Below are 55171 nucleotides of genomic sequence, written 5' to 3'. Positions count from 1 at the left end.
CAAAAAGGGCAAAAAATCGAGACACGATGACCACTCACAGGGGCAGGAACAGGTAACATAATAACGTCTCTAATCAGAACCGTCGCCGCCCATGCCTAAAACCCCGCTGGCCACTCGTCCCCACGACCACTCCCACTGCGTCCACAGCGCCTTGGCCGAGGCCGATGCACTGTGCGCGCGCAAAGGCCTGCGTCTTACCGCCCTGCGCCGACGCGTGCTGGAATTGGTATGGCAAAGCCATAAGCCGCTGGGTGCCTACGACATTCTCGCCGTATTGAGCGAGCAGGATGGTCGTCGGGCGGCGCCACCCACCGTGTACCGTGCCCTGGATTTCCTCTTGGAGAACGGTCTGGTTCACCGTATCGCCTCGCTCAACGCATTCATGGGCTGCAGTCACCCCGAGCATGCGCACCAAGGCCAGTTCCTGATTTGCCGCGAGTGTCATGTAGCCATCGAGCTGGAACAGACCAGCATCAGCGACGCAATTGTGGCCAGTGCCAACGACGTCGGCTTCAGCGTCGAAGCGCAAACCGTCGAAGTCGTCGGTTTGTGCGGCAACTGCCGGAGCGCCTGATGAGCAATGCGCTGATTCGACTCGAACAGGTCGGCGTGGCTTTCTCCGGGCAAGCGGTGCTCGACAGTATCGACCTGGCCGTGGAACCCGGACAAATCGTCACCTTGATCGGCCCCAACGGGGCGGGCAAAACCACCTTGGTGCGCGCCGTGCTGGGTCTGCTCAAACCCCACACCGGCAAAGTCTGGCGCAAGCCGCGCCTGCGCGTTGGCTATATGCCGCAAAAGCTGCAGGTGGATGCCACGTTGCCGCTGTCGGTCCTGCGCTTTCTACGCCTGGTACCAGGTGTGGATCGCAACGCCGCACTGAGTGCGTTGAAAGAGGTCGGCGCCGAGCAAGTTATCGACAACCCGATACAAGGTATCTCCGGCGGTGAAATGCAACGGGTGTTGCTGGCCCGGGCGCTGCTACGCGAGCCTGAACTGCTGGTGCTTGATGAGCCGGTGCAAGGCGTCGATGTTGCCGGCCAGGCAGAGCTTTATAGCTTGATCACACGTTTGCGCGATCGCCATGGCTGCGGCGTACTGATGGTTTCTCACGACCTGCACCTGGTAATGAGCACCACTGACCAGGTGGTGTGCCTTAATCGTCACGTCTGCTGTTCCGGCCATCCAGAACAAGTCAGTGGCGATCCGGCGTTCGTCGAACTGTTCGGCAACAACGCGCCAAGCCTGGCGATTTACCACCACCATCACGACCATTCCCACGACCTGCATGGGTCGGTTGTCGCCCCGGCCCAAGGCGGGCATGTACACGGAGAAAACTGCAAGCATGGCTGATTTTCTGCTTTACGCCCTGCTCGCAGGCCTGGCCCTGGCGGTTGTAGCCGGCCCTTTGGGCTCGTTCGTGGTCTGGCGGCGCATGGCCTATTTCGGCGATACGCTCTCTCATGCAGCATTGCTGGGCGTAGCCCTGGGCTTCGCATTGGATGTCAGCCCCGCATTGGCAGTGACGATTGGCTGCCTGTTGCTGGCGCTGCTGCTGGTCACCCTGCAACAACGCCAGCCGCTGGCGTCCGACACCTTGCTGGGAATTCTGGCCCCGAGCACCCTGTCTCTGGGGCTTGTGGTACTGAGCTTCATGCATGATGTACGCATCGACCTGATGGCTTATCTGTTTGGCGACCTGCTGGCGATCAGCCCGGGTGATCTGGCCTGGATACTCGGTGGCAGTGCTGCGGTACTGCTCTTGCTGGTCGTACTCTGGCGCCCTCTGCTGGCGGTGACCGTGCATGAAGAACTGGCGATGGTCGAAGGCCTACCAGTGGCGGCGCTGCGCTTGGCACTCATGCTGCTGATTGCGGTGGTGATCGCCGTGGCGATGAAAATCGTCGGTGTTTTATTGATCACCTCGTTGTTGATCATTCCGGCCGCTGCGGCGCAACGCCACGCCCGGTCGCCGGAACAGATGGCCCTGGGCGCCAGCCTGCTGGGGGTTACAGCGGTCTGTGGCGGTTTGGCCATGTCATGGTTCAAAGACACGCCGGCCGGCCCTTCGATCGTGGTCTGCGCGGCAGTGCTATTCTTGCTGAGCCTGGCGATACCCCGACGTTGATATTGCAGGGGGCCGTCTTGGCGGTTGCACCCTGCGACAGTTAAATCGCGCAGGACCCTGAAGATTTATTTTCGAGTCTGCGGACTGGGTGTAGACTTGCTCGCTTTTTGCGCAATTAGAGAGTCGCAGGAATGAAGCCGTTCGCCTTCCGTTATCTGCTCCTTGCCGCGTTTTCGGTAATCCTGGCCGCGTGTTCCAGCACCCCAGCCGATAACGCTGCCACGACCGCCCAGGCCGATGCCTGGCAGCAGTTGGAGCAAAGCATCGCCAGCAGTGAGCTGGCTACCGCCGAAGATCAACTGGCCGCACTGCAGGCCCAGGCACCTGATGACAGCCGGGTAGAGCAGTACCAGCGCCAGTTGGCCGAGGCCTATCTGCAACGCAGCCAGATCGTTCTGCAAAAGGGTGATGTCAATGCCGCCGCCACTGCCTTGAGCCGCGCCCGGGCGTTAATGCCCAAGGCCCCGGCGTTGACCGGCGGCGTCAATGGCGCCATTGCCCAGGCCCGCAAGGCTGAGCTGGAAAAAGCCGAAGCAGCCCTCAAGGCAGCGGAAGCACGCCCGGCCGCAAGGCTTGTCGACCCCACGGCCCAGAGCACGGTTGTTGCACTCAAAACCACGAATATTCGTGAAATGCGCCGCCAACTGGATGATATCGCCGCTGATGTTGTGAACTATAAGTGCGATGTTGTGTTCCAGGTTCCGCGCAAGGACGACGCGCCATGGCTCAAGACCCTGCTGGGCAAGCGGGTGCTCAAGCTCGACAGCGAGTTCGACCTTCAGCAATCGCATGAAATTCAGCGCAATCAGCCAGCACAAGTTGTGCTGGTGCCTCGGCGCCCCTGAAGGTACGGGTGCCTGCCCAGGCACCCGTTACCCTATAGCTACGCCGGAACGCCCTGAGCGGCAGCCTCGCGCTCCCACACCCGATGCTTGCTGATGGCGGTGATGAACGCTTTGTGGGTTTGCGCGTCATTCCCCAGCAGCAATCCGCTATCTGCCTTCAAACCAAGCTTGTCGAGCAATGGCTGTGCTTCACTGGCAAGCCCCATCGGCTTCAAGTGCTTATAAGCTTCGAGCAGAAAATGCAGGGCCAGGCCGCTGTTCATCAAGGCTTGAAGCGACACTTTGCCGGCCGGCACCCAAACCGCATCGAAGACCACCGAGGGCATGCCCTCCATCGAGGCATCCACTGCTAAAGCCTTGCCTTGAGCGGTTTTCACCGGCGCAGAGGTTGGCCCCAGCAGCTTGATCTGCGCACTCTGCGCTTCCAGCGTTTTCACCAGTGTGTCGACACTCTCGGCATCGACGCCATCGGCTACCAGCACCGCCACCTTGCGCCCCTTGATACCGTCCCCAAGAAGGTTCATCTGGCTCAAGGCAGGTGATTGCTTGAGGCTCGGCTCGCGAACATCAACGGTGCCTTTTTTCGGTGCAGGCAGCCCGAGGTTCGCCGCCACACGAGCCGCCAGCTTCAGGTCGATGTTGGCCAGAATCTCATTCACTTCACGCGCGCGAATAAACTCTCGCTCCACCTTCCCCAGCTCAAAACTGTAAGCACTGATGATGTGCTCCTGTTCGGTTGGGCTCATGCTTTGGAAAAACAGCCGCGCTTGGGAAAAGTGATCGGCGAACGAGGGGCTGCGCTGACGCACTTTATGTGCCTCGATTCGTTCAGGGTAGGACTCAAAACCACCGTCACGGGCAGCAGGAGGCGTTTCCTTCGGCCAGCCGCCGTCGATTGAGTTGGGTTCATAAGAGGCCCGTCCTTTGTCGAGGGTGACCCGGTGCTGTGCATCGCGTTGACCGTTATGGTTGGGCGCGAGCGGTCGGTTGATTGGAATTTCATGAAAATTCGGACCCCCGAGTCTACTGATCTGGGTATCGGTGTATGAGAACAATCGGCCCTGTAGCAGCGGATCGTTGGAGAAATCAATGCCGGGGACAATGTGCCCAGGGCAGAACGCTACCTGCTCGGTTTCGGCAAAGAAGTTGTCGGGGTTGCGGTTGAGCACCATTTTGCCCAGCGGTGTTACCGGCACCAGCTCTTCAGGAATGATCTTGGTGGGATCAAGCAAGTCGAAATCGAACTTGTGCTCATCCTCTTCAGCAACGATCTGCACACCGAATTCCCATTCCGGGTAATTACCGGTCTCGATAGCTTCCCAAAGGTCTCGCCGGTGGTAGTCGGTGTCCTTGCCGGCCAACTTCTGCGCCTCATCCCAAAGCAGTGAGCAAACGCCAGCTTTAGGCTTCCAGTGGAATTTAACGAAACTCGATTTGCCCTCGGCATTTATCAATCGGAAGGTATGCACACCGAAGCCCTGCATGGTGCGCAGGCTTTTCGGAATGGCTCTATCGGACATAGCCCAGATAACCATGTGAGCCGATTCCGGAACCAGCGAGACAAAGTCCCAGAAAGTGTCATGGGCTGAGCCACCAGTGGGTATCTCGTTGTGCGGCTCGGGTTTTACTGCATGTACAAAATCGGGAAACTTGACCGCATCCTGGATGAAAAATACCGGCATATTGTTACCAACGAGATCGAAATTGCCCTCATCGGTGAAGAACTTGACGGCGAACCCTCGCACGTCGCGCACGGTGTCGCCAGACCCACGTGGCCCCTGAACCGTCGAAAAGCGCACAAACACCGGCGTGATCTTCTCAGGGTCCTGAAGAAATCCTGCCTTGGTCAACGCAGCATGGGATTGATAACTCTGGAAGTAGCCATGAGCGCCAGTACCGCGCGCGTGAACGATCCGCTCTGGAATACGCTCATGGTCAAAGTGCGTGATTTTCTCACGCATGATGAAGTCTTCGAGTAACGACGGGCCACGCTCTCCGGCTTTGAGCGTGTTTTGATTATCAGCAATTTTCACGCCCTGATTGGTACGTAAGGCCTGGCCGGTAGCATCGCTGCGAACGGCCTCAAGACTCTGTAGCTTGGCATTGGTATTGGCCCGGTCCGGGGTCTGGGTACCGGCCAGTTGACTTTCCTTGGGCGGATTCTTCTTGCTAGGCATTGGAACGCTCTCCTCAATCAGTCTTGGATCGACCCCACGGCGGGTCCATTTAGTAGTGACTGGTTGAGGCCTGCGAGCGTTCATTCGGATTGACCACTGATCGCGTTATTCCAACAGCATTGGTCAAATGCAAAATAAATGCTAAGAACCTCTATATGAACAGGCTAAAATGCGGCCCCGGCTAACCGCTGACCTAAATTTCATGCGCCCCACAAGGTTCGCTACGTGATCGAGTTTCAAAATGTGCATAAAACCTACCGCGTCGCCGGTAGGGACATTCCCGCGCTGCACCCGACCAACCTGAGTGTCGAGAACGGCCAGGTGTTTGGACTGATCGGCCACTCCGGTGCCGGCAAAAGTACCCTGCTGCGCCTTATCAACCGCCTGGAAGCCCCAAGTGGCGGCAAGATCATCGTTGACGGCGAAGATGTCACCGCGTTCAACGCTGATGAGCTGCGCCGCTTTCGCCAACAGGTCGGGATGATTTTCCAGCACTTCAACTTGCTGGCCTCCAAGACCGTGGCCGACAACGTTGCGCTACCGCTGACCCTGGCCGGCCAGCTGTCGCGCAAGGAAATCGATGCTCGGGTCAGTGAGTTGCTGACCCGCGTGGGTTTGTCCGAACATGCCAGGAAGTATCCCGCGCAATTATCCGGCGGTCAGAAGCAACGTGTAGGTATCGCTCGCGCCTTGGCCACCAAGCCAAAAATCCTGCTGTGCGACGAAGCCACCAGCGCCCTCGACCCGCAGACAACCGCATCGGTCCTGCAATTGCTGGCAGAGATCAACCGCGAACTGAAGCTGACCATTGTGTTGATCACCCATGAAATGGACGTGATCCGCCGCGTGTGTGACCGAGTTGCGGTAATGGACGACGGAAAGATTGTCGAGCACGGGCCGGTGGCAGATGTATTTCTGCATCCACAGCATCCGACCACCAAGCGTTTTGTTCAGGAAGATGAACAAGTCGACGAGAATGAACAGCGCGACGACTTCGCCCACGTTCCGGGTCGCATCGTGCGCCTGACCTTCCAGGGTGACTCGACCTACGCGCCACTGCTGGGCACCGTAGCCCGCGAAACCGGCGTCGACTACAGCATCCTCGCGGGTCGTATCGACCGTATCAAAGACACCCCGTATGGGCAGCTGACCCTGGCCGTGACTGGCGGCGACATGGAAGCGGCTTTCGCCCGCTTCACGGCGGCTGATGTTCATATGGAGGTATTGCGCTAATGGACGCTTTGAGTTTCTTTGCCAACGTCGACTGGGCCGAAATCTGGCTAGCCACGATTGACACCATGATCATGCTGTTCGGATCGCTGTTCTTCACCGTGTTGCTCGGTCTGCCGCTGGGCGTGCTGCTGTTCCTCTGCGGCCCGCGCCAGTTGTTCGAGCAAAAGGGCGTATATGCGCTACTGTCGCTGGTGGTCAACGTGCTGCGTTCGCTGCCGTTTATCATCCTGTTGATTGTGATGATCCCGTTCACGGTGTTGATCACCGGCACTTCGCTGGGCGTCGCCGGGGCGATCCCGCCGCTGGTTGTGGGCGCAACACCCTTCTTCGCCCGCCTGGTTGAAACAGCCCTGCGTGAAGTCGACCGAGGCATTATCGAAGCAACCCAATCAATGGGTGCAACCACTCGCCAGATCATCACCAATGCGTTGCTGCCAGAGGCCCGCCCGGGCATTTTCGCGGCAATCACCGTCACTGCCATCACCTTGGTCTCCTACACCGCAATGGCGGGTGTAGTGGGAGCAGGCGGCCTCGGCGACCTGGCGATTCGCTTTGGCTATCAACGCTTCCAAACCGACGTAATGGTCGTAACCGTGGTCCTGCTGCTGATACTCGTTCAAGTACTGCAGAGCGTGGGCGACAAACTGGTTGTGCATTTTTCCCGTAAGTAACCCCATGGGTCGGCAAAGCCGACGCACCGGGGGCCGGATCGGCCCTCACAAGGAGTGATTTGATGAAAAAGCTGCTTGCTGTTGTCGCCGCCGTCGCGGCCTTCTCCGCTCAGGCTGAAACCCTGACCGTAGCTGCCACCCCGGTGCCGCACGCCGAGATCCTGGAGTTCGTCAAACCGGCCCTGGCCAAAGAAGGCGTGGACTTGAAAGTCAAAGTCTTCACCGACTACATCCAGCCGAACGTGCAGGTTGCCGAGAAACGCCTGGACGCCAACTTCTTCCAGCACCAACCGTACCTGGATGAGTTCAACAAGGCCAAGGGTACCAAGCTGGTCAGCGTTGCCGGTGTTCACCTGGAGCCGCTGGGTGCTTACTCGAGCAAATACAAAAAGCTCGATGAACTGCCATCGACCGCCACCGTCGTTATCCCCAACGACGCTACCAACGGTGGTCGTGCCTTGCTGCTGCTGGACAAGGCTGGCGTCATCAAGCTCAAAGACAACACCAATATCCTCTCGACCGTCAAAGACATCACCGAGAACAGCAAGAACCTGAAATTCCGTGAACTGGAAGCGGCGACCATTCCACGCGTACTGACTCAGGTCGATCTGGCACTGATCAACACCAACTACGCGCTGGAAGCAAAGCTCAACCCAGAGAAAGACGCCCTGGTCATTGAAGGTGCCGATTCGCCTTACGTGAACATCCTGGTTACCCGTGAAGACAACAAAGATGCCGAGGCAGTGAAGAAGCTGGTTGCAGCCCTGCACACCCCGGAAGTGAAGAAGTTCATCGAAGACAAGTACAAGGGCGCGGTCAAGCCTGCGTTCTGATCCAGAAGACTATCGTCGGGCAAGCTCTCTCCCACAGCGTCGGTGGGAGCGGACCTGCCCGGCGATGCTTTTAGTCGCGCTTGAGCAAGCCCGGCAACTGCGCTACCAACTTCTGATTGTTGAACGGTGCGCGAATAAACCCCCGCTGCTTGCCGTCTGGCCCAATCACCGCCAGGTTGCCACTGTGATCAACCGTGTAGTTCGGCTTGCTGGTATCGGCCGGAATGAACGGGATGCTTACCGCATTGGCCAGCTTCTGCAAGTTATCCAGTGAGCCGGTCAGGCCACGGAAATCCTTGTCGAAATATCCCAGATACTGCTGCAGCTGAGTCGGGGTATCACGGTTCGGGTCAACACTAACCAGAATGACCTGCAAGCGGTCTACCGCTTCCTTGGGCAATTCGCTCTTAACCTGACGCAACTGCGCAAGGGTGGTCGGGCAGATGTCCGGGCAGAAGGTGTAGCCGAAGAACAGTAGCGACCATTTACCTGTAAGTTCATCCACCGCCACGGTCTGACCCTTTTCGTCAGTCATTTCCAGGCTTGGCACCGTGCGGCTCTGCGGCAGCAGAATAATGCCCGCATCGATCAGTTCAGCAGGGTTGCCCTCACTGCGGCCATTGAGCACTTTGTTGACGGTAAGCCCAAGGATCACGGCGACCAGGGCAACGAGGATGAAAACGGTTTTCTGGGTTCGAGTCATAGGTTCAACAGTAAGTAGTGATCAACAAGCAGCGCGATGAACAGCAAAAACAGGTACCAGATAGAGTACTTGAAGGTCTTGATCGCGGCATGCGGCCGACTGCCACGGTACAACACCCAGGCCCATTGCAGGAAGCGCAAGCCCAGTACCGCGGCGCAGGCCAGGTACAGCGGCCCACTCATATGAATGGCATAGGGCAGCAGGCTGACTGCCAGCAACACCAAGGTATAGAGCAAGATGTGCACCTTGGTGTAGTGCTCGCCATGGGTTACCGGCAACATCGGAATATCCGCCTTGGCATACTCTTCCTTGCGGTGAATGGCCAGGGCCCAGAAATGCGGGGGAGTCCAGGCAAAAATGATCAGTACCAGCAGCAGCGGTTCGGCACTGATATGGCCGCTGACCGCCACCCAGCCCAGCAACGGCGGCGCCGCGCCGGCCAACCCGCCAATGACGATGTTCTGCGGCGTGGCTCGCTTGAGAAAGCCGGTGTAGATCACTGCGTAGCCCAGCAGTGAAGCGAGGGTTAGCCAGGCGGTGAGGGCATTGGTAAACACCAGCAGCAGGCCCATGCCTGACAGCGAAAGCAGCAGGGCGAAAATCAGCGCGGCGCCTGGCGTTACCCGGCCTTCGGCCAACGGCCGCTTGTGTGTACGTGCCATTAGCGCATCGATGCGCCGATCCACTACATGATTCACCGCAGCAGCACCGCCGGCGCAGCAGGCGATGCCCAGATTGCCAAACAACAGCACCGTCCAGGGCACCCCCGCACGTGTGGCTAGGAACATGCCGACCAGCGAGGTGATCAGCATCAGCACCACCACCTTGGGCTTGGTCAGTTCCAGATAGTCGCGCCAGCCAGCCTGCTGACTGCGTTCACTCAGAAGCGACGCCATGAGTTATCTCCCAGATAGTGAACCACGCCGCCGTTAGTAAGCGGTGTCAGGCGCCAACCTTGGCTGACTCGACGCGCCTTGGCCTTGGCCACCAGGCGTATGCGGTAATTGACTAGCACCATGCTCAGCAGCAGCATGGCGCCACCGGCGTTATGCGCCACGGCCACCGGCAATGGCAGGTGGAACAACACATTACTTATCCCCAATCCAACCTGTGCACCCAGTGCCAGCAATACCACGCCTGCCAACTTGCTCAGGCCATGGCGGTGCAGCTTCCAGCTGAGCATCAGCAACACGCATGTGACCAACAAGGCCCCCATCCGATGGCTCATGTGAATAGCAGTGCGTGCATCACTGTCCAACTGCCCGCCGAGGTAATTGGGGCCAATGTGTTGAGTGAGATGAAAGCCGTTGGCGAAGTCTGCCTGTGGCCACCACTGGCCATGGCAGGTGGGTAGGTCCACACAGGCCACCGCGGCGTAGTTGGCACTTACCCAACCACCCAAGGCGATTTGGCCGATAACGACAAGGAACCCCAACGCTGCCACCCGCCTGACGCTCAGGGGCAGCTTGGGCAGGGGAGCAAATGCTCGCGACAATCGCAGGCTCAAAAGGAACAGCAGGCTCAAGGTGGCAAAACCACCTAATAAATGTGCCGTAACGACCTGCGGCCAAAGCTTGAGGGTTACCGTCCACATACCGAATGCTGCCTGAGCGAACACCACTGCGAGCAACAGCAAGGGCAGACGATAAGGCTGGCCATCCCGGCCATGACGACGCCAGGCCTGCCAGGCCAGCAGGGTGATCACCAACGCCAGGGTGCCGGCAAAGTAGCGATGGACCATTTCGTTGCGACCCTTGTGCTCCTCCACCGGCGAGTCCGGATAATGCAGTTCGGCGTGAGCCAGCTGTGCCTCGCTCTTGGGCACGCTGATGAAGCCGTAGCAACCCGGCCAGTCGGGGCACCCCAGGCCAGCATGGGTGAGACGGGTATAGGCCCCGAGCAGCACAACTACCAGCGCCAGCAAGGTGGCAAATACTGCAAGACGGTATCCAGGTCTGGCCATGATCTAGTCCTACCCGATATTGGACAGTTTCAACAGATGGCGCAGGTCGTTGAGCACGTCCTTGCCCTTGACCCTGGCGTCATAGCGCAGCACCAGATTGCCGTGTGGATCGATGACCCAAAGCTGAGCATCTTGCTTGCCCTGACTCACGGCACCGTACTTGTCCGGGTTCAGCGGGTAACGTTGCAGTTGTGGATATTCACGATCGAGCCGGGCCTGATAATCACCCGTCAACGGCTGAGTAGTGGCCAGGGCATGACTGGCGCGGCTGGCATCGCGACCGAGGCCTACTTGAATCTGCCGGGCCAGGTACACCAGTTGCTGACAATCCAGGCCACATTCCTTAGGCGCGCTGACCAATAGCTGCCAGCGCTGTTCATCGGCGTCCACGCCAAGGTCGGCGCGGCTTTTACCATCACCGATCATCTCGCCGTGATAGCTGCGGCTATCGGGCACCCAGAACTGCAACTTATACATGGCAGTGGCCAGGAACATAGGACCGACTACCACCAGCAGGATCAGGATCAGTTGCAAGCGTCCGCGGATACGTCCGCGCGGCGTCTTGCCTTCAGACATGTTGAGTGGACTCGTGACGGCTCCCATGCTGTTTCTCCTTTTTGTTGTTATGCCAGCCGAAGTAGAGGTAGAGCAGGACCAACGCCAACGCCAGGGCAAACCACTGCACGGCGTAGCCCACATGTTTTTCCGGACCCATGGCAACCACAGGCCAGTCCAGACGGTAGCTCACTGGACTGGCCTCCAGACGCAGTTCATGAGCAAAGCCCTGGCGCGCCAACTGCGTCCAGAGATGACCGGCATCGATGGCCGTCAGCAGCCGCGGCCAACTGCCACCCTCAGGATCGGCATGCAGCTGGAAGGTCGCGCCTGGGGCGATATATACCCAGGCATCCAGGCTCAAGGTTTGCTCCGGCGTAGCGAACTGCACGGGATTGCGTCGGTCCGGCCATGGTAACCAGCCGCGATTGAGCAGTAGCCAAAGCCCGCTGGACTGATCGAAAAAGGGTTGTAAAAGCTCGACGCCGACCTGGCCATCCCGCATGCGGTTATCCAGCAGCAAACTGTGCTGGGTATCAAAATGGCCGAATAGGCGAACACGGCGGTAAGCCGGGTCTTGCACCTGGGTCAGTTGCGTCACACCAATGGGTTCGCCAGCCTGGCGCTCGGCGTAGCTGCCAAGCAGGTCGCGCTTTTGTTCCGCACGCCCGAGTTGCCAGAAACCGAGGCCGATCAAGCCCGGTAGCAGCAACAGCACTACCAGCGTCGGCAGCCAACCAGGGCGAAATGGCTTCACCCGGTCACCCCATGGTCAATCGCTATACTTAAGGTCATCGATGCATCCCCCCGGAGTTTCGCCATGCTTAAAGCTGCGATTGTCCTGATGCTGCTGGCGACCATCGCCAGTCTGTTCAGTGGCCTGTTCTTTCTGGTCAAGGACGATGGCGACTCCACACGTCTGCTCAAAGCCCTGACCGTGCGGGTTACCCTCGCCGCGCTGACCCTGGCGCTGGTGACCTGGGGCTTTTACAGCGGCCAACTGGTCTCCCACGCGCCGTTCTAAAACCCGCTACAGCACATACACAAAGATAAACAACCCGACCCAGACCACGTCGACGAAGTGCCAATACCAGCTAGCCGCTTCGAAGCCGAAATGCTTATCGGGGCTGAAGTGTCCACGCATGATGCGCACCAACATAACGAACAAAATCAGCGTGCCCATGGTGACGTGCGCACCATGGAATCCGGTGAGCATGAAGAATGTTGCGCCATAGATTCCCGAACCCAGGGTCAAACCAAGCTCGTTGTAGGCTTCGTGATACTCGTACGCCTGCAGAATGAGGAAGGCGACTCCGAGCACGATGGTCAAGCCGAGCCAGAATTTCAGCGCACCCCGGTGATCCTTGCGCAGGGCGTGGTGCGCGATAGTCACCGTGACACTGGAGCTGACCAGCAAAATGGTATTGATCAACGGCAGATGCCAAGGATCGATGATGTCTTTTGCCGGTGGAAACAGCTTCGGATCCGGCGTGTTCAGCAATGGCCAGGAAAACTCGAAGTTTGGCCAGAGCATGTGCGCTACGCCCTTGGCACCTTCTCCCCCCAACCAGGGCCCGGCCAGATTGCGGACGTAGAACAACGCCCCGAAGAAGGCGATGAAAAACATTACCTCGGAAAAAATGAACCACGACATCCCCCAGCGGAACGACCTGTCCAGTTGCGGGCTATAGAGCCCGGCGCGACTTTCCTTGACTACCGCGCCAAACCAGCCGAACAGCATGTAAGCCAGGCATAGCGCGCCGAAGAAGAAGATCCACGGACCATGGGAATCCGGTCGCCCGGCCTTGAGATCGTTGAACCAGGTACCCAGGCCAAACACCGTAATGAACATACCGATGGTGGCAATGATCGGCCACTTGCTCTGCGCCGGAACGTAGTAGTGCTCATGCGAAGCCATTGAGTGTTCTCCTTATCGGGCACCCTGTGTGTCCTGGCTCACCAGGTGTGCAACCGGCGGGTGGCGAGCAGTGATATCGAACAACGTGTAAGCCAGCGTCAGGTGTTTCACATCCTTGGGCAGATCGCGGTCGACGATAAAACGCACCGGCATCTCGATACGCTCTCCTGGCTGCAGTACTTGCTGGGTAAAACAAAAGCACTCGGTCTTGTGAAAGTAGGCCGCTGCCTCTGCCGGGGTGATGCTTGGAACCGCTTGAGCGCTCATCGGCTTGTCGGTCGGATTGCGCGCGATGAAAACCATCTGGTTCACCGCACCGGGGTTAACGTCGATCTGGTCGGCCGTGGAGTAGAACTCCCAGACCATGTCACTGGCATTGGTCGACATAAACTGCACCTTCACCATGCGACTCGGGTCACTGACCTGACTGCCTTCGTATTGCCCCCCGGTCTTGCCGTTGATACCGAATGCCTTGCACATCACGTCGTAGATCGGCACCAAGGCAAAGCCGAAGGCGAACATCACCACAGTCAGCAGCAACAGTCGCACTACCAGGCGTTTGAGCGAGGTCCTTTCACTCATGGTTCATCCTCCGGCCCAGGCCGTTCATTTCACTTCCGGTGGTGTCTGGAAGGTGTGGTAAGGCGCAGGGGATGGCACTGACCACTCCAGGCCCTCAGCACCATCCCAAGGCTTGGCTGGGGCAGGCGCACCACCGCGAATGCATTTGATGACAATGAACAGGAAGAAGATCTGTGTGGCGCCGAACATGAAGGCACCGATCGATGAAATCATGTTGAAGTCGGCGAACTGCAGGTTGTAGTCCGGGATCCGTCGGGGCATCCCGGCCAAACCGACAAAGTGCATCGGGAAGAACGCCATGTTCATGCCGATGAAGGACAGCCAGAAATGCAGCTTGCCGAGGGTTTCGTCGTACATGTGCCCAGTCCACTTCGGCAGCCAATAATAGGCCGAAGCAAAAATCCCGAAGATCGCACCCGGCACCAGTACGTAGTGGAAGTGGGCGACCACGAAATAGGTATCGTGGTATTGGAAGTCCGCCGGGGCGATTGCCAGCATCAGCCCTGAAAACCCGCCAATGGTGAACAGGATGACGAAGGCAATGGCGAACAGCATCGGTGTCTCGAAGGTCAGCGAGCCTTCCCACATGGTGCTGACCCAGTTGAATACCTTCACCCCGGTTGGCACTGCGATCAGCATGGTGGCGTACATGAAGAACAGCTCGCCAACCACCGGAATGCCCACCACGAACATATGGTGGGCCCACACGATAAAGGACAGGAAGGCGATCGCGCCGGTGGCATAAACCATCGAGGTATAGCCGAACAGTGGCTTGCGCGAAAACGCCGGGATGATCGAGCTGACCGCGCCGAATGCCGGCAGGATCATGATGTAGACCTCGGGGTGGCCGAAGAACCAGAACACATGCTGGAACAACACTGGATCACCGCCGCCCGCAGCGCTGAAGAAGCTGGTGCCGAAATGAATATCCATGAGCATCATGGTTACCACACCGGCCAGAACCGGCATGACCGCAATCAACAGAAACGCGGTGATCAACCAGGTCCAGACGAACAGCGGCATTTTCATCAGCGTCATGCCTGGGGCGCGCAGGTTGAGAATGGTGGCAATCACGTTGATCGCCCCCATGATCGAGCTGATACCCATCAGGTGAATGGCGAAAATAAAGAAGGTCACGCTTTCCGGAGCATAGGTAGTCGATAGCGGGGCATAAAACGTCCAGCCAAAGTTGGGCCCGCCACCCGGCATGAACAGCGTCGAAACCAGCAGCAGAAAGGCTGCTGGCAGCAGCCAGAAGCTGAAGTTGTTCATACGCGGCAAGGCCATGTCCGGCGCGCCGATCATCAATGGAATCATCCAGTTGGCCAGGCCGACAAACGCGGGCATCACGGCCCCAAAGACCATCACCAGCCCGTGCATGGTGGTCATCTGGTTGAAAAACTCCGGCTGAACGATCTGCAGGCCTGGCTGGAACAGTTCGGCGCGAATCACCATGGCGAAAGAGCCGCCCAGCAGGAACGCAATAAAGCTGAACCACAAGTACATGGTGCCAATGTCTTTATGGTTGGTGGTCAGCACCCAGCGCATCAAGCCTTTGGCCGGTCCGTGGGCGTGTTCATGACCCTGGCTGTGGTCGTCGATCACTGCGCTCATGTCCTGTCTCCTGCAATCCGGTGGCTGGTGCGGGAATTCCTGTCAGGTCGGCTCATTTGCTTTCTGCCTGTTTGATCGCCAGCACATCTTTAGGCGTGACCATGTCGCCTTTGTTATTGCCCCAGGCGTTTCGCTCGTAGGTCACCACGGCAGCAATGTCGACTTCCGAAAGCTGTTTGCCGAAAGCCGCCATGGCCGTGCCCGGCTTGCCATGGAAGATAATGCTCAAGTGATCTTCCTTCGGTCCGGTAGCGATCTTCGAACCCTTGAGGGCCGGGAACATCGGCGGAAGGCCCTGGCCTTCAGCCTGGTGACAGGCGACACAGGTGGTGTGGTAAACCTTGTCACCACGCTCGACCAACTCTTCAAGCGTCCATTCCTTGCTGGTCAGTTCCTTGAGCTTGGCCGCATCTGCCTTGCGCTCGGCGAGCCAGGTGTCGTAATCGGCTTTGGATTTGACCTCCACCACCACAGGCATGAAGCCATGGTCCTTACCGCACAATTCAGTACATTGGCCGCGGTAAATGCCGGGTTTTTCGACCCGGGTCCAGGCTTCGTTGACGAAGCCGGGAATGGCGTCGCGCTTGACTGCAAATGCCGGCACCCACCAGGAGTGAATCACGTCGGCAGCCGTCACCAGAAAGCGTACCTTGGCGCCGACCGGCAGCACCAATGGCTGGTCGACTTCAAGCAGGTAATGCTCGTCTTTGGGGGCTTTGTTGTGGATCTGGTCGGCGGGCGTGGCCAGATTACTGAAGAACTCAACGTCCTGGCCCAAGTACTTGTAATGCCATTTCCACTGGTAACCGGTGACTTGAATATCGACATCCGATTCACTGGCATCGTAAATATCGATCAAGGTCTTGGTCGCAGGGATGGCCATGGCCACCAGGATCAGGAAGGGCACCACTGTCCACATGATCTCGACCCAGGTGTGCTCGTGAAAATGAGCAGGCTGCTGGCCGGTTGAACGACGGTGGACGATCATCGACCAGAACATCGCACCAAAGACCACCAGGCCAATGATCACGCAGATCCAGAAGATGGTCATGTGCAGGTCGAACACTGCGTTGCTGACTTCTGTCGCCCCTGGCGCCATGTTCACGGTCCAGGCGGCGTTAGCCTGACCGAATACCGACCACAACAGGAGGCCCATCCAGACATGTGGATGTCGCATCATTGCGGGTTCCCCTTATCGTTCTTGTTATCCCGGAGGCGTGGACCTACGGCTAAGGGTACGGCGGCCAAGACTGCGAACTTCGACGACCGAGCCCCTGCGAACTGCAGTCGGGCCTCATCAGCGAATCACTTTCAAACCGGAGTATAGACAGCGACCTCGTCGACGCAACGCGATAGGAAAATTCCTCGACGCCAAGTTGAACGTTTGCGCGCAAAGCCGCGAACTAGCCGGGGTGAGAGCACAATGATGGCATTTCGATATAATCTCTGAATATAAGACTGGATCGGTTATGCCAAATACGTCTTAGCCGTTTGCAGAACCGAGCTATTTTATGTCTTCCGTTTGTCACGCCTTTACCCTGGAGTTGTCATGAACATCGCCGCTTTGCGCGAGCAGATTTCCCGTGCCCATCAACATGAGACCGAAACCGGCCAACTGAAAGATCAACTTATCAAGCAACTGCCGCACTTACATCCCTCGATTCAACTGCCGGAGATCGACGCCCAAGGCGCGTTGACCCGCTTCGTCAGCGCCTACATCGAACAGGTTCCGGAGCTGCTTGAGGCCGCCAATGAAGTGGCCCGCGAAGCCGGTATCGAATCGCAAATAAAACCTGTACTGAAAATTGCTGAACAGTATTTCCTGCAGCCACCCGCCATCACCAATGGCCACCTCGGCCTGGGTTGCCTGCTGGATGAAGCCTACCTGGCGCATCGCTTGGTAGAAGAAGTGAACGACTTGTATATCAAGCACTTCAACCAGCCGTTGATACCGCTGGATACCACTGTGGCCAACCTGATTGCCCACCAACTGATCGGCGAAGAATTCGCCAACCAGTTGGACGAAGTGGTTCACCACTCGGTGGACGAAATGCTTGATGAAGAAAGCTTCGCTCTGGAATCGGTCGAGCAGTATCGCCACAAGCTCAGCAGCCCCGAAACAGGCGCTGCCTGGAAACGCTGGCCTTGTCTGTCACGTCAGCTGGGTGTCGGCCTGGATCTGGATCAGCCGGCTTAAGCACTTATTGCGCCCCCACCGGCAATGATTGCCGGTAGGAGCGGGCTTTAGCCGCGATGAGTCAGGCGCCCAAGCCCGCCGTTGTGCGCACCCGCCCTTCGGTCCGGCGTTTCAATCTGCGCTGCTCAATCACTAGCCGCGAACCCTTGCCTGCGTTGGCCCGCCCCCAATCTTCAAGCAGTTCAAGGCATGAATGATCGATATAGCTGAGGTTGGCCAGCGGCACATGCAGCGTGGTCCCTGCTGGAATACCTTCAAGCACTTGGGCCAACGCCGGCACCTTGAGAAAGGTTGCCGCGCCGCTCAAGCGCAGCTCCAGATGACCGGGAACATCAAGGCTGGCCAAGCTGATTTTCAGGCGTGCCGCCTTCAGCGCCAACTTAAGCAAGGTCAGTGCAAAACCCAGCAACACTCCGGTCAACAGATCAGTAAAGATGATCGCTAGCGCCGTGACCGCGTAGGTAAACATCGGCATACGGCCGTACCGGCTCAAACCCTTGAAAGCCTTGAAGTCCACCAGTTTGATACCGGTGTACACCAGCACCCCCGCAAGACTCGCCACGGGTATCTGCTGCAACAAACTGCCAAGCACCACGACAAACGCCAGCAACCACACCCCGTGCAGAATTGCCGACAAACGCGTTTGGGCACCGGCCTGAACATTGGCGGAGCTGCGCACAATCACCCCGGTCATGGGCAACGCCCCCAGCACACCGCAGAGCATGTTGCCCAATCCTTGCGCCGATAATTCACGATCAAAATCCGAACGCTGACCATTGTGCATGCGGTCTACAGCAGCAGCGGAAAGCAACGTTTCAGCACTGGCGATAAACGCCAGGGCAAAAGCTGCCACCAGCAGATTCGGATCAGCCAGACTCAGGAGATCAGCCGGACGCAACCAGTCGATAGCCTCACTCAGATCCGCCGGTACTTGAACGCGATTGACCGGCAGCGTGAGCCAGATACTGATTGCGGTCATCAAGGCGACCCCGAGCAGCGCACCAGGCACAAACCTCAGCGTTTGCGGCCGAAATCGCTCCCAGCCCCACATAACCGCGATAGTGCCCAGCCCCAATGCAGCAGCCTGCAAACCCTGGTCCCGTCCACCTTGCATGAACGCTTGCCCGACGGTGTCAGGGAAACCAGCCAGATTGGCAAGGCCTGAAGGCTGCGGCGTGCTGTCGAACATCACATGTACCTGGGACAAAACAATCAACACACCGATACCGGCGAGCATGCCGTAGACCACCGCAGGAGCCGTAACCCGAAACCAGCACCCCAGGCGCAAGCGCCCGGCCAGCAGTTGCAGCAGGCCTGCCAGCAACAGAATCGGACCCAGCATTGCCACGCCGTGCTGACGTACCAGCTCAAACACCAAAACAGCCAGGCCAGCGGCAGGACCGCTTACCTGCAGGGGCGAGCCGGCGAGCCAACCGACCACGATCCCGCCGATGATTCCAGTAATCAGACCCTTGGCTGGCGGCATGCCCGAGGCTATGGCGATACCCATGCACAAGGGCAGGGCGACCAGAAAAACCACTACAGAGGCCAGTAGCTCCCGCGGGATTAACGCTTTCGCTTGTGTCTTGTTCACCGTGTCACTCCTTCTCTCAAGATTCACAGCCATTCCGATGGCCGCAGGCACAACCCCTGACAAACACGCAGCCGCTAACCGCCAGCAGGTCGGCAAGGCAGTCAGGAGAATTCAAGGCAGCCGATGACCAGACCGCACCCGTGGGTGCAGCGGTCAATCAGGCAGTTATGGAGGTTTCAAGGACGCTTAGTAGCGGCCTTTGGGTGTTGCGCAGGGAATCGGTTGACCGGCGGACAGCGGTTGGAAGCTGTCGCTGGCAGCATCGTATGCTTCGATCTGGCTGGTTTCGATGTCATAGATCCAGCCATGGATAAACAACTGGCCGGCTGCCAGACGCGAAGCCACCGAAGGGTGGGTACGCAAGTGGTACAACTGGGCAATGACGTTTTCCTTGGTCAGTACCTGCATGCTTTCATGCTCGCTGCCGCAGGAACAATTGTCCTCGACCACCGTGCGGGCCACCTCGGCATGGCGTAACCAGGCCTTTACCGTCGGCATCTTCTCGAGACTTTGAGGGTTCAGTACTGCGCGCATCGCGCCGCAATCGGAGTGACCGCAAACAATGATGTGATGTACGCCCAAGGCCAGTACTGCGTATTCGATGGCGGTGGATACACCACCATTCATCTGCCCATACGGCGGTACTACGTTACCCACGTTACGGGTAACGAACAGGTCGCCGGGCGAGCTTTGGGTGATCAACTCGGGCACGATGCGCGAGTCAGCGCAGGTGATGAACATGGCACGAGGCTTTTGCGAGGTGGCGAGCTTCTTGAACAACTCCTGCTGCTCAGGAAAAACGTCGTGGTGAAACCGCAGAAAGCCGTCGACGATATGCTTCAGGGCGGCATCAGCGCTCTCGGCAGGTGCTTCCGGAACGACCTTGGATGGGTCCTTGACGGGCATGATTCATCCTCTTTGACGGTTTTTGGTTAAGTCCATTTTACCGGGTTGATGATTCAAATAGCGCATGTCGTTTGGATGACCAGCGCGCACCAACAATCACATCAGTTGTTGGCTGAATTCCTACGCTACGCGGAAAAACTTAACTCAAACTGAATTAAGAGGCTCTAGAACGGGCGTTCCAGAGATTCAAGGAGAGGCCAGAATAATATCAAAAAACCATCAATGGCCAATACCCATTACTTAAGTCAGAGCAACGACATCTGCCCTCCTGGCGGACAAAAGGCACTGCAATCAAGCGCATAGCCTTTGCGCTGATTCAGCTCCAGGCGACGGATCGCCTTGGCGAACCGCTGCGCCAACAAGTCGGCAAATACACCTTCACCGCGCATGCGCGCACCAAAGCGGCTGTCATACAACGCTCCACCACGGCTCTGGCGGATAAGACTCAATACATGGTTGGCGCGTTGTGGATAGTGATCCTGCAGCCATTGCTCGAACAACGGTGCAACCTCCAGCGGCAAACGCAACATCATGTATGCCGCGCTCAGCGCTCCGGCGTTCTTGGCCGCCTCAAGCAACTGCTCCAGCTCGCTGTCATTGATCATCGGGATCATCGGTGAACACAGCACGCCTACCGGTACACCTGCCTCACTCAGCACCCGGATCGCTCGCAATCGCGCCTTGGGCGCTGCGGCCCGAGGCTCCAGCGTGCGTTTTAGCTCATCATCGAGGGTCGTCAGGCTGATCATTACCGTCACCAAGCGTTGCCGGGCCAGCTCGGCGAGCACATCCAGGTCACGAAGGATCAACGAGCCTTTGGTGACAATCGTGACCGGATGACGATAGCGCAGCAGCACCTCCAGCAAGCGCCGGGTCAGTTTCTGCTCGCGTTCGATGGGTTGGTAGGGATCTGTGTTGGAGCCAAGATTGATCGGAGCACAGACATAACCCGGCTTGCTCAACTGCTGCTCAAGCACTTGCGCAGCATTGGTCTTGGCGATCAGCTTGGTCTCGAAATCCAGTCCAGGAGACAAATCCCAGTAGGCATGGCTTGGCCGCGCATAGCAGTAGATACAACCATGCTCGCAGCCACGATAGGGATTGATCGAGCGGTCGAAAGGCAGATCGGGTGAGGTGTTGCGAGTAATGATGGACTTGGCCGTCTCGCTGCGCACCTCGGTCCCTTGGGTCATGGGTACCTCTTGGTACCAGCCATCGTCTTCTGCAAGCGATTGCCTGGGGGCGAAGCGATTGTGGGGATTGAGGGTCGTACCACGGCCCCTTTGCGGTGCTGGAGAGAACATCGCGCCAACCTCTATACTGTATTTACATACAGTATAGAGATATGACTATTTCTGCCAGCGCCTTTGGTCAATCATCTTCAGCCACACCATACCAGCGCAGGAAGGGCACATAGCTCACTGGACGTCCCAGGAAAGCTTCCAGGCTTTGCGAAATTGGGCGCGCCGCACCTTGTGACAGAACCACATCCTGCAACGCTCGCCCCGTCGAAGCACTGCGCAAGCCTTCGCTCTGGAAACGTGTAAACAAATCAAAAGCCTGAGCATCGGACCACAGGTAAGCGTAGAAACTCGCGTCATATCCACTGACCAAGTGATCCAAGGCATGCATGGGACGTTCAAAACCTACCAATGGCCAACCACAAACCTGCGCATGACTGGTCTCGGCTCGCTGGTCGATTGTCCTGCCGTCATCAGCTGACAGGTGCAGGTCGAAATCGAACAAGGCTTGAGACAGCAGGAGCGCGCACTCCTGAATGCCCTCGCCCTGCAAAGCCGTCAGCGCCAGTTGTACCTGCTCCGTTGTCAGCTTGCGGCCGTCCTCATGGTGCGAAGAAATGTCGGCCATGAAGTCGGCATCCCACGCCCATCGTTCAAGCAATTTACTCGATACCTCTACGCCGTCCGCCCCCAAGCGTCGTAGATCGGACAGTAGATGGTTGTTGGTGCGCACCAGCAGGTGGTGCAAGGCATGCCCGTACTCGTGAAACAACTTGCGCAGAGAGAGGTGACTGAGTTGTGGTTGCTCACCGCCAATGCCTGGTGCGATGTCGCTGAACACTACCGCCACGGCGCCATGATAGATACCCTCGGCATCGACCCGTCGGTGCCAGATGTATGAGGTAGAAACGCCCAACACTTGTTTGCCAGGTCGGTCGATCAGGTCGAGGTGAATATAACCAATCGTCGCATGGTCCTGGAGCACCTCAAAGGTGAGTACGCTTGGATCCCAGGCCGCGACGGACTCATCAGTGTTCAAGGTGACGCCAAACAACTGCCAGGTCAGCTCACGCAAAGCTTGCACCACCTTGTCCAGCGGGAAGAAACCGCGCAGCCCTTTAGCCGGAAGACCCAACGTTGCCCGCGCATCGGCAGCCTGCAGATAAGTCACGTCCCAAGGCTGGACTGCCTCCAGGCCATGGGACTGCCCCAGCGCCTGCAGTCGTGTTTGCCTTCGCTGCATCCCTGGGCCAACCCTGCGAACCAGATCGTCGAGAAAGCCTGCAACTTGCTCGACGGAGCCGGCACTTTTCGATTCAAGGCTCAACGCCATGTAACTGTCAAACCCTAGCAGGCGGGCTTTTTCGAGCCTGAGTTGCGCCAACTGCTCCAGCACCGGGCCGTTGTCATGTGCCAGTTCACTGTCCCAGCCGCGGGTGGTGTATGCGCGGTAAACCTGCTCGCGCAGGGCGCGGTCCGTGGCATGTTTAAGAATCGCGTTGCACGGTTCCTGCACACAAACAATCAGCCAGCCGGGCAATGAGGCATCCCTGGCCTTTTGAGCCAGGTCGGCGCGCAGCGGTTCAGGCACCCCCTCAAGCTGCGTTTCATCGGTAATGTGGATGCTGGATTGCTCAACCGACTTCTGCAGCGTTTCCTGGAATTTCCCCTCCAACTCGCGGATCCGCGACTCCAGCTGTTCCAGTTCAAGCTGTCTGGCATCGTCCAGGCCAACACCTGCCAGACGAAACTCCTTGAGCACTTGTTGCAAGGTGCCACGCTGATGGGCATCAAGATTGGCCCCCACGTCGCTGGCGGCGAGACGCTCATACAAAACATGCAGCGGCGCATTTTTAAGCTTCTGCTTGAAGCGCGCGTCGATGAGTCCATAGCACTCGAACACTTCAGATGCCCAGGCATCGCCTCGAGCCATCAAAGGAACCATGGAGTAGAACACTCCCTGCAACCTGGCATCCAGCCCATCCACGGCAAGCACCAGGTCGTCCCAAGTGGGCAATGCCTGCTGATGGCCGATGATTTGGTCGATGCCGTTTTCGTGCTCCTCGATCACCTGATCGACAGCAGGGCGTAAATGCTCCAGGGTGATTTGGTCGTAGGCGATAAGACCTTGAAGGCCCACCAGTGGATTCTCGGTGCTCATAGTGCTTCCTTGCTCGGGTTGTCAGTGACCCGAGCTTGCAAGACACATCAGTCTGACAAGCGGTAACTATCTACTGCACGGGAGCATACAAGACACCCGGGGCAGAGACCCCGGGTAGGGTGACAGGCTACTGCTCAGGCTTTTTCAGCTTGGGATTGGGGAAGAACTGAACAGTCTGCACCTTAGCCTCGGCTGGTTTGACCTCGATCTTGTTGACTCGAGTGCCCAGCTCCTTGGGCACCGACAGCCCCTGTTCGTTGAGCGTGTCGCAGAACCCACACGCCACACACTCTCGATGCGGGACGCTGTCTTCGCTCCACATCATCAGTTTGTCCGGCTCGCTGCACGCCGGGCAGACTGCCCCGGCGATGAAGCGTTTTTTCGTTATCACAGGCCCATCGCTCATGCCGCCACATCCTCACTCAAACCACAATGGCGCAAGAGTGCATCGATTGATGGCTCACGACCACGGAAGTCGACGAACAGCAGCATCGGCTCCTGCGAGCCGCCACGCGCCAGAATCGCCTCGCGAAAAGCACGACCCGTTTGCGCGTTTAGCACGCCTTCTTCCTCAAACCGCGAGAACGCATCGGCCGAGAGCACTTCAGCCCACTTGTAACTGTAGTAGCCCGCGGCATAACCCCCGGCAAAGATGTGCGCAAAGCTGTTGGGGAAGCGGTTGTACGCAGGTGGCCGCATGACCGAGACTTCGTCGCGAATGCCCTCGAGCACTTCCAGCACACTACGGCCATCGCCATGGCTGGCGTGCAGTTCAAAGTCGAACAGCGAGAACTCCAATTGGCGAACCATCATCAGCCCGGACTGGAAATTTTTCGCCGCCAGCATTTTCTCAAGCAAGTCTTGTGGAAGGGCGGCACCGGTTTCGTAATGAGCGGAGATCAACGCCAGACCCTCGGGCTCCCAGCACCAGTTTTCCATGAACTGGCTTGGCAGTTCCACGGCATCCCAGGCCACGCCGTTGATACCGGACACACCGGCATGCTCGATGCGAGTCAGCAAGTGGTGCAAGCCATGCCCAAACTCGTGGAACAAGGTGGTGACTTCATCGTGCGTCAGCAGCGCAGGTTTACCAGGTACTGCAGGCGTGAAGTTACATACCAGGTTTGCCACCGGGCTCTGCAATTGGCCCTCCGCGTTCCGTCGACGGTCGCGGGCACCGTCCATCCAAGCGCCGCCACGCTTGTTGGCGCGGGCATAAAGGTCGAAGAAGAAGCGGCCTACGTGCTGACCATGCTCCTTGATTTCGAACAGGCGCACATCCGGATGCCAGGTGTCGAAGCCCTTGAGCTCGGCAATTTCGATACCGTACAGACGCTGGACAATAGCGAACAGACCAGACAACACCTTATCAATCGGGAAGTAGGCACGCAGGGTTTCCTGAGACACGCTGTAGCGCTGCTCACGGAGTTTTTCGCCGTAAAAGCCGCTGTCCCAGCTTTGCAGGTCCGGGCAACCTTGCTCGGCCGCGTAAGCCTTGAGCTGAGCCAGATCCTGGATGGCAAACGGCTTGCTGCGCTTGGCCAGGTCACGCAGGAAGGTCAGCACCTGGTCGCTGGACTCGGCCATTTTTGTTGCCAGGCTCAGCTCAGCGTAGTTCGCATAGCCCAGCAGTTCGGCTAACTCCTGGCGCAAGTCAAGAATTTCGCCCATCACCGGACCGTTATCGAATTGACCGGCATTCGGGCCCTGATCAGAAGCGCGGGTGCAGTAGGCGGCGTAGATTTCTTCGCGCAACGCGCGATCTTCACCGTAAGTCATCACGGCGTAATAGCTGGGGAACTCCAAGCTGATCAGCCAGCCATCAAGCCCTTTGGCCTGGGCTGCAGCGGCCATCTGGGCCTTGGCCGAATCAGTCAGTCCGGCCAGCGCGGCCTCATCGGTGACATGCTTGGTCCAGGCCTGGGTGGCATCAAGCAACTGGTTGGAGAAGCGGCTGCCCAGCTCGCTGAGCTTGCTTTGCACCTGGGCATACCGTTGCTGCTGATCAGCTGGCAGGTCGATACCCGACAGGCGGAAGTCACGCAGGGCATGTTCGAGAATAGTCTTTTGCGCAACGTCGAAGCTTGCCGCTTCCGGGCTGGCTATCAACGCTTCATAGGCCTGGAACAGCTCACGGTTCTGCCCCAGCTCAGTGGCATATGCACTCAGCGCTGGCAGGCAGGCCTCGTAGGCTTCACGCAACTCGGCGCTGTTACAAACGGCGTTGAGGTGACTGACCGGGCTCCAGGCGGCGCCCAGGCGATCATTGAGTTCGTCCATGGCCAGTACCAGACCGGCCCAGCTTGGCTGCTGGCCTTGTGTTTTGAGGATCTGGGCAATAGCTGTACGGTTGTCGGCCAGGATCTGTTCAATCGCCGGCTGCACATGCTCGGCACGGATCGCCGAGAAGGGCGGCAAGTCATAAGACTGCAGTAGCGGGTTGTTCGCACTCACGGTTAAACACCTTGGCAGAAGAAACACCGGACCATCTTAATTACAATCGACGCTGACCGCAGCCCTATCAACACCAAAGAGAACCCCTATCATGGCCATTCGCACCTTCCAGAACCATTCGCCGCGCTTGGCCGAGCGTGCCTTCGTGGACCGCAGCGCAGTGGTGCTGGGTGATGTCGAGATCGGTGCAGACAGCTCCGTCTGGCCACTGACAGTGATCCGCGGCGATATGCACCGAATCCGCATTGGCGCTCGCACCAGCGTGCAAGACGGCAGCGTGTTGCACATTACCCATGCCGGCCCGTTCAATCCCGACGGCTTTCCATTGCTGATCGGTGACGAAGTGACCATCGGTCATAAAGTGATGCTGCATGGCTGCACCCTCGGCAACCGGATTCTGGTCGGCATGGGCAGTACGATCATGGACGGGGCAATCGTCGAAGACGAAGTGATCATTGGTGCCGGCAGTCTGGTCCCGCCGGGAAAACGCCTGGAAAGCGGCTACCTGTATGTTGGCAGCCCGGTCAAACAGGCCCGGGCCTTGACTGAAAAGGAACGCGCCTTCTTCCCCTACAGCGCCAGCAACTACGTAAAACTCAAAGACCAGCACTTGGCCGAAGGCTATCACTTGCCTGAGTGAGTCCGTCCACGCCCCTTATCGAGACAGTTATGCATCAGCAGAATATTCTTTTCGACCTCGACGGCACCCTGACCGATCCGCGCCTGGGCATCACGCGTTCGATCCAGTTCGCCCTGGCCAAGCTGGATATCGATGAACCAGACCTGGCGCGTCTTGAGCACTTCATCGGCCCTCCGTTGCTACAGGCATTCATGCAATTTTATGGCTTCGACGAAGCCAAAGCCTGGCAAGCGGTGAATTTCTACCGCGAGCGCTTCAAGGTGACCGGATTGTATGAAAACCTGGTGTTCGAGGGTGTCCAGCCGCTCCTCGAAGCCTTGAACGGGCAGGGCAGAACGCTGTACATCGCCACGTCCAAGCCTTGGCAGTTTGCCCGTGAGATTGCCCGGCATTTCCAGTTCGATCATCACTTCAAAGTGATCTACGGCAGTGAGCTGGACGGCACCCGTACCAACAAGGTCGAGTTGATTGCTCACCTGCTTGCCGAGGAATCGCTGGATCCGGCACAAACCTTGATGATCGGCGACCGCAAGCACGACCTGATTGGCGCTCGCAGCAATGGACTGGAAGCTGTCGCAGTCGGATACGGCTTTGGCAGTCATGAGGAGCTGACAGCGGAACAACCGGCCTATCACTTTGCGACCTTGGCCGAGCTGCACAGCGCGTTCATCACCAACCAGGGCTGACAACTACCGCGGGGTGAGGGCGCGCTTGCTCCGTGATTCTATTCAGGGCTTGCTGGCGCTGCTCGAGCGACAGCCGCCCGAGGCTTTCAACCCGCTGATAGAAAGCTTCCCAATCCCCATTTACCTGGGTAAACAGCGCCGCGAACGCTGGCACCCATTGGTCGTACAATCCAAAGGGCAACAGCTTGGCGTTGTTCATTGGCGCATTGATCCAGGCGTCAAAACGGCCTTTACCTCCCCACTGGCTGTCGCGCAAAGTACGGTATTCTCGGCGCAAGCGCTCGAATTCGGCTTGTTTTCCGGCGCGCTTGGCTGATTCAGTCAGCGGTGCTGCGTACAACGCCTTCAACCGTTCACGGCTGGCCAGAACCAAAGCCACGAACTGATCGCGTTGTTGACCATCGTCCAGTGTATGCGCCGGCAGGCCGCGAGCCGCACGCCACTGGCGAGAACCTTCCTGTTCGACAAAGGTGGCAAATGATTCGTTGAATGCCGTGTCGTCCTGCACATACACGCGCTGGTGTGCCAGCTCATGAAAAATGACCGCGGCCAGCCGCTCATCACCCCAGCCCAGCATCGAACTCAAAATCGGATCATCAAACCAGCCCAGGGTCGAGTAGGCCTCCACGCCCCCCACATACACATCCAGCCCCTGCTGCTTTTGCAGCGCAGCCGCGCCACGGGCAGCACCTTGAGTGTAATAACCGCGATAGGCGACGCACCCGGCAATGGGAAAGCAATGGGTCTGGGGTTCGAGGGAAAACTCGGGCGTAGCAAACACATTCCACACCACAAACGGGCGGCCAATGTCCGCATAAACCCGGTAGCTGCGGTTATCCGGCAGTTTCAACTGCGCGCTGGCGAACGTCCTGGCCTGTTCGGCGTGCAGCAGGTGCTGACGCAATTTCGGGGGGGTGGCGGGCTGCGTTATCACCTCGGCTACCGGTTTACGCGCCTGCAACAGCTGCCACTGCCCGCTGGCCAACTGCCCGTAATAGCCAATGCTGGAACAACCGTTGAGCAGCCCGAGCGCCAGCACGGGAACCAAGTAGCGAAAAAAATGGTCGAGTGCCCCAAGACTTGAGCGCAATAAAAGAAATAGTCGAAGCATTGGTGTCCCGTTATCCGCTCAAGAGCTCATCAGCTTCAAGACTATCCTGCCCGGCTGGAGTTTTGCCATGCGTACACTGCTTGTCATCAGTGGTCTTCTGCTTTTATCCGGCTGTGCCGGCTTGCCTGCCCCCGATCCCAACCAAGCCTGGATCGACCTAGCATCCAATTCGGACGATACCTTGCATGCCGTGGAGGTAGACGAGCGCTCTTGGAGTGACAACCGTTATTTCCAAGTCTCGCCCGGCAGCCACGAACTGACGGTGCGCTACCTATTCCCGGTGAACCCCAGCAATATCGGTCCGGACAGCGAACCGCTGTGGCGCGACTGCCAACTGAATCTCAAATTCAAGGACTTCAATGCCGGGCAACGCTATCAGCTCGAAGCGGGCAGCATAGGCTTTCGCCCGTGGGCAAAGCTTTACGACGACCAGCGTAATCTGCTCAGCAAAGGAGCACCGGCGGGCTGCCAACGCACCTGACAGCGTGAATGGCGCTATGCTTATGCTTTGTAGGTTGCAAGCGGGAGTTTGCCATGCGCCAGCCAATGATGCTGATTGCCCTCAGTACCCTGGGGGCTTGCGCCAGCCCCTTGCCTCCAGTTGATAGCAAGCAGGCATGGGTCGACCTGTACACCATGACACCCGGCAAGATACTGATGGCCGACCGCCTGGATGGTGAGCGGCTCAACGATGGACGCTTCTTCCAGGTAACACCCGGCAAGCACGAGCTAACCGTACGCTTCGATTTCGAGGTCTATTCCGGAGGTTTCTCGGTCGACCCTGTGGAGCGAACCTGCTATCTGAAAGTACGCTACGACAATTTCGAAGCCGGTCAGCGTTATCGCCTGGAAGCCCGGGCTCCCGCCATGCGGCCCAGCGCCTACCTTTACGACGCACAGCGCAAAATCGTCGCCGAAGAAGCCAACGACATCTTTTGCATACCCTGACGCCTAACGATCATTCTTCTGGTAGATGATCTTTTTGGTTCCGCCCTCGCAACTGCCGACCACCATGTTCTGATCGTGAACCTCTTCGTTCTTGACGATTTCAAGGGTGTAGGAGCTGACATTATTGGCCTGAATCTTCGCTTCGATCTCAGCCTTGAGCTCTTCGCAGTTTTTCGGGGCGGCCAGCACAGAAGTGGCCAGCAGCGATGCCATCACAGCTATTGCAACACGGATCATGGGACAGCTCCTTGTGGCGGCAGAGGTTCTGCCGACACCCATTTGACCACAAGAAGCCTGTCCCGGTTCGAGCTTATCCCACCAGGGTGGCGTCAAGACTGATGGTTGCATTGAGCACTTTAGAGACTGGGCAACCGGCTTTTGCCTTGTTCGCCACCTCCTTGAACTGCTCCTCGCTGGCACCAGGAACCTTGGCCTTGAGAATCAAGTGCACGGCGGTGATGGCAAAACCGTCAGGTTGTTTATCCAGGGTCACCTCAGCTGTGGTGTCAATACGCTCGGCGGTGAACCCCGCCTCACCCAGCAGCATTGACAACGCCATGGAAAAGCAGCCGGCATGGGCTGCGCCGATCAGCTCTTCCGGATTGGTCCCTGGCTGTCCTTCGAACCTTGTATTGAACCCATAAGGGTTTGCTTCAAGTGCACCGCTTTCAGTGGAAATCTGACCTTTTCCGTCTTTCAGGCCACCTTCCCAAACGGCCGATGCTGTCTTTTTCATACTGCCTCCTGAGTGTCTGCAGGGCGCAACGTTGCGCAGCCTAAGATTCAGAGGGCGGCTGACTGGGCAAGTTCAGCTTGATTGCAACCAAGCCTTGAATCCTCAGGATGTGCCCATACAGAGTTGAGAAGGCTCCGGTCTTATGCCGGACAAACGACTGCCCAGGAGGCTGACCAGCCCATGAAGCGACTTGCGGACATCAAATTCTCCACCCTCGACCTGGTGCCGGTTCGCGCCGACGGCAGCCCGGCGCAATCACTGCGCAACTCGCTGGACCTGGCGCAGCATGTAGAAAAATTCGGCTACAACCGCTTTTGGGTCGCTGAACACCACAACATGGATGGCATCGCCAGCTCGGCGACGTCGGTACTGCTCGGCTACCTGGCCGGCGGCACTTCGACTATACGCGTCGGTGCCGGCGGGGTGATGCTGCCCAACCATGCGCCGCTGGTGATTGCCGAACAATTCGGCACTCTGGAAAGCCTCTATCCGGGACGAATCGACCTGGGCCTTGGACGTGCACCGGGCTCCGACCAGATGACTGCCCGAGCCCTGCGTCGTGAACGTTCCGGCAGCGCCGATGACTTTCCCGATGATGTTGAAGAATTGGTGCGCTACCTCGGTCCGCGCACGCCGGATCAAAAAGTTATCGCCGTTCCCGGCTACGGCACTGAAGTGCCAATCTGGCTGTTGGGGTCCAGCCTGTTCAGCGCACAACTGGCCGGTATGCGCGGCCTGCCATATGCCTTTGCTTCACACTTCGCACCGCGCTACATGCACGAAGCCATACGGATCTATCGAAACCACTTCAAGCCTTCAGCGGTACTCGACAAGCCCTACGTGATGCTCGGTGTACCGCTGGTAGCCGCCGACACCGATGAGCACGCCAACTACCTGGCGACCTCGGTGTATCAGCGAATCCTTGCCCTGATGCGGGGCCAAAGCCTGGTACAGCGACCACCTGTAGAAAGCATGGATGGCCTGTGGTTGCCCCACGAACGAGAGGCGGTGGGAGACTTCCTGGGATTGGCGATGGTGGGCGGGCCGGAGAAGATTCGGGCCAAGCTCGATGTTCTGCTGGAGCAGACTCAGGCAGACGAGCTGATTTTCACCTGTGACCTGTATGAACATGCCGACCGCATTCGGTCCTATGAGTTACTGGCGCAGGTCATGCGCGCAAGCTGAAGGCCTCATCGCCAGCAATGCTGGCTCTTGCACAGATTGCGGTGACAGCTAATCTGCGGGAGCTGGCGTTGCCAGCGATGAAGTCTTGGCAGGCTCAATGGCTGCCCATCAACCACGCTTGTAGACGATTTCCTTGGTGCCACCTTCGCAGGTCCCTACGACCTTGCCGTCAGATGCTGCACCCTTGTCGACAATCTCCAGCGAGTAGCCGCTGACACCTTTTGCGTCAATTTTGGCAGCTATTTCGCTTTTCAGTTCTTCGCACGGCTTGCCCGCTGCGAGGGCGGTGCCTGCCAGCATCATCAAACCTGCTGTCACTACCAACTTCTTCATCGATCGCTTTCCTTGTTCAGATCAAAGTGGAGGATGGCGCCGGAACCCGTCCGGGCGCCTTTAGACTGTGTAACTCAATTGACCCGTACAAGCCAGTGCCACGATTTCAGCTATTGACGATACGGAATCCCACTTTCAGCGTGACCTGAAAGTGCGCGGCCTTGTTGTCCTTGATATGACCGCGGGTGTCGATCACTTCGAACCACTCAAGATGCTTGATGCTTTTACCCGCTTCAGCCAGGGCATTATTGATAGCGTCTTCTATGCTGGTGGGCGATGAGCCGACAAGTTCGATTTTCTTGTAAGTGTGATGATCCGACATAATCAGTCTCCTTTTCGAATGTGAGCTTTGAGCCTAGCAGCGGCAGGCTTTTTTACCCGAAAGGCACAGAAATGGAGGAAAGTCGGACTGCACTTTCTTGAGCTGACGAAGTCGGAAGCAAAACAGCTCACTCACACCTGAAAGGAGAGTCACCATGGCCAATCACTCGCTGCGTAAAGCGTCGCTGCAAAGCATGGAAGCGGAGATAGAAAGCCTGCTCAAGGCGCTCGAAAGTCTTAAGGACGATGCCTCGGATGAGTCGCGAAAAACCCTCAAGACGCTCAAAGGCAATGCCGAAAGTGCCCTTCGCCATTCGCGCAGCCTGCTCAGCGATACCTACGAAGAAGTGAAAACCAAGACCCGCGAAACTGGACTGGCCACCCGCGAGTACGCCCAGGAGCACCCGTGGACTACAGCAGGCGTGGCAATAGGCGCTCTAGGACTGCTCGCTGCCTACCTGATGTGCAAACGCTCCAACTAATCCACCTGGCGTTCCAGCTCCGCTCGGAGCCAGCCGGCTAACTGCTCGGCGCGCCCATCCGCGGCGCGTCGAGGTACCCACAATGCCAAGGCCGCCTGGGTCTGGCAAAAGCCCCAAGGCGCCGCCAGACGACCGGCGCGCAAGTCGTCGGCCACCAACGGTTGCGGCGCGATCGCTACCCCCAAGCCCGCGACGGCTGCCTCCAGCAAATAATACAAATGCTCGAAATCCTGCCCGTATTGCAGCGCGTCGCGGTTGATACCTTGTTGCGCCGCCCAACTGGGCCAGGCCTGGGGTCTGGAGGTGGTTTGCAACAGTCGCTCATCGAGCAATGCTTGGGCAGGCGCCTGCCGCAGGCGGGAAAATCCGGCGTAATGCGGACTCAACACCGGGCCGATGCGCTCCTGCGTCAGCACATGTACCTGCATATCCGCAGGCCATGGTGGTTCTGCAAAAACCAGCAAGGCATCCAGGCCTGGTCGACGCGGATCGAGATCGCCTTCGCCCGCAGACAAATGCAGTCGCAATTCCGGCAAATCTGCCTTCAGTCGACCCAGGCGCGGAATGAACCAGCGAGCCAGCAAACTACCTGAACAACCGAGAACAAAAGGAGCGTCCGCACTACTTTGGCTCAGCTCGCCACAAACGCTGCGCAAGCGATCAAAAGCATCGAAACTTGCGTCCCGTAGGCGCAGTCCCGCATCTGTGAGTTTAATGCCGCGCCCATCTTTGACGAACAGGCTGACACTCAGGTGCTCCTCCAGCACTTTGATCTGTCGGCTCACGGCCCCATGAGTCACGTGCAGTTGCTCGGCCGCCAGGCTAACGCTATTGAGCCGGGCAGTGGCTTCAAATGCCCTGAGGGCATTAAGGGGAGGCAGGTCCTGGCGCATGACGTGTGAGTTTTCCTGACGTGTTGTAGCAATCTTATCGGTTTTCAGTAACGCGTGTCGTGGGTACAGTAAAGCCATTCCCAGTTTCCACTACGCCCTGGAGCGACACATGACCCAGACCAACTTCCGCGCCGGCCCCGATGCAAATGGCCTGTTTGGCGCTTTCGGTGGCCGCTACGTGGCTGAAACGCTGATGCCGCTGGTGCTCGACCTTGCCCGCGAATATGAAGCGGCCAAGGCCGACCCCGAGTTTCTGGAACAACTGGCGTACTTTCAACGCGACTACATCGGTCGTCCCAACCCGCTGTACTTCGCCGAGCGCCTGACCGAACACTGCGGTGGCGCGAAGATCTTCTTCAAGCGCGAAGAGCTCAACCACACCGGCGCGCACAAAGTAAACAACTGCATCGGCCAGGTTCTGCTGGCCAAGCGCATGGGCAAAAAGCGCCTTATCGCCGAAACCGGTGCCGGCATGCATGGTGTCGCCACCGCGACCGTTGCCGCACGATTTGGCTTGCCTTGCGTCATCTACATGGGCGCCACTGACATCGAGCGCCAACAGGCCAATGTCTTTCGCATGAAGCTGCTGGGCGCCGAAATCGTGCCTGTGACCTCGGGTACCGGCACCCTCAAAGATGCCATGAACGAGGCGCTGCGCGACTGGGTTACCAACGTTGATGACACCTTCTACCTGATTGGCACCGTTGCCGGTCCACACCCTTATCCGGCAATGGTCCGCGACTTCCAGTCGATCATTGGCAAGGAAACCCGCGAGCAGTTGCACGCCAAGGAAGGGCGCCTGCCCGATAGCCTGATCGCCTGTGTTGGCGGCGGCTCAAACGCCATGGGCCTGTTCCATGATTTTCTCGACGACGCCAGCGTCCAGATCATCGGTGTTGAAGCCGGTGGCCATGGCGTAGACACCGACAAGCATGCGGCCAGCCTCACCGGTGGTATTCCGGGCGTACTCCACGGTAACCGTACCTACCTGCTGCAGGACGCTGACGGCCAGATCACCGATGCTCACTCGATTTCCGCAGGCCTGGACTACCCGGGGATCGGCCCGGAACACGCTTATCTGCACGAAGTGAAACGAGTCGAGTACGTCAGCATCAACGACGAAGAAGCCTTGGCCGCGTTCCATACCACCTGCCGCCTGGAAGGTATTATTCCGGCACTGGAAACCTCCCACGCCCTGGCCGAAGCAATCAAACGCGCCCCGACCCTGCCCAAGGATCACCTGATGGTGGTTTGCTTGTCCGGGCGTGGCGACAAAGACATGCAAACCGTGATGAGCCATATGGCTGCCCAGGAGAAACAGGCATGAGCCGTATAGAACAACGCTTCGCCGAACTGAAAGCCGAGGGTCGCGCTGCACTGGTCACCTTCATCACTGCGGGCGACCCTGGCTACGACGCCTCCCTGGCAATTCTCAAAGGCCTGCCGGCTGCCGGCGCCGATGTGATCGAACTGGGCATGCCATTCACCGACCCAATGGCCGACGGCGTTTCCATCCAACTGGCAACCCTGCGTGCCCTGGATGCAGGCCAGACCCTGGCGAAAACCTTGCAGATGGTTCGCGAGTTTCGGGTCGATAACCAGACCACGCCGATTGTGCTGATGGGCTACTACAACCCGATTCACCGTTTTGGCGTAGAAGCGTTCGTGGCCCAGGCCAAGGACGCAGGTGTCGACGGCCTGATCATTGTCGACCTGCCGCCTGAGCACGACGCCGAACTGGCAACCCCAGCGCAGGCTGCCGGCATCGACTTTATTCGCCTGACCACCCCAACAACCGATGACGCGCGCCTGCCGCGCGTACTGGAGCGCAGCTCCGGCTTCGTCTACTACGTCTCGGTGGCGGGTGTTACGGGTGCCGGCTCGGCCACCAGCGAACAGGTGAGCAATGCAATTGCGCGTCTTCGCCGGCATACCGATCTGCCAATCAGCGTTGGCTTTGGTATCCGTACGCCCGAGCAGGCGGCGGCCATTGCCAAGCTGTCAGATGGCGTTGTGGTGGGTTCGGCCCTGGTCGACAAAATTGCCAAGGCCGCGAATGCCGAGCAAGCAGTGGGGGATGTGCTTGAGCTGTGCTCAGCGCTGGCCCCGCGAAGCTACCGCCGTCATCTACGCAAAAATAGACAGATCCAAGGGCCGCACCGCCCCCATCCAGATCGCATGATCACGGTGATCCGCCAAGTCATCCCCCGTCAACGGGTGCAGAAACACCACCAGCCCTTTCCGATACAGCGCCAGCCAAGGCAACACCACCCCCACCACTTCCGGTCCGAACGCCAGTTGGCAACTCCAGTCCGGATGCGGTCCTACGGGCTTCTGATGCATGCGCCCCATACTCACGCCGAACAGCCGGGACGCTTCTTCACATAGCTGCCGAGCCTGCTCCATCGTGCTGGCGTCGTAATAGATGTGGGCGTGATAACCCTTGATCCTTTGCACACATGCTCCTGAATTTATGCGAACCCTGGCGTGAGACTCAGGGTCCAATGATCATTCGCAGAGAAAGGAATGATCTGGTGAAAAATGCCGAAACCCCAGTATTCAAACTGGTCATCCTAGGCGGTCTGAGCAGCCTGGGCAGCGCCTTGATAGCCGAGCTGCTCAAGCGCCAGCACGAAGTCATCGTCGTGGTCGATGAACTGAACACTCGCGCACCACGACCCGGACTGCACTTCAAAATCGGCGGCCTGAGCACCACTGACCAGGCGGAACAAAGCGTCGCCGGTGGTTCGGCGGTGGTCTGCCTGTTGCCAGCATTGGCACCCGATGACTTTGCCACGCAGCTTCGCATGAGCCAGGCACTGATCGCCAGCCTCTCCCGCACGACTATACGACGCTTGCTCCTAGTCGGCGATTTCAGCGTACTCGATCACAGTGAGGGGCACAGTGAACAGCAGCGAACCTGCGCCGAACAGATCGTCGACCTGCTACACCGCAGCCACCTGCAATGGACGCTGGTCAACGCCCCGCAAGAGATCGCCGGGCTGAGCATTGAACACTTTCGCAAGACACAAGGCACGCTGGAACCAGGCCTCGCCGAGCCCCTGCAGCAGTTGGCCAGGATTGCCGCTGCCATGGTCGATACCCTGGAGCTGAATCTGCATCAGGGTGAGCATGTGAATTTTGTATTCTGACTTAACGTTAATGAGGTTGATAGGCCCGCTTTAACTTGCGCGCACACGTCATCCATCGCACCCTGAACCGCCGTTGATTGCGATAGAGCTCGTCCATGCCCTGGCCTGATCGCCACTCCCTTCTGCCATTTCTCAGTTGGCTGCCCCGGCAGACACGGGGGAGTGTGCGCCGTGATCTGCTGGTAGGCCTGAGCGGCGCAATATTGGCGCTGCCGCAATCGATCGCCTATGCCCTGATCGCCGGCCTGCCCGCGGAATATGGCCTTTACGCAGCGATAGTTCCGGTGCTGATTGCCTGTCTTTGGGGGTCATCCTGGCATCTGATCTGTGGGCCGACGGCCGCCATTTCCATCGTGCTCTACACCAGTATCAGCCCTCTGGCTGTCAGCGGCAGCGACGATTACATCACCCTCATCCTGTTGCTGACGTTTCTGACTGGCGTATTCCAGTGGTTACTGGGATTGCTGCGCTTTGGCGCCCTGGTAAATTTCGTCTCTCACTCAGTGGTGCTTGGGTTCACCCTCGGTGCTGCAGTAGTCATCGCACTGGGTCAATTGCCAAACCTGATGGGAATGGACCTACCCAGCCAGGCGACAGCCCTGAAAACCGTAGAAAGCTTGGTGGAACACGCAGGTGACGTTGACTGGCCTTCGCTGGTTCTGGGGCTGGGTACGCTGGCGCTCGGCATTGCCCTCAAGCTCCTCCGGCCGCGTTGGCCCGGCCTGTTGATCACGTTGAGCATTGCCAGTCTGCTGGCGTGGCTACTGCCTGCTGTGTTTGGCCGGGTGCAATTGGTGCCCGGTTTCATCGGCCAGCTACCACCATTGAGCCCTCTACCGTTGCTGGACCTTGAGTTGATCCTGCGGCTACTGCCTAGCGCAGTAGCCGTGGGTATGCTCGGGCTGGTCACCAGCCTGTCAATCGCACGCTCATTGTCGTCGCGTTCGGAACAAATGATCGACGCCAATCAGGAAGTCCGCGCCCAAGGTTTGTCGAATATGGTGGGCAGCTTTTTCTCCGGCTACCTGTCATCAGGCTCCTTCACCCGTTCCGGACTGAGCTATGAGGCTGGCGCCCGGTCTCCACTGGCCGGGGTGTTCTCGGCTTTGTGGGTAGCCTTGTTCGCCGTAGCCGGCGCCGGGTTAATTGCGCACATTCCGATTCCGGCCATGGCGGGCAGCATTCTTCTGATCTGCTGGGGGCTAGTTGATCATCGGGCCATGCGGGCGCTGTTCCGGGTGAGTCGTGCGGAGTTTCTAGTCATGGCCCTGACCGCCGCCGCAACCTTGTTGCTGGAGCTGCAGACTGCCATTTACGCCGGGGTACTAGCCTCGCTGTTCTTCTATCTCAAACGTACCTCGCGACCACGGGTCCAGCAGTCGCGCGAAGGTAACGCCGACGTGCTGCGGGTCGGCGGGTCGATCTTCTTTGGCGCCAGCCACTATCTGCAAGTACGCCTGCAGCGCTGCCAGGGCCCCGACGTGGTGATCGATGCTCGACAGATAAACTTTATCGACTATTCGGGCGTCGACATGCTGCACCGTGAAGCCCACCGACTGCGCCGGGCAGGTGGCAGCTTGACGCTACATCGAGCCCGCCCACAGGTAATCGAGGAGTTGCACAAGCTGGAAGGGGCAGCAAATTGTCCCATTCAGTTCGCTGAGTGAAATTGCGACGGGGCATGTCCGATTTTTCTTAAAATGGGCATTTCGGATACTCGGCGCATGCCTTTGGGCGAAACTCTAGACTCCACTGGTTGCTAAATCGCGACCTCTTGTTTCAGGGGTTGCAATTACCTTAGTAATGCCGGTTATATTAAATAGTGAGCTTACAGATAGGAGAGTGCACAGGGTATGTACACGTTACGATATTTAGTCAGCTTGAGCCTAGCTATTGCCGGCTGCTCCATATTCTACACAGTACTTATTATGTGGTGCCTAACAGAGTATTTCCCATTAGAGGAAACATCATATTGGACTGTATACGGAATTTTGTATGTGATAATTACTGCTGCTGGCTTGAAATTTTACATCCCAAGACTTCGCGACATATGGTAAACATCACCTTTTTCTATGGTATCACTTGCTTTGTGTTTCAAGGCTCTCTTCCGGAACCATGGAGCCTATTGTAATTGAATCTACTAATGCCTCAAAAAATAAAGCCAACTTACCGGATTGCTGATACGCTGGCTCGTAATTAATTGGGTCTCGCCTGAAAAGCTGCACTGACTCCGTCTTCCGTATAGGCCGCATCATACCTCTAATCGACAAAGCCAAATCAACTGCACCATATGCTATATTCCCTTGATAGCCATCTCTAAATAAATATTGGTATACACGCCTAGTCGGTCCTGGTGCTGGCTTGGCGATCGGACCTTGATAAATATTCATCCCTCCTTCATAAATGTTATTAACGCCATGCGCGATAAAAAACGCGCCGATTGGCGATCCCAAACCGTATGAAGACCCGGTAATCGCGATTCCAACTTCAACTTGCATGACACCCGCGACTACCCCTATGCCATTTTGCGCATAAAAAGCCGCCTTGGAAGCCAGCTCGGCATACTCTGCCCTTATTGCTTGCACGCCATCCCAAGCGCTTACGATACCTTCATTAACATCATCTATGATTTCGTTTACAAAATCAGATACAACTGATCCAAGCTGAAGCTGAAGAACTCCATCATCAAAACTAGTAGCGCCAATGGTGCAACTCAACGCAACTAGATCAGCGCCTGCTGCGGCCACATCATGAATATCACACGACTGCTCATTCACCTTCGTACCCCCAAGACGCATAGGCACTTGTGCTTGCCTGGTGGTGTACCCAGCTAATGTCCCTATACCGAATGGCCAGAAGCTCCTGCGGCTGCGCGTCCCTCATATTAATGGCATGTGGCACCTGAACGCTTAAGTTGGCAATACGCCCGCCGGTTAACAACACAGTAAAATATTTTTCGTGACCACCCATAGCTGAGGTGCGATAGAAATTGATTTTACACTCTATTTCTTCGCCTTCATGAAGAGCACTGGCGAGTAGGGGTGTAGATTTATCAATGTTTTTCGTAATAACAACGGGCATATGTTTACCACGACCACCTGAGGTGCTGCCGTCATTACCACCTGCCATATTATGAGAATAAGCCAGCACCATAATTTCGTCTTCGTGGCCAACCTGACATTTGTTGCCAATCGAGTTTTGGCTAGAACAACCAGCGGAAATCAAGCCTTGTTTTTTCCCGGTAACGGTCATGTAACTGTGATTAGCCATATCTTTCACTCCTGTGGTCAGAGTGAGCAGTCTATTGCGAATAAAGTGGGCTGACTGTAGGACACGTCCGAAGCTCTATACAACACATGTCGACCTTCGGCTCCGAAGATCGATAAAGACCCGACCAACTAAGATGATCGCCGCCAGCGTCAGGCAGGTGGCCGCCTGACGCTGTATAGAGCACGTTAATAGGTGATCGAGGAATTACACAAGTTGGGAAGGGCAGCGCTGTGCCCAATCCGCTTCAAGGGGTGAAACTATCACAGGGCAATCTTCGGAGATTACGCGCACTGGAGGGAACGCGCTTCCCCCCGCGGCTCATGCGTCAACCGCGAGCCAGTTGGCGACGCAGTTCGTCCAGTACAGGAGCCGTATCCGGACGCACGCCGCGCCAGATGAAGAAGGCTTCGCCAGCCTGCTCGGCAAGCATGCCCAACCCGTCCAGTACCTTGGCGGCCTTGTGTTCGCTTGCCCAGCGGCAAAACGGCGTTGGCTCTTTGCCGTACATCATGTCGTAGCAAACCGTTCTGCCCGGCTCGATCAGACTCGCGGCGATGGGTGGCAACTCGCCCGCAAGGCTGGCGGAGGTAGCGTTGATGATCAGGTCCACCGGCTCTTGCAGCCAACTGAAACCACTGGCAGCCACCGGCCCCAAGTCAGCGAATTCACGGGCCAGTTGTTCGGCCTTTTCCACAGTGCGGTTGGCGATAACCAGAGAAGCCGGGTTATGCGCCAGCAATGGCTCCAATACGCCGCGCACGGCACCGCCAGCACCAAGCAGGAGGATGCGCTTGCCGGTTAGCTGTACGCCAGCATTGACGGTCAGGTCACGAACCAGGCCGGCGCCATCGGTGTTGTCACCCTGCAGGGTGCCATCGGCCAGTTTGCTCAAGGTGTTCACAGCGCCAGCGCGCCGTGCTCGTGGCGTAAGGCTATCGACCAGGCGATAAGCTTCTTCCTTGAATGGCACCGTAACGTTGGCCCCCAGCCCCTGTTTAAAGAAACCCTGAGCGCACATGCTGAAATCGTCCAGCGGCGCCAGCAAGGTGCTGTACTCCAGTTGCTGGCCAGTCTGGTCGGCAAACAGGCGATGAATCAGCGGCGACTTGCTGTGGCCTATCGGGTTACCGAATACAACGTACTGGTCCATTCACGCGCTTCCTGATTGGGGGCCGGAGCTGCCGGCAAAGTTATCCACAGGGCCTTAGCGATTGGATCGAGCCTCACCTATCCAGTCGCGGTCCTGCAGGAAATACTCGGTCAGGCGAGCTTCTTCACTGCCTGGCTCAGGCTTCCAATCGTACCCCCAACGCACTTGTGGTGGCAGTGACATCAGGATCGATTCGGTGCGGCCGCCCGATTGCAGACCAAACAACGTGCCTCGGTCATAAACCAGGTTGAATTCAACGTAGCGACCGCGGCGAAACTCCTGGAACTGACGTTGCTCAGCCGTATAGGCCATAGCCTTGCGACGCTGGATGATCGGCAGGTAGGCCTCTACGTAGGCATCGCCAATCGCGCGAATGAAAGCGAAGCAGGTATCGAAGTCCCATTCGTTCAAGTCGTCAAAGAACAGGCCGCCAATACCACGAGGCTCGCCGCGATGCTTGAGGTGGAAGTAACGGTCGCACCACGCTTTGTAGCGCGGGTAGACATCGGCGCCAAAGGGCGCACAGGCGCGCTCGGCCACCTGATGCCAGTGCAGGCAGTCTTCTTCGTGGGCGTAATAAGGGGTCAGATCGAAGCCACCGCCAAACCACCAGACTGCTTCTTCACCTTCCTTTTCGGCAATAAAGAAGCGCACGTTGGCGTGAGAGGTTGGCACATGCGGATTGTGCGGATGGATAACCAACGACACGCCCAGTGCTTCGAAACCCCGGCCGGCCAATTCTGGACGATGGGCACTGGCCGAAGGCGGCAAACCGCTGCCAAAGACGTGAGAGAAATTGACCCCGCCTTTTTCAATAACCGTCCCGTCACCTATTACGCGGGTTCGCCCACCACCACCTGCTTCACGCGTCCAGGCGTCTTCGACAAAGCGGGCGCCACCGTCCTCGGTTTCGAGGGCGGCACAAATACGGTCTTGCAAGTCGAGCAGGTAGGCTTTCACGGCCTCGGTGCGGCTAGTCATCAGGTCACCTGGAAGCGGGCATGAGCAAATTCGGCGCGTAGCATACCACCGGCGACAGGGTGGCCGCAGTTGACGGCGGTCATGCAAAGGCGTCCGATAGGGGTTTTCCAGACTCGACAGGAGAGTGCAGATGGCCAAGCGTATCCAGTTCAGCCAGCATGGGGGCCCGGAGGTCCTGGAACTAGTCGACTTCGAACCTGCCACCCCCGGCCCACAGCAGGTTCGCGTGCGCAACCAGGCCGTTGGCCTGAATTTTATCGACACCTATTTTCGCAGTGGCTTGTACGCGCCACCAGCCTTGCCCTCAGGCTTGGGTACAGAAGGCGCCGGCGTAGTCGAGGCCATTGGTGAACAGGTCACCCGGCTCAAAGTTGGCGACCGGGTGGCTTACGCCGGAGGTCCGCTGGGCGCCTACAGTGAGATACATGTGCTGCCTGAAGCCAATCTGGTCAAGTTGCCGGACAACATCAGCTTCGAGCAGGCCGCGGCCGTCATGCTCAAAGGCCTGACCGTGCACTACCTGCTCAAGCAAACCTATGCCGTACAGCCTGGCGACACCATTCTGTTCCACGCCGCTGCTGGTGGCGTCGGCTCATTGGCTTGCCAATGGGCCAAGGCCCTGGGCGCAAACTTGATCGGCACGGTCAGCTCCGCACTGAAGGCTGAGCGCGCAAAAGCACTCGGAGCCTGGGCAACCATCGATTACAGCCGCGAAGATGTAGCCCAGCGGGTGCTGGAACTGACCGATGGCAAGAAGTGCCCGGTGGTTTATGACGGCGTCGGCCAGGATACCTGGCTGACTTCGTTGGACTGCCTGGCGCCGCGCGGGCTGATGGTCAGCTTCGGTAATGCCTCAGGCGCTGTCAGTGGGGTCAACTTGGGTATCCTGGCGCAAAAGGGTTCGCTGTATGTCACCCGGCCGACATTGGCAAGCTATGCCAACAATGCCGAAAACACCCAAGCGATGGCCGATGACCTGTTCGAAATGATCGCCAGCGGCAAGCTGACGGTGGATATCCAGCAGCGCTATGCGCTGAGCGAAGCAGCCAAGGCCCAGACCGAACTGTCGGCGCGGCGCACAGTAGGGTCTACAGTATTGCTGCCGTAACCCTTCGCGGAGCAAGCCTACGCCTACAGACAGACTGTGGGAGTAAGCTTGCCCCGTGAGGATTTATCCCGCCCGGACCAGATCCCCGGTCACCAGATCCCGGATCACGCTCGGATTGCGCCGCCCACCCAATGCGCCGCCCAACACCAGGTCCAGTTGCCCTCGGAAGTACTGCTCCACACGCAACCTCGACTTAGCCGCAGGACGGCCCTGAGGATTGGCCGACGTCGAGACCAAAGGCCCGACCAGCGAACACAGTTCACGCACAACCGGATGATCGCTAACCCGCAAGGCCACGGTGTCATGCACCCCGGTAATCCACTGCGGCAACATGTTCTGGTGTGGCACCAGCCAGGTGTTCGGACCCGGCCAGGTACTACCCATACGGTCCAGCCAGATCTCGGGAAAATCTTCGAACAAAAAGTCGAACTGACGAATATTGTCAGCGACCAGAATCACCCCTTTATCGACCGAGCGCGATTTGATCGCCAGCAAGCGATCAACCGCTTCCTCGTTCCACGGATCACAGCCCAGGCCCCACACGGCCTCGGTTGGGTAGGCAATCACCGCACCGGCCCGAATCTCACGCGCGGCTTGTTGCACACGCCAACTGCTCACCATTGCTATCACTCCGCATTAAGGCTGACTCGCAGTGTACTTAGGCAGACCGGGCAAACCAACGCCCAGCTTCATTGCAAACCCGTCCGTTTACTTCAAGCTCGGTCAACGCCGCCAACACTTTTGGCAACGGCCAACCGCTGTTGCGGGCCAACGCTTCACTCGTTTGCGGTGCAGCCAGCAGCAATACCTCAAGGACATGTCGCGTGCCACTGTCTTTGCTGCACGTTACCGGCGGCAGCTGCTGCCAGCCTTGCAGGGTTTGCATGATTTGATCCACGCTTTCAACCAACAGCGCTCCGTCGCGAATCAGTTGGTGACAGCCTTTGGAGCCAGGATGATGAATCGACCCGGGAATGGCATAGACCTCGCGGCCTTGCTCCGCCGCCAGACGCGCAGTGATCAGCGAGCCGCTGGCCAGACTTGCCTCGACAACGAGTACGCCCAGGGATAGGCCACTGATGATCCGATTGCGCCGCGGGAAGTTGCTCGCAACCGGACCCGTATCGAGAGAGAACTCGGAAACTACAGCGCTTCCTTGCTCGATCATTGCTGCGGCCAGCGCTCGATGTTGCTGTGGATAAAATTTCTGCAGGCCGGTGCCCAACACCCCGATCGCCTGGCCTCCGACGTCTAGGGCGCCCTGATGAGCAGCGCCATCGACGCCAAGCGCCAGGCCGCTGGTGATCACGAATCCTCCTTGGGCAAGGTGACGGGAAAACGCCGTCGCCGTATCCAGGGCCGGACGAGATGCCCGGCGACTGCCAATGATGGCCAACTGGGGTTTTTCCAGCAGCGCAGGATTGCCGGCCACGAAAAGCAGGGGCGGGGCGCTATCCACCTCGGCCAACAACGCCGGGTAGGCGGGATCGTCCCACATCAGCAAATACCGGTCGCGGGCCTCTAGCCAAGCCAATGCAGAGGAGGCACCTTCGCGCACCTCCTCGCTACGGCGAGCCTCGGCGCTGGCAGCAGGAAGCCCTAATGAGCGCCAGGCAGAGGCCGGCGCACTGAGTGCTGCAGACGCGCTGCCGAAGGCTTGCAGGAGTAAGTGAAAGCGTTGCGGCCCAAGTGCAGGCAAGCAATGCAGACGCAATCGCGCCTCAAGTTCGGCCGGGGAAAGCTCCCGGCCAGCAGACAGTGGCATAACGATCATCCTTGATCGACGGCGTTGAATTACACTGAGGAAAAGCTGTGGATAACTCTGTTGATAATACTTTGAAAACCGGTTGAAGGATTCTCCTCAGCTGCGCCGCTACGGGCTTGCCGAGCAAAGGCTCCAAGCTGTGTGAAACCTTAGCTGACCTTTGCAGGTGCCGAATGCGCCGAATCCCTTTATTATGTGTGTTCATGTTTGTAATTCATCGCACAGTGCAGCTCATACGCTTATGGCCATTCTGAACATCCTCGAATTCCCGGACCCGCGCCTTCGCACCATCGCCAAACCGGTGACCGAAGTCGATGACGGCGTTCGCCAGTTGATCGATGACATGTTTGAAACCATGTACGAAGCCCCTGGCATCGGCCTGGCGGCAACCCAGATCAACGTACACAAGCGCATCGTGGTCATGGACCTGAGTGAAGATCGCAGCGAGCCACGGGTGTTCATCAACCCCGAGCTCGAAATGCTGACCGACGAAATGGACCAGTACCAGGAAGGCTGTCTGTCGGTACCGGGTTTCTACGAGAACGTCGACCGCCCGGTGCGGGTCAAGGTCAAGGCGCTGGATCGCGACGGCAAGCCGTACGAACTGATTGCCGAAGGTCTGCTGGCCGTGTGCATCCAGCACGAATGCGATCACCTCAACGGCAAATTGTTCGTCGACTACCTGTCCACGCTCAAACGCGACCGAATCAAGAAGAAACTGGAAAAGCAGCACCGCCAGCAAGCTTGATTTCCTTCTTCCCAAAGGCTTGCTCCGGCAAGCCTTTTTCTTTTTAAGCGAGAACTCCATGCGCATTGTCTTTGCAGGCACCCCAGAGTTTGCCGCCGAACACCTCAAGGCCTTGATCGACAGCCCCTATGATGTGGTGGCCGTCTACACCCAGCCGGACCGTCCGGCCGGCCGTGGACAAAAACTGATGCCCAGTGCGGTCAAGCAACTGGCTGTGGATAACGGCATCCAGGTCCTGCAGCCGCCGACACTGCGCAACGCCAATGCTCAAGCTGAGCTTGCTGCGCTTGCGCCCGATTTGTTGGTGGTGGTCGCTTATGGCTTGATCCTGCCGCAAGCGGTATTGGATATCCCGCGTCTGGGCTGTATCAACAGCCACGCCTCGCTTCTGCCACGCTGGCGTGGTGCTGCACCCATCCAGCGAGCGGTCGAAGCCGGGGACAGCGAAAGCGGCGTGACGGTCATGCGCATGGAAGCCGGCCTGGATACAGGCCCGATGTTGCTCAAGGTCACTACGCCGATCAGTGCCAGTGACACCGGCGGTAGCCTGCACGATCGCCTTGCCCAGATGGGCCCACCCGCAGTGCTTGAGGCTATTGCCGGGCTGGCGGCGGGCACATTGGAAGGTGAAATTCAGGACGACAGCCTGGCCACCTATGCCCACAAGTTGAACAAAGACGAAGCACGCCTGGACTGGCGCCGTCCGGCCGTCGAGTTGGAGCGTCTTATTCGCGCCTTCAACCCCTGGCCGATCTGCCACAGCAGCCTCAACGGTGAGGCAGTGAAAGTACTCGCAGCCAGCTTATCCACAGACAGCGGAAAGCCGGGCGAAATCCTTGCGGCCAGCAAAGATGGCCTTATCGTAGCCTGCGGTGAACAGTCGCTGTGCCTGACCCGACTGCAATTGCCCGGAGGCAAGGCGCTGAACTTCAGTGACCTGTTCAATAGCCGTCGCGAGAAGTTCGCCATCGGTACGGTGCTCGGTCAATGAATCCACGTCTGGCAGCCGCCCGCGCCCTGGCAGCAGTTCTCAGCGGCAAAGCCTCCCTGAACAGCTCACTGCCTACACAACTGGACAAGGTTGAAGTACGTGACCGCGGCCTGACCCAGGACCTGGCATTTGGCACCGCACGCTGGCAACCGCGGCTTTCTGCGCTAGCCGAACGGCTGCTGCAAAAGCCTTTCAAAAGTGCCGATGCCGATGTCGAGGCCCTATTGTTGGTGGGCTTGTATCAACTGCTTTATACCCGCGTGCCTGCCCATGCTGCCATCGGTGAAACCGTTGGCTGTGCCGACAAACTGAAAAAGCCCTGGGCCAAGGCGCTGCTCAATGCAGTACTGCGCCGTGCGCAACGCGAGAGCAGTGAAATTCTTGCCGAACTCGAACGCGATCCGGTGGTGCGCACGGCCCATCCCCGTTGGCTACAGAAGTCGTTGAAGGCATTCTGGCCACAGCAATGGGAAGCTATCTGCGCCGCCAACAACGCTCATCCGCCGATGATCCTGCGGGTCAACCGCCGTCATCACAGTCGCGAGGAGTACCTTGATCTACTGCGCCAAGCAGGCCTGGAAGCCAGCGCCTGCCAGTACAGCGGCGACGGTATTGTTCTGGCTCAGGCCTGCGATGTACGTGGACTGCCGGGTTTTGACCAGGGTTGGATTAGCGTTCAGGACGAAGCGGCGCAACTGGCAGCCGACCTGCTCGATCTGGCCCCCGGCCAGCGCGTACTCGACGCTTGCTGCGCACCGGGAGGCAAGACCTGCCACCTGCTAGAAGCCGAAGAAACGTTGGATTCGGTAGTCGCTATCGACCTTGAGGCCAAGCGCCTGACCCGAGTCCGGGAAAACCTCGATCGTCTCGGTCTGGATGCCCAGTTGATTGCCTGTGATGCCCGCGATACTGCCAGTTGGTGGGATGGCAAGGGCTTCCAACGCATTCTTCTCGATGCGCCTTGCTCGGCAACAGGGGTCATTCGCCGCCACCCAGACATCAAGATGACCCGGCAAGCCGAGGATATCCCGGCCCTGGCTGCCTTGCAGGGCGAGTTGCTTGATGCCTTGTGGCCAACGCTGGAAGTGGGCGGCATCCTGCTGTATGCCACCTGTTCGACCCTGCCGACCGAGAACACCGAAGTCATCGAGGCGTTCCTCAATCGTACGCCGGGCGCCCGCGAGCTGGACCTTGCAACCCAAGCCGGCCTGCGCCAAACGCATGGCCGCCAGTTGCTGGCCCAGGAAGGCGGACACGATGGCTTCTACTATGCCAAGCTGATCAAAATCGCCGCCGCACGCGGATAACAAGAGAAGGGAAGAGCGGATGAAAATCATCATCCTGGGTGCAGGGCAAGTCGGCGGTACGTTGGCCGAACACCTGGCCAGCGAAGCCAACGATATTACCGTGGTCGATACTGACGGCGACCGCTTGCGCGACCTCGGCGACCGCCTGGACATCCGTACCGTCCAGGGCCGCGCCTCGTTCCCTACCGTACTGCGTCAAGCCGGCGCCGACGACGCCGACATGCTGGTGGCGGTGACCAACAGCGACGAGACCAACATGGTCGCCTGCCAAGTCGCCTACACCTTTTTCCACACGCCTACCAAGATTGCCCGGGTGCGTGAGTCGGCCTACCTGACACGCGCCGGTCTGTTCGACAACGATGCTATCCCGGTCGACGTACTGATCAGCCCCGAGCAGGTAGTCACTCACTACATCAAGCGTCTGATCGAACATCCAGGCGCACTGCAGGTCATCGACTTCGCCGAAGGCAAAGCCCAGTTGGTTGCCGTGAAGGCGTACTACGGTGGGCCGCTGGTCGGCCAACAGCTGCGCCAGATCCGCGAGCACATGCCCAATGTCGATACCCGCGTCGCCGCGATCTTTCGCCGCGACCGACCGATCCTGCCCCAGGGCGACACGGTTATTGAAGCCGACGACGAGGTGTTCTTCATCGCAGCCAAAGCCCACATCCGCGCGGTGATGGGTGAATTGCGGCAAATTGATGAAAGCAACAAGCGCGTCGTCATCGCCGGCGGCGGGCAAATTGGCGAACGCCTGGCCGAAGCCATCGAAAGCCGCTATCAAGTCAAGATCATCGAGATGAACCCCGCGCGCTGCCGTTACCTCTCCGATACCCTGGACAGCACCGTGGTGTTGCAGGGCAGCGCCTCGGACCGCGACTTGATGCTGGAAGAGAACATCGCCGAAGCCGACATCTTCCTGGCCCTGACCAACGATGACGAGGCCAATATCATGTCCTCACTGCTGGCCAAGCGCCTCGGCGCACGCAAGGTAATGACCATCATCAACAACCCGGCCTATGTCGACCTGGTCCAGGGTGGTGATATCGACATCGCGATCAGTCCACAGCTGGCCACCATTGGTACTTTGCTCACTCACGTACGACGCGGCGATATCGTCAGCGTGCACTCGCTGCGCCGCGGTGCGGCAGAGGCCATCGAAGCAATTGCTCACGGTGACTCGAAGTCGAGCAAGGTGATTGGCAAAGCCATCGAAGATATCGCCCTGCCACCGGGCACGACCATCGGTGCGATCATTCGCGATGAAGAAGTGCTGATTGCCCACGACGACACGGTCATTGAAGCAGGCGACCATGTGATCCTCTTCGTTGTGGATAAAAAGTACATTCGTGACGTCGAGAAGCTATTCCATGTAGGGTTGAGCTTCTTCTAAGAGGAAGTCCTGATGCGCGAATCACTGGAAAAGATGCTCGCCAAGGGTGTGGATAACGCTCTGCTGCGCTTCGGCCTCGGCAAGGCCTGGCTGGATGAAGGCAATGGCGCCGAGGCTGCAGTGCACCTGCAGCGCTGCGTTGAGTTTGACCCCAAGTATTCAGCAGCGTGGAAACTGCTGGGCAAGGCGTATCGACTACAAGGTGACACTGGCGCAGCACACCAGGCCTGGGAGCAGGGGCTCGGCGCTGCCAAGGCCCACGGTGACAAGCAGGCCGAGAAAGAAATGACGGTGTTCCTGAAGAAGCTGGACAAGGAAAATGCCCAGCTCCCCAAAAGCTAGCACGCCCAGGTGGGCGCGGGCCGGTAACTCAGTACCAGCGCTCTTCACCGGGTGGACGCTTCTTGAAGCGTTTCATGCTCCACATGTACTGGCTTGGATAAGCTCGCACATAGCGCTCAACCACCTGGCTCATTGCCGCCACCGACGTTTCGGTATCTTCGCTGTACATGGCTTCCGGCGCTGCTTCCAAGATGACTTTGAAGCCTGACCCATCGGGCAAGCGCAGGGCATGCAGGAATACTCCCACGGCTTTGCCGCCCGCCAACATGTTCGGCACAAATTTGCTGGTCAACGCCTTGGTGGCGAAAAACGGTACGAAAATACCCGCCGACTCGGCCGGCTCCGGGTCTGCCGGAATACCGACCTGACCGCCTTTACGCACTTCCTTGATGATGCTCAGGATGCCTTCCTTGGTAGACGCCGCCACGCGATTACCCAGTTGCACACGCTGTTCGCGGAGCAAATCGTCAACCGCCTTCAACTTGGGCGGACGATAGAAAATAATCGGTTTGCACTGGTTGCAATAAAAGTGATTGAGCACTTCCCAGTTTCCCAGGTGACTGGTGATGCCGACGACACCCTTGCCCGAGGCCAGCGCTGCGTGCAAAACATCCAGGCCTTCAACTTCGCGAACCAGTTCAAGCGAACGCTGGGCCGGCCAGATCCAGGCGCAGGCACTTTCAGTAAAAGACTTGCCGATGTCCATCAGGGTGCGACCCACCAATTGCTCACGTGCTACCGGGTCCATCTCCGGAAAACACTTGGCCAGGTTGATTCTTACCACCTCGCGCGAACTGTTCGGCACCTTCCACATGATCCAGCCGATGGCGGCGCCGATCCGCTGTACTGCGCCCCACGGGAGCTTGGCAAACAATCGCAACGCCCCGACCATCAAGGCGCCCTTGAACTTATCCACAGGCTGGTTCCTCTTTCTGCAAGCCGGCCATTGTACTCCTCAGCGCAACAGAGCGGCGTAGCGATCGCAATCGGTGGTGTGATCCATGACCATCCCGGTGGCCTGCATGAAGGCATAGCAAATCGTCGGCCCCACGAACGTGAACCCGGCTTTCTGCAATGCCTTGCTCATGGCCTTAGCTTCATCGGTTACCGCCGGGACGTCGCTGCGCTGGCTGAAATGATTGATTTTCGGTTCACCGCCGACAAACGACCAAAGCCAATCAGCAGGGTTTTCCACGGCCAGCCAGGCCTTGGCATTGCGTCGCGCTGCGTTGAGTTTGAGCCGATTGCGAATAATGCCGGGATCGAGCATTCGCTCCTCGATTTCTTCGTCGCTCATCCGCACCAGGCGCTCAGGATCAAAGCCAAACAGTACCTCACGGTAGCGTTCACGCTTCTTCAGCACAGTGATCCAGGACAGCCCGGCCTGAAAGCCTTCAAGCAGCAGCATCTCGAACAATTGGCGTGGATCACGCTGCGGCGTGCCCCACTCCTGATCGTGATAAGCCTGGTAAAGCGGATCGTCGGTACACCAAAAGCAACGTGGCATAAGGCTCCAAGGGTAGAGGCTCAAGCGAATCGGGTTATACTCCCGCTCTTTATATTCGCAGCCCTAGAAACAGGTGAATTTCGTGAGCCAGCCTACGCCAGCAGTGCGTACCTTCCAAGACTTGATCCTCGCCCTGCAGAACTACTGGGCCGAGCAAGGTTGTGTGGTGCTTCAGCCCTACGATATGGAAGTGGGCGCCGGCACTTTCCATACCGCCACGTTTCTGCGCGCCGTCGGCCCGGAAATCTGGAACGCCGCCTACGTACAGCCAAGCCGTCGCCCTGCTGACGGTCGCTATGGCGAAAACCCCAACCGCCTGCAGCACTACTACCAATTCCAGGTAGTGCTCAAGCCAAACCCGGCGAACTTCCAGGAACTGTACCTGGGCTCGTTGAAGGCCATCGGCCTCGACCCGCTGGTACATGACATCCGTTTCGTCGAAGACAACTGGGAATCGCCGACGCTTGGCGCCTGGGGTCTGGGCTGGGAAATCTGGCTCAACGGCATGGAAGTCACCCAGTTCACTTACTTCCAGCAAGTAGGTGGCATCGAGTGCATGCCGGTCACGGGTGAAATCACCTATGGCCTTGAGCGTCTGGCTATGTACCTGCAGGGCGTCGACTCGGTCTATGACCTGGTCTGGACCGATGGCCCGTTCGGCAAGGTTACCTACGGCGATGTGTTCCACCAGAACGAAGTGGAACAGTCGACCTACAACTTCGAGCACGCCAACGTCGAGAAGCTGTTCGAACTGTTCGACTTCTATGAAAGCGAAGCCAATCGCCTGATCGAACTGGAACTGCCACTGCCGACCTATGAAATGGTCCTCAAGGCCTCGCACACCTTCAACCTGCTCGACGCCCGCCGCGCCATCTCGGTGACCGCGCGCCAGCAATACATCCTGCGTGTGCGCACACTGGCCCGTGCTGTGGCTCAAAGCTACCTGCAAGCGCGCGCCAAGCTGGGCTTCCCGATGGCGACCCCTGAATTGCGTGATGAAGCATTGTCCAAGTTGGAGGCTGCACAATGAGTGCTCAAGATTTCCTTGTTGAACTGGGCACCGAAGAACTGCCGCCAAAAGCCCTGAGCGCCCTTGCCGACGCGTTCCTTGCCGGTATCGAGAAAGGCCTGCAGGCTGCTGGCTTGAACTACACCGACAAAAAGGTCTACGCCGCGCCGCGTCGTCTGGCCGTGTTGATCCGCCAGCTGGATACCCAGCAGCCAGATCGCAGCATCAATGTCGACGGTCCTCCCCGTCAGGCAGCGTTCGATGCTGAAGGCAATCCGACCCAGGCAGCCCTCGGCTTCGCCAAGAAGTGCGGTGTAGACCTGGCAGAAATCGATCAGAGCGGCCCGAAACTGCGCTTCTCCCAGCATATTCCGGGCAAAGCTACCGCCAGCCTGCTGCCAACCATCGTCGAAGATTCGTTGAACGACCTGCCAATCCCCAAGCGCATGCGCTGGGGTGCTCGCAAGGAAGAATTCGTGCGTCCGACCCAATGGCTGGTAATGCTGCTGGGCGACAACGTCATCGACTGCACTATCCTCGCCCAAAAAGCTGGCCGTGACTCTCGTGGCCATCGCTTCCACCACCCGGAAGACGTGCGCATCAGCGCCCCGGCGAACTACCTCGAAGACCTGCGCAAAGCCTACGTGCTGGCCGACTTCGCCGAGCGTCGTGAAATCATCAGCAAGCGTACCGCTGAGCTCGCCCTGCAACAGGAAGGCACCGCGATCGTGCCACCGGCCCTGCTCGACGAAGTGACTGCACTGGTCGAATGGCCGGTGCCGCTGGTCTGCTCGTTTGAGGAACGCTTCCTTGAAGTGCCCCAGGAAGCCCTGATCACCACCATGCAGGACAACCAGAAATATTTCTGCCTGCTGGACGGCGACGGCAAACTGCTGCCGCGCTTCATTACCGTGGCCAACGTCGAAAGCCGCGATCCGAAGCAGATCATCGAAGGTAACGAGAAGGTTGTGCGCCCACGCCTGACCGACGCCGAGTTCTTCTTCAAGCAGGATAAGAAGCAGCCTCTGGAAAGCTTCAACGAACGCCTGAAGAATGTGGTGTTCCAGGCTCAACTAGGCAGCGTCTTCGACAAGGCCGAGCGTGTTGCCAAACTGGCCGCGTTCATCGCCCCCCGTATTGGCGGTGACGCCCAGCGCGCATCCCGTGCCGGCTTGCTGTCCAAGTGCGACCTGGCCTCCGAAATGGTCGGCGAGTTCCCTGAAATGCAGGGTGTTGCCGGCTATTACTACGCCCTCAATGATGGCGAGGCGCAAGATGTCGCCCTGGCCCTCAATGAGCAGTACATGCCGCGCGGTGCCGGCGCTGAACTGCCAACGACCTTGACCGGTGCGGCTGCGGCCATCGCGGACAAGCTCGACACCCTGGTCGGTATCTTCGGTATCGGCATGCTCCCGACCGGCAGCAAAGACCCCTATGCACTGCGTCGTGCGGCGCTGGGTGTACTGCGCATCCTGATCGACAAGCAGCTGGACCTGGACTTGAACGACGCGGTGAACTTCGCCGTGACCCAGTTCGGCGCCAAGGTCAAGGCTGCAGGCCTGGCTGAGCAGGTACTGGAGTTTGTCTTCGACCGTCTGCGTGCTCGTTATGAAGACGAAGGCATCGATGTGGCCACTTACCTGTCGGTGCGTGCACTCAAGCCGGGTTCAGCCCTGGACTTCGACCAGCGCGTACAGGCTGTACAGGCGTTCCGCCAGTTGCCGGAAGCCGCTGCCCTGGCCGCCGTGAACAAGCGTGTGTCGAACCTGCTGAGCAAAGCCGAAGGTACTGTGGCCACTACGGTCGAACCGAAGTACTTCGACAATGCCAACGAGTTCTCCCTGTACTCGGCTATCCAGCAAGCTGACCAGGCTGTGCAACCAATGGCAGCTGCTCGTCAGTACAGTGAATCGCTGGCACGTCTGGCAGCTCTGCGTGAACCGGTCGATGCCTTCTTCGAGGCAGTGATGGTCAACGCCGATGACGCCAATGTACGGGCCAACCGTTATGCCTTGCTCAGTCGCCTGCGCGGTCTGTTCCTGGGCGTAGCCGACATTTCGCTGCTGGGGTAAGTCTTGAAGCTGCTGATTCTCGATCGGGACGGAGTGATCAATCAGGACTCCGACGCCTACATCAAGTCGCTGGAAGAGTGGATACCGATCCCGGGTTCGATCGAGGCCATCGCGCAGTTGAGCAAGGCCGGCTGGACGGTGGCAGTGGCCACCAACCAGTCCGGCATCGCTCGCGGTTACTACGACCTGGCAACCCTGGAGGCCATGCACGCGCGCCTGCGCACACTGGTGGCTGAACAGGGGGGCGAGGTTGGCCTTATCATCTATTGCCCTCACGGTCCGGATGAAGGCTGCGATTGCCGCAAGCCAAAGCCGGGCATGCTGCAAACCATAGCCGCGCATTACCAGGTTGATCTGGCTGGTATATGGTTCGTCGGTGACAGTAAGGGTGACCTGGAAGCCGCATTGACCGTCGATGCTCAACCGATTCTGGTAAAAACCGGGAAAGGCGAGAAAACCCTGAGCAAGGGAATTCCACAAGGAACATTGATCTTCGATGATCTGGCGGCCATCGCCAGAGAACTTATCCACAAATAGGGCGCCTACAACCCAGGCGCACTTTTACTAGGCGGGCAAGCCCGCAACGGTACATGCCGCTATGTCGATCCTGCAGGCGATCAGAATTTTTCTTTTTTACCTGCTGCTGGGTACCAGCTCTTTGCTGTGGTGCACCCTGAGCTTTTTTATCGCGCCGTTTCTGCCATTCAGCGCTCGTTATCGCTTCATCAACGTCTACTGGTGCCGTTTCGCACTGGTATTGGTACGAATTTTCCTGAACATAAAGGTCAAGGTTAGCGGGGCTGAAAACATCCCCAAACAACCTTGTGTGATCCTTTCTAATCACCAGAGCACCTGGGAAACCTTCTTCCTGTCTGCATATTTTTCACCGTTGAGCCAGGTGCTCAAGCGTGAGCTGCTTTACGTGCCGTTTTTCGGCTGGGCCATGGCTATGTTGCGCCCCATCGCCATTGACCGTGACAACCCCAAGGCTGCACTGCGGCAGGTTGCCAGTGAAGGCGACAAATTGCTCAAGGACGGTGTTTGGGTACTGATTTTCCCGGAGGGTACCCGCGTGCCATTCGGCCAGATCGGCAAGTTCTCCCGTGGCGGTACCGCCTTGGCAGTGAACGCCGGCCTGCCTGTTCTGCCTATCGCTCACAATGCTGGCAAGTTCTGGCCAAAGCAGGGATGGAACAAGCGCGCCGGTACTATCGAGGTAGTGATCGGTGCCCCTATGTACGCTGAGGGTACCGGTCCCCGTGCCAT

General features: G+C 58.3%; 60 protein-coding genes and 1 pseudogene (2 of these 61 running past the window's edge). 29 read left to right on the top strand and 32 right to left on the bottom strand.

The annotated features are described in order from the left end of the window. Positions 1-25, bottom strand: partial view of a zinc ABC transporter substrate-binding protein gene (locus H8F21_RS02095; RefSeq protein WP_203477009.1) — the 5' portion only. The gene continues 893 nt to the left of window position 1, outside the view; 25 of the gene's 918 nt are visible here — the first part of the coding sequence; it begins with the start codon at positions 23-25; its stop codon lies beyond the left edge, outside the window. A gap of 66 nt (positions 26-91) precedes the next feature. Here H8F21_RS02095 and zur point away from each other — a divergent pair, with 66 nt between their 5' ends. The 4 genes from zur (at position 92) to H8F21_RS02075 (ending at position 2973) form a co-directional block, all read left to right on the top strand. After that, positions 92-574 (top strand): Fur family transcriptional regulator, encoded by a 483-nt coding sequence (gene zur, locus H8F21_RS02090; RefSeq protein ID WP_203477010.1) that lies wholly within the window; start codon positions 92-94, stop codon positions 572-574. Continuing rightward, the gene (gene znuC / locus H8F21_RS02085) at positions 574-1353 is read left to right on the top strand and encodes a zinc ABC transporter ATP-binding protein ZnuC (RefSeq protein WP_136473888.1); all 780 of its coding nucleotides are present in this window, start codon (positions 574-576) and stop codon (positions 1351-1353) included. The genes zur and znuC overlap by 1 nt, the downstream gene beginning before the upstream one ends. After that, positions 1346-2128 carry a zinc ABC transporter permease subunit ZnuB gene (gene znuB / locus H8F21_RS02080; protein ID WP_203477011.1) on the top strand — a complete coding sequence of 261 codons (783 nt, stop codon included), beginning with the start codon at positions 1346-1348 and terminating at the stop codon, positions 2126-2128. Before znuC ends, znuB begins: the two co-directional genes overlap by 8 nt. A gap of 131 nt (positions 2129-2259) precedes the next feature. After that, positions 2260-2973 carry a PA5502 family lipoprotein gene (locus H8F21_RS02075; protein WP_203477013.1) on the top strand — a complete coding sequence of 238 codons (714 nt, stop codon included), beginning with the start codon at positions 2260-2262 and terminating at the stop codon, positions 2971-2973. A 38-nt stretch (positions 2974-3011) separates the two neighbouring features. Here the strand turns inward: H8F21_RS02075 and katE are convergent, their stop codons facing one another. After that, positions 3012-5150 (bottom strand): catalase HPII, encoded by a 2139-nt coding sequence (gene katE / locus H8F21_RS02070; protein ID WP_203583920.1) that lies wholly within the window; start codon positions 5148-5150, stop codon positions 3012-3014. A gap of 225 nt (positions 5151-5375) precedes the next feature. On the opposite strand from katE, the gene H8F21_RS02065 reads away from it, so the two are divergent. The 3 genes from H8F21_RS02065 to H8F21_RS02055 all read left to right on the top strand — a co-directional run bounded on the left by H8F21_RS02065 (position 5376) and on the right by H8F21_RS02055 (position 7887). Continuing rightward, entirely contained in the window at positions 5376-6383 is a 1008-nt protein-coding gene (locus H8F21_RS02065; protein WP_203477015.1) for a methionine ABC transporter ATP-binding protein, read from the top strand. After that, the gene (locus H8F21_RS02060) at positions 6383-7054 is read left to right on the top strand and encodes a methionine ABC transporter permease (protein WP_038605236.1); all 672 of its coding nucleotides are present in this window, start codon (positions 6383-6385) and stop codon (positions 7052-7054) included. The genes H8F21_RS02065 and H8F21_RS02060 overlap by 1 nt, the downstream gene beginning before the upstream one ends. A 62-nt stretch (positions 7055-7116) precedes the next feature. After that, positions 7117-7887 carry a MetQ/NlpA family ABC transporter substrate-binding protein gene (locus H8F21_RS02055; protein ID WP_136473883.1) on the top strand — a complete coding sequence of 257 codons (771 nt, stop codon included), beginning with the start codon at positions 7117-7119 and terminating at the stop codon, positions 7885-7887. Between the two features lie 70 nt (positions 7888-7957). Here H8F21_RS02055 and H8F21_RS02050 read toward each other — a convergent pair whose 3' ends face one another. The 5 genes from H8F21_RS02050 to H8F21_RS02030 are packed head-to-tail and all read right to left on the bottom strand — an operon-like array spanning position 7958 to position 11865. Continuing rightward, on the bottom strand, positions 7958-8590 hold the full coding sequence (locus H8F21_RS02050; protein ID WP_136473882.1) for an SCO family protein: 633 nt from the start codon (positions 8588-8590) through the stop codon (positions 7958-7960). After that, positions 8587-9486, bottom strand: a complete 900-nt coding sequence (cyoE, locus tag H8F21_RS02045) for a heme o synthase (protein WP_203477016.1) — start codon at positions 9484-9486, stop codon at positions 8587-8589. The genes H8F21_RS02050 and cyoE overlap by 4 nt, the downstream gene beginning before the upstream one ends. Continuing rightward, the gene (locus H8F21_RS02040; protein WP_203477017.1) at positions 9471-10553 is read right to left on the bottom strand and encodes a COX15/CtaA family protein; all 1083 of its coding nucleotides are present in this window, start codon (positions 10551-10553) and stop codon (positions 9471-9473) included. Before H8F21_RS02040 ends, cyoE begins: the two co-directional genes overlap by 16 nt. A 9-nt stretch (positions 10554-10562) precedes the next feature. After that, positions 10563-11156 carry a hypothetical protein gene (locus H8F21_RS02035; RefSeq protein ID WP_203477023.1) on the bottom strand — a complete coding sequence of 198 codons (594 nt, stop codon included), beginning with the start codon at positions 11154-11156 and terminating at the stop codon, positions 10563-10565. After that, positions 11122-11865, bottom strand: a complete 744-nt coding sequence (locus tag H8F21_RS02030) for an SURF1 family protein (RefSeq protein WP_203477025.1) — start codon at positions 11863-11865, stop codon at positions 11122-11124. The genes H8F21_RS02035 and H8F21_RS02030 overlap by 35 nt, the downstream gene beginning before the upstream one ends. Before the next feature lie 63 nt (positions 11866-11928). Here H8F21_RS02030 and H8F21_RS02025 point away from each other — a divergent pair, with 63 nt between their 5' ends. Next, positions 11929-12132 (top strand): twin transmembrane helix small protein, encoded by a 204-nt coding sequence (locus H8F21_RS02025; RefSeq protein WP_136473877.1) that lies wholly within the window; start codon positions 11929-11931, stop codon positions 12130-12132. A gap of 6 nt (positions 12133-12138) precedes the next feature. Here H8F21_RS02025 and H8F21_RS02020 read toward each other — a convergent pair whose 3' ends face one another. The 4 genes from H8F21_RS02020 to coxB are packed head-to-tail and all read right to left on the bottom strand — an operon-like array spanning position 12139 to position 16402. After that, a complete protein-coding gene (locus tag H8F21_RS02020) occupies positions 12139-13026 on the bottom strand; it encodes a cytochrome c oxidase subunit 3 (protein ID WP_136473876.1) in 888 nt (295 codons plus the stop codon). Between the two features lie 12 nt (positions 13027-13038). Then, positions 13039-13608: a cytochrome c oxidase assembly protein gene (locus H8F21_RS02015; protein ID WP_203477027.1), complete on the bottom strand. Its 570-nt coding sequence runs from the start codon at positions 13606-13608 to the stop codon at positions 13039-13041. 24 nt (positions 13609-13632) lie between these two features. Next, positions 13633-15222 carry a cytochrome c oxidase subunit I gene (gene ctaD / locus H8F21_RS02010; protein WP_203477028.1) on the bottom strand — a complete coding sequence of 530 codons (1590 nt, stop codon included), beginning with the start codon at positions 15220-15222 and terminating at the stop codon, positions 13633-13635. Positions 15223-15274: 52 nt separating this feature from the next. Beyond that, entirely contained in the window at positions 15275-16402 is a 1128-nt protein-coding gene (coxB, locus tag H8F21_RS02005) for a cytochrome c oxidase subunit II (protein ID WP_203583919.1), read from the bottom strand. A 369-nt stretch (positions 16403-16771) separates the two neighbouring features. On the opposite strand from coxB, the gene H8F21_RS02000 reads away from it, so the two are divergent. Next, positions 16772-17419 carry a hypothetical protein gene (locus tag H8F21_RS02000; RefSeq protein ID WP_136473872.1) on the top strand — a complete coding sequence of 216 codons (648 nt, stop codon included), beginning with the start codon at positions 16772-16774 and terminating at the stop codon, positions 17417-17419. A gap of 61 nt (positions 17420-17480) precedes the next feature. Here H8F21_RS02000 and H8F21_RS01995 read toward each other — a convergent pair whose 3' ends face one another. The 6 genes from H8F21_RS01995 to prlC all read right to left on the bottom strand — a co-directional run bounded on the left by H8F21_RS01995 (position 17481) and on the right by prlC (position 25775). Next, the gene (locus H8F21_RS01995; protein ID WP_203477029.1) at positions 17481-19046 is read right to left on the bottom strand and encodes a SulP family inorganic anion transporter; all 1566 of its coding nucleotides are present in this window, start codon (positions 19044-19046) and stop codon (positions 17481-17483) included. Between the two features lie 153 nt (positions 19047-19199). After that, positions 19200-19919, bottom strand: coding sequence for a carbonic anhydrase (locus H8F21_RS01990; protein WP_203583918.1), 720 nt, complete (start codon positions 19917-19919; stop codon positions 19200-19202). A gap of 245 nt (positions 19920-20164) precedes the next feature. Then, complete coding sequence (locus H8F21_RS01985) at positions 20165-21223, bottom strand: PA0069 family radical SAM protein (protein ID WP_203541739.1); 1059 nt, start codon at positions 21221-21223, stop codon at positions 20165-20167. A 67-nt stretch (positions 21224-21290) separates the two neighbouring features. Continuing rightward, positions 21291-23321 (bottom strand): M3 family metallopeptidase, encoded by a 2031-nt coding sequence (locus H8F21_RS01980; protein WP_203477030.1) that lies wholly within the window; start codon positions 23319-23321, stop codon positions 21291-21293. Between the two features lie 127 nt (positions 23322-23448). Next, positions 23449-23727 carry a YheV family putative zinc ribbon protein gene (locus H8F21_RS01975; RefSeq protein WP_203477031.1) on the bottom strand — a complete coding sequence of 93 codons (279 nt, stop codon included), beginning with the start codon at positions 23725-23727 and terminating at the stop codon, positions 23449-23451. Beyond that, positions 23724-25775, bottom strand: coding sequence for an oligopeptidase A (gene prlC / locus H8F21_RS01970; RefSeq protein ID WP_136473866.1), 2052 nt, complete (start codon positions 25773-25775; stop codon positions 23724-23726). Before prlC ends, H8F21_RS01975 begins: the two co-directional genes overlap by 4 nt. A gap of 91 nt (positions 25776-25866) precedes the next feature. Here prlC and H8F21_RS01965 point away from each other — a divergent pair, with 91 nt between their 5' ends. Beyond that, positions 25867-26415 (top strand): gamma carbonic anhydrase family protein, encoded by a 549-nt coding sequence (locus H8F21_RS01965; protein ID WP_136473865.1) that lies wholly within the window; start codon positions 25867-25869, stop codon positions 26413-26415. Between the two features lie 29 nt (positions 26416-26444). Beyond that, positions 26445-27101, top strand: coding sequence for an HAD family hydrolase (locus H8F21_RS01960; RefSeq protein WP_203477032.1), 657 nt, complete (start codon positions 26445-26447; stop codon positions 27099-27101). On the opposite strand, the gene H8F21_RS01955 is transcribed toward H8F21_RS01960, so the two are convergent. Further along, positions 27085-28212 (bottom strand): aminopeptidase, encoded by a 1128-nt coding sequence (locus H8F21_RS01955; protein ID WP_203477033.1) that lies wholly within the window; start codon positions 28210-28212, stop codon positions 27085-27087. The two genes, H8F21_RS01960 and H8F21_RS01955, sit on opposite strands and share 17 nt — an antisense overlap. A gap of 67 nt (positions 28213-28279) precedes the next feature. On the opposite strand from H8F21_RS01955, the gene H8F21_RS01950 reads away from it, so the two are divergent. Together H8F21_RS01950 and H8F21_RS01945 are read left to right on the top strand one after the other, a co-directional pair. After that, entirely contained in the window at positions 28280-28693 is a 414-nt protein-coding gene (locus H8F21_RS01950) for a PA0061/PA0062 family lipoprotein (RefSeq protein WP_203477035.1), read from the top strand. Between the two features lie 53 nt (positions 28694-28746). After that, on the top strand, positions 28747-29160 hold the full coding sequence (locus H8F21_RS01945) for a PA0061/PA0062 family lipoprotein (RefSeq protein ID WP_203477037.1): 414 nt from the start codon (positions 28747-28749) through the stop codon (positions 29158-29160). A 3-nt stretch (positions 29161-29163) separates the two neighbouring features. On the opposite strand, the gene H8F21_RS01940 is transcribed toward H8F21_RS01945, so the two are convergent. Further along, positions 29164-29397 carry a DUF1161 domain-containing protein gene (locus H8F21_RS01940; RefSeq protein ID WP_203477039.1) on the bottom strand — a complete coding sequence of 78 codons (234 nt, stop codon included), beginning with the start codon at positions 29395-29397 and terminating at the stop codon, positions 29164-29166. 73 nt (positions 29398-29470) lie between these two features. Then, positions 29471-29896 (bottom strand): OsmC family protein, encoded by a 426-nt coding sequence (locus tag H8F21_RS01935; protein WP_203477041.1) that lies wholly within the window; start codon positions 29894-29896, stop codon positions 29471-29473. Positions 29897-30076: 180 nt separating this feature from the next. Between H8F21_RS01935 and H8F21_RS01930 the strand changes: the two genes are divergently transcribed. Next, positions 30077-31081: an LLM class flavin-dependent oxidoreductase gene (locus H8F21_RS01930; protein ID WP_203477043.1), complete on the top strand. Its 1005-nt coding sequence runs from the start codon at positions 30077-30079 to the stop codon at positions 31079-31081. A gap of 108 nt (positions 31082-31189) precedes the next feature. Here H8F21_RS01930 and H8F21_RS01925 read toward each other — a convergent pair whose 3' ends face one another. Further along, positions 31190-31414, bottom strand: a complete 225-nt coding sequence (locus tag H8F21_RS01925) for a DUF1161 domain-containing protein (RefSeq protein WP_203477044.1) — start codon at positions 31412-31414, stop codon at positions 31190-31192. A 106-nt stretch (positions 31415-31520) separates the two neighbouring features. Continuing rightward, complete coding sequence (locus H8F21_RS01920) at positions 31521-31736, bottom strand: dodecin (protein WP_203477045.1); 216 nt, start codon at positions 31734-31736, stop codon at positions 31521-31523. 154 nt (positions 31737-31890) lie between these two features. Here H8F21_RS01920 and H8F21_RS01915 point away from each other — a divergent pair, with 154 nt between their 5' ends. Continuing rightward, entirely contained in the window at positions 31891-32217 is a 327-nt protein-coding gene (locus H8F21_RS01915; RefSeq protein WP_203477046.1) for an ElaB/YgaM/YqjD family protein, read from the top strand. On the opposite strand, the gene H8F21_RS01910 is transcribed toward H8F21_RS01915, so the two are convergent. After that, positions 32214-33110: a LysR family transcriptional regulator gene (locus tag H8F21_RS01910; RefSeq protein WP_203477048.1), complete on the bottom strand. Its 897-nt coding sequence runs from the start codon at positions 33108-33110 to the stop codon at positions 32214-32216. The genes H8F21_RS01915 and H8F21_RS01910 overlap by 4 nt on opposite strands. Before the next feature lie 109 nt (positions 33111-33219). Between H8F21_RS01910 and trpB the strand changes: the two genes are divergently transcribed. Together trpB and trpA are read left to right on the top strand one after the other, a co-directional pair. Then, positions 33220-34437: a tryptophan synthase subunit beta gene (trpB, locus tag H8F21_RS01905; protein WP_203477051.1), complete on the top strand. Its 1218-nt coding sequence runs from the start codon at positions 33220-33222 to the stop codon at positions 34435-34437. Then, positions 34434-35216, top strand: a pseudogene (trpA, locus tag H8F21_RS01900) (tryptophan synthase subunit alpha); the annotation flags it as partial. The gene trpB and the pseudogene trpA, both read left to right, overlap by 4 nt. A 21-nt stretch (positions 35217-35237) precedes the next feature. On the opposite strand, the gene H8F21_RS01895 reads toward trpA, so the two are convergent. After that, on the bottom strand, positions 35238-35567 hold the full coding sequence (locus H8F21_RS01895) for a DOPA 4,5-dioxygenase family protein (protein WP_136473852.1): 330 nt from the start codon (positions 35565-35567) through the stop codon (positions 35238-35240). Between the two features lie 77 nt (positions 35568-35644). Here H8F21_RS01895 and H8F21_RS01890 point away from each other — a divergent pair, with 77 nt between their 5' ends. Together H8F21_RS01890 and H8F21_RS01885 are read left to right on the top strand one after the other, a co-directional pair. Next, positions 35645-36262: an NAD(P)-dependent oxidoreductase gene (locus H8F21_RS01890; RefSeq protein ID WP_203477054.1), complete on the top strand. Its 618-nt coding sequence runs from the start codon at positions 35645-35647 to the stop codon at positions 36260-36262. Positions 36263-36357: 95 nt separating this feature from the next. Beyond that, complete coding sequence (locus H8F21_RS01885) at positions 36358-37929, top strand: SulP family inorganic anion transporter (RefSeq protein ID WP_203477055.1); 1572 nt, start codon at positions 36358-36360, stop codon at positions 37927-37929. A gap of 411 nt (positions 37930-38340) precedes the next feature. Here H8F21_RS01885 and H8F21_RS01880 read toward each other — a convergent pair whose 3' ends face one another. The 4 genes from H8F21_RS01880 to hemF form a co-directional block, all read right to left on the bottom strand. Beyond that, complete coding sequence (locus tag H8F21_RS01880) at positions 38341-39039, bottom strand: DUF4225 domain-containing protein (RefSeq protein ID WP_328824426.1); 699 nt, start codon at positions 39037-39039, stop codon at positions 38341-38343. After that, positions 39032-39532: an Hcp family type VI secretion system effector gene (locus H8F21_RS01875; RefSeq protein WP_203477056.1), complete on the bottom strand. Its 501-nt coding sequence runs from the start codon at positions 39530-39532 to the stop codon at positions 39032-39034. Before H8F21_RS01875 ends, H8F21_RS01880 begins: the two co-directional genes overlap by 8 nt. A 325-nt stretch (positions 39533-39857) precedes the next feature. Further along, positions 39858-40682 (bottom strand): shikimate dehydrogenase, encoded by an 825-nt coding sequence (aroE, locus tag H8F21_RS01870; protein WP_203477057.1) that lies wholly within the window; start codon positions 40680-40682, stop codon positions 39858-39860. Positions 40683-40736: 54 nt separating this feature from the next. Next, positions 40737-41663 (bottom strand): oxygen-dependent coproporphyrinogen oxidase, encoded by a 927-nt coding sequence (hemF, locus tag H8F21_RS01865; protein ID WP_203477058.1) that lies wholly within the window; start codon positions 41661-41663, stop codon positions 40737-40739. A 130-nt stretch (positions 41664-41793) separates the two neighbouring features. Between hemF and H8F21_RS01860 the strand changes: the two genes are divergently transcribed. Further along, positions 41794-42771, top strand: a complete 978-nt coding sequence (locus tag H8F21_RS01860; RefSeq protein WP_203477059.1) for an NADPH:quinone reductase — start codon at positions 41794-41796, stop codon at positions 42769-42771. A gap of 63 nt (positions 42772-42834) precedes the next feature. Here H8F21_RS01860 and H8F21_RS01855 read toward each other — a convergent pair whose 3' ends face one another. Both H8F21_RS01855 and dprA read right to left on the bottom strand, forming a co-directional pair. Next, a complete protein-coding gene (locus tag H8F21_RS01855) occupies positions 42835-43392 on the bottom strand; it encodes an L-threonylcarbamoyladenylate synthase type 1 TsaC (protein WP_136473846.1) in 558 nt (185 codons plus the stop codon). 37 nt (positions 43393-43429) lie between these two features. Continuing rightward, a complete protein-coding gene (gene dprA, locus H8F21_RS01850; RefSeq protein WP_203583917.1) occupies positions 43430-44536 on the bottom strand; it encodes a DNA-processing protein DprA in 1107 nt (368 codons plus the stop codon). A 241-nt stretch (positions 44537-44777) separates the two neighbouring features. On the opposite strand from dprA, the gene def reads away from it, so the two are divergent. From def to H8F21_RS01825, 5 genes are read left to right on the top strand one after another with little or no spacing between them, the layout of a single operon-like run. After that, positions 44778-45284 (top strand): peptide deformylase, encoded by a 507-nt coding sequence (gene def, locus H8F21_RS01845; protein WP_038605133.1) that lies wholly within the window; start codon positions 44778-44780, stop codon positions 45282-45284. A 58-nt stretch (positions 45285-45342) separates the two neighbouring features. Beyond that, complete coding sequence (gene fmt, locus H8F21_RS01840; protein ID WP_203583916.1) at positions 45343-46275, top strand: methionyl-tRNA formyltransferase; 933 nt, start codon at positions 45343-45345, stop codon at positions 46273-46275. Then, positions 46272-47582: a 16S rRNA (cytosine(967)-C(5))-methyltransferase RsmB gene (gene rsmB / locus H8F21_RS01835; protein WP_203477066.1), complete on the top strand. Its 1311-nt coding sequence runs from the start codon at positions 46272-46274 to the stop codon at positions 47580-47582. Before fmt ends, rsmB begins: the two co-directional genes overlap by 4 nt. A 19-nt stretch (positions 47583-47601) precedes the next feature. After that, on the top strand, positions 47602-48975 hold the full coding sequence (trkA, locus tag H8F21_RS01830; protein ID WP_203477070.1) for a Trk system potassium transporter TrkA: 1374 nt from the start codon (positions 47602-47604) through the stop codon (positions 48973-48975). 12 nt (positions 48976-48987) lie between these two features. Further along, the gene (locus H8F21_RS01825; RefSeq protein WP_203477072.1) at positions 48988-49317 is read left to right on the top strand and encodes a tetratricopeptide repeat protein; all 330 of its coding nucleotides are present in this window, start codon (positions 48988-48990) and stop codon (positions 49315-49317) included. A gap of 28 nt (positions 49318-49345) precedes the next feature. Here the strand turns inward: H8F21_RS01825 and H8F21_RS01820 are convergent, their stop codons facing one another. Next, positions 49346-50233: a lysophospholipid acyltransferase gene (locus H8F21_RS01820; protein WP_203477074.1), complete on the bottom strand. Its 888-nt coding sequence runs from the start codon at positions 50231-50233 to the stop codon at positions 49346-49348. Positions 50234-50272: 39 nt separating this feature from the next. Further along, complete coding sequence (locus tag H8F21_RS01815) at positions 50273-50824, bottom strand: DNA-3-methyladenine glycosylase I (RefSeq protein ID WP_203477077.1); 552 nt, start codon at positions 50822-50824, stop codon at positions 50273-50275. A gap of 82 nt (positions 50825-50906) precedes the next feature. Here H8F21_RS01815 and glyQ point away from each other — a divergent pair, with 82 nt between their 5' ends. From glyQ to H8F21_RS01795, 4 genes are all read left to right on the top strand, one after another. Further along, positions 50907-51854 carry a glycine--tRNA ligase subunit alpha gene (glyQ, locus tag H8F21_RS01810; RefSeq protein WP_203477079.1) on the top strand — a complete coding sequence of 316 codons (948 nt, stop codon included), beginning with the start codon at positions 50907-50909 and terminating at the stop codon, positions 51852-51854. Then, positions 51851-53905, top strand: a complete 2055-nt coding sequence (gene glyS, locus H8F21_RS01805; protein WP_203583915.1) for a glycine--tRNA ligase subunit beta — start codon at positions 51851-51853, stop codon at positions 53903-53905. Before glyQ ends, glyS begins: the two co-directional genes overlap by 4 nt. Before the next feature lie 3 nt (positions 53906-53908). After that, on the top strand, positions 53909-54442 hold the full coding sequence (gene gmhB, locus H8F21_RS01800; RefSeq protein WP_203477083.1) for a D-glycero-beta-D-manno-heptose 1,7-bisphosphate 7-phosphatase: 534 nt from the start codon (positions 53909-53911) through the stop codon (positions 54440-54442). Between the two features lie 61 nt (positions 54443-54503). Beyond that, a protein-coding gene (locus tag H8F21_RS01795; protein WP_203477085.1) for a lysophospholipid acyltransferase family protein crosses the window boundary here: on the top strand, positions 54504-55171 show its 5' portion. It continues 103 nt past the right edge of the window; 668 of the gene's 771 nt are visible here — the first part of the coding sequence; it begins with the start codon at positions 54504-54506; the stop codon falls past the right edge of the window.

Source organism: Pseudomonas arcuscaelestis, from assembly GCF_016881005.1.
GTDB classification, from domain to species: domain Bacteria; phylum Pseudomonadota; class Gammaproteobacteria; order Pseudomonadales; family Pseudomonadaceae; genus Aquipseudomonas; species Aquipseudomonas arcuscaelestis.
The sequence above is the reverse complement of the archived record's forward strand: the minus strand, read 5'-3'. Positions and strand labels throughout refer to the sequence as shown.

Bases quoted from the DNA above. Each gene is read 5' to 3' on its own strand.
- H8F21_RS02050 (WP_136473882.1), bottom strand. From the start codon at position 8,590: ATGACTCGAACCCAGAAAACCGTTTTCATCCTCGTTGCCCTGGTCGCC.
- H8F21_RS01995 (WP_203477029.1), bottom strand. From the start codon at position 19,046: ATGGCTGTGAATCTTGAGAGAAGGAGTGACACGGTGAACAAGACACAA.
- glyS (WP_203583915.1), top strand. From the start codon at position 51,851: ATGAGTGCTCAAGATTTCCTTGTTGAACTGGGCACCGAAGAACTGCCG.
- H8F21_RS01930 (WP_203477043.1), top strand. From the start codon at position 30,077: ATGAAGCGACTTGCGGACATCAAATTCTCCACCCTCGACCTGGTGCCG.
- cyoE (WP_203477016.1), bottom strand. From the start codon at position 9,486: ATGGCGTCGCTTCTGAGTGAACGCAGTCAGCAGGCTGGCTGGCGCGAC.
- H8F21_RS01980 (WP_203477030.1), bottom strand. From the start codon at position 23,321: ATGAGCACCGAGAATCCACTGGTGGGCCTTCAAGGTCTTATCGCCTAC.
- H8F21_RS01990 (WP_203583918.1), bottom strand. From the start codon at position 19,919: ATGCCCGTCAAGGACCCATCCAAGGTCGTTCCGGAAGCACCTGCCGAG.
- trpB (WP_203477051.1), top strand. From the start codon at position 33,220: ATGACCCAGACCAACTTCCGCGCCGGCCCCGATGCAAATGGCCTGTTT.
- def (WP_038605133.1), top strand. From the start codon at position 44,778: ATGGCCATTCTGAACATCCTCGAATTCCCGGACCCGCGCCTTCGCACC.
- H8F21_RS01825 (WP_203477072.1), top strand. From the start codon at position 48,988: ATGCGCGAATCACTGGAAAAGATGCTCGCCAAGGGTGTGGATAACGCT.
- H8F21_RS01965 (WP_136473865.1), top strand. From the start codon at position 25,867: ATGGCCATTCGCACCTTCCAGAACCATTCGCCGCGCTTGGCCGAGCGT.
- dprA (WP_203583917.1), bottom strand. From the start codon at position 44,536: ATGCCACTGTCTGCTGGCCGGGAGCTTTCCCCGGCCGAACTTGAGGCG.
- H8F21_RS02035 (WP_203477023.1), bottom strand. From the start codon at position 11,156: ATGGGAGCCGTCACGAGTCCACTCAACATGTCTGAAGGCAAGACGCCG.
- H8F21_RS01875 (WP_203477056.1), bottom strand. From the start codon at position 39,532: ATGGCTAATCACAGTTACATGACCGTTACCGGGAAAAAACAAGGCTTG.
- hemF (WP_203477058.1), bottom strand. From the start codon at position 41,663: ATGACTAGCCGCACCGAGGCCGTGAAAGCCTACCTGCTCGACTTGCAA.
- coxB (WP_203583919.1), bottom strand. From the start codon at position 16,402: ATGATGCGACATCCACATGTCTGGATGGGCCTCCTGTTGTGGTCGGTA.
- zur (WP_203477010.1), top strand. From the start codon at position 92: ATGCCTAAAACCCCGCTGGCCACTCGTCCCCACGACCACTCCCACTGC.
- H8F21_RS02000 (WP_136473872.1), top strand. From the start codon at position 16,772: ATGAACATCGCCGCTTTGCGCGAGCAGATTTCCCGTGCCCATCAACAT.
- H8F21_RS02040 (WP_203477017.1), bottom strand. From the start codon at position 10,553: ATGGCCAGACCTGGATACCGTCTTGCAGTATTTGCCACCTTGCTGGCG.
- H8F21_RS02055 (WP_136473883.1), top strand. From the start codon at position 7,117: ATGAAAAAGCTGCTTGCTGTTGTCGCCGCCGTCGCGGCCTTCTCCGCT.
- trkA (WP_203477070.1), top strand. From the start codon at position 47,602: ATGAAAATCATCATCCTGGGTGCAGGGCAAGTCGGCGGTACGTTGGCC.
- H8F21_RS02075 (WP_203477013.1), top strand. From the start codon at position 2,260: ATGAAGCCGTTCGCCTTCCGTTATCTGCTCCTTGCCGCGTTTTCGGTA.
- H8F21_RS01955 (WP_203477033.1), bottom strand. From the start codon at position 28,212: ATGCTTCGACTATTTCTTTTATTGCGCTCAAGTCTTGGGGCACTCGAC.
- H8F21_RS01855 (WP_136473846.1), bottom strand. From the start codon at position 43,392: ATGGTGAGCAGTTGGCGTGTGCAACAAGCCGCGCGTGAGATTCGGGCC.
- H8F21_RS01940 (WP_203477039.1), bottom strand. From the start codon at position 29,397: ATGATCCGTGTTGCAATAGCTGTGATGGCATCGCTGCTGGCCACTTCT.
- H8F21_RS02015 (WP_203477027.1), bottom strand. From the start codon at position 13,608: ATGAGTGAAAGGACCTCGCTCAAACGCCTGGTAGTGCGACTGTTGCTG.
- znuC (WP_136473888.1), top strand. From the start codon at position 574: ATGAGCAATGCGCTGATTCGACTCGAACAGGTCGGCGTGGCTTTCTCC.
- H8F21_RS02020 (WP_136473876.1), bottom strand. From the start codon at position 13,026: ATGGCTTCGCATGAGCACTACTACGTTCCGGCGCAGAGCAAGTGGCCG.
- katE (WP_203583920.1), bottom strand. From the start codon at position 5,150: ATGCCTAGCAAGAAGAATCCGCCCAAGGAAAGTCAACTGGCCGGTACC.
- rsmB (WP_203477066.1), top strand. From the start codon at position 46,272: ATGAATCCACGTCTGGCAGCCGCCCGCGCCCTGGCAGCAGTTCTCAGC.
- H8F21_RS01935 (WP_203477041.1), bottom strand. From the start codon at position 29,896: ATGAAAAAGACAGCATCGGCCGTTTGGGAAGGTGGCCTGAAAGACGGA.
- znuB (WP_203477011.1), top strand. From the start codon at position 1,346: ATGGCTGATTTTCTGCTTTACGCCCTGCTCGCAGGCCTGGCCCTGGCG.
- H8F21_RS01915 (WP_203477046.1), top strand. From the start codon at position 31,891: ATGGCCAATCACTCGCTGCGTAAAGCGTCGCTGCAAAGCATGGAAGCG.
- fmt (WP_203583916.1), top strand. From the start codon at position 45,343: ATGCGCATTGTCTTTGCAGGCACCCCAGAGTTTGCCGCCGAACACCTC.
- H8F21_RS01975 (WP_203477031.1), bottom strand. From the start codon at position 23,727: ATGAGCGATGGGCCTGTGATAACGAAAAAACGCTTCATCGCCGGGGCA.
- H8F21_RS01920 (WP_203477045.1), bottom strand. From the start codon at position 31,736: ATGTCGGATCATCACACTTACAAGAAAATCGAACTTGTCGGCTCATCG.
- H8F21_RS02025 (WP_136473877.1), top strand. From the start codon at position 11,929: ATGCTTAAAGCTGCGATTGTCCTGATGCTGCTGGCGACCATCGCCAGT.
- H8F21_RS01960 (WP_203477032.1), top strand. From the start codon at position 26,445: ATGCATCAGCAGAATATTCTTTTCGACCTCGACGGCACCCTGACCGAT.
- ctaD (WP_203477028.1), bottom strand. From the start codon at position 15,222: ATGAGCGCAGTGATCGACGACCACAGCCAGGGTCATGAACACGCCCAC.
- H8F21_RS02060 (WP_038605236.1), top strand. From the start codon at position 6,383: ATGGACGCTTTGAGTTTCTTTGCCAACGTCGACTGGGCCGAAATCTGG.
- H8F21_RS01985 (WP_203541739.1), bottom strand. From the start codon at position 21,223: ATGTTCTCTCCAGCACCGCAAAGGGGCCGTGGTACGACCCTCAATCCC.
- aroE (WP_203477057.1), bottom strand. From the start codon at position 40,682: ATGGACCAGTACGTTGTATTCGGTAACCCGATAGGCCACAGCAAGTCG.
- H8F21_RS01885 (WP_203477055.1), top strand. From the start codon at position 36,358: ATGCCCTGGCCTGATCGCCACTCCCTTCTGCCATTTCTCAGTTGGCTG.
- H8F21_RS01910 (WP_203477048.1), bottom strand. From the start codon at position 33,110: ATGCGCCAGGACCTGCCTCCCCTTAATGCCCTCAGGGCATTTGAAGCC.
- H8F21_RS01945 (WP_203477037.1), top strand. From the start codon at position 28,747: ATGCGCCAGCCAATGATGCTGATTGCCCTCAGTACCCTGGGGGCTTGC.
- H8F21_RS01815 (WP_203477077.1), bottom strand. From the start codon at position 50,824: ATGCCACGTTGCTTTTGGTGTACCGACGATCCGCTTTACCAGGCTTAT.
- H8F21_RS01925 (WP_203477044.1), bottom strand. From the start codon at position 31,414: ATGAAGAAGTTGGTAGTGACAGCAGGTTTGATGATGCTGGCAGGCACC.
- H8F21_RS01860 (WP_203477059.1), top strand. From the start codon at position 41,794: ATGGCCAAGCGTATCCAGTTCAGCCAGCATGGGGGCCCGGAGGTCCTG.
- H8F21_RS01950 (WP_203477035.1), top strand. From the start codon at position 28,280: ATGCGTACACTGCTTGTCATCAGTGGTCTTCTGCTTTTATCCGGCTGT.